This is a genomic window from Sphaerisporangium perillae (assembly GCF_023276435.1).
GTDB lineage: Bacteria > Actinomycetota > Actinomycetes > Streptosporangiales > Streptosporangiaceae > Sphaerisporangium > Sphaerisporangium perillae.
The window spans coordinates 114,034-171,228 of record NZ_JALLPO010000015.1; the positions used below are offsets into that span (position 1 = coordinate 114,034).

The following is a 57,195-nucleotide window of genomic DNA, read 5'->3' on the forward strand; positions in this document are numbered from 1 at the left end:
CACCTCGTACACGATCTACGAGAAGGCCGGCGGCATCGGCGGAACGTGGCGCGACAACACCTATCCGGGAGCGGCCTGCGATGTGCCCTCCCATCTCTACTCCTTCTCCTTCGAGCAGCGCCGGGACTGGACGCGGCGCTACCCGGCCCAGCCCGAGATCCTGGCCTATCTCGAGCACTGCGCGGACAAGTACGGCGTGCGCCCGCACCTGCGGCTGAACACCGAGGTGACGAGCGCCGTGTTCGACGAGGCGGTGAACCGCTGGCGGGTGACGACGGCCGACGGGGACGAGCGGCTGTTCGACGTCGTGGTCTCCGGAGTGGGCCAGCTCAACCGGCCCCGTTTGCCCGACATACCAGGCATGTCGTCATTCGAGGGGACGAGCTTCCACTCGGCACGCTGGGAACACGGCCACGATCTCACCGGGCGCCGCGTCGCTGTGATCGGCAACGGCTCCTCTGCCGCGCAGTTCATCCCCCGCATCGCGCCGATCGCCGATCACCTGGACGTCTTCCAGCGCACCCCGAACTGGGTCATCCCCAAGGTGGACGGAGAGTACGGCCCGCGCGAGCGGCTCGCCTTCCAGTACGTGCCGCTCCTGCAGGCCGCCAACCGTGAGCGGATCTTCCAGTTCGTCGAGAACGTCATCTACCCGGTGCTGGTCGACGGCTGGAGCAAGCGCCTGGTCACCAACCGGGCCCAGGAGCACCTCAAGCAGCAGGTCCAGGACCCGGCCCTGCGCGCCAAGCTGACGCCGGCCTACCCGATCGGCTGCAAGCGGATCGTCATCGACAACGACTTCTACCCGGCGCTGACCCGGCCGAATGTCGACCTCGTCACCGACCCGATCACCCGTATCGTCCCCCACGGCATCGAGACGGCCGGCGGCACGGTGCGCGAGGCCGACACGATCATCTTCGCGACCGGCTTCCGGACGACCGACTTCCTGGCCCCCATCGAGATCGTCGGGCGGCAGGGCCACCTGCTGCACGAGAGGTGGAAGGACGGCGCCGAGGCCTACCTGGGCATCGCCATGCCGTACTTCCCGAACCTGTTCCTGCTGTACGGGCCGAACACCAACCTCGGCCACAACTCGATCATCTACATGATCGAGTCGCAGGTCCGGTACATCATGGGCTGCCTGCCGCTGCTTTCGGCGCACGGCCCGATGGAGGTGCGGCAGGCCACCATGGACGCCTGGCGCCGCGCACTCGACCGGGCCATGGCCGGCACCGTCTGGGAGGCGAGCTGCCACAGCTGGTACAAGAACGCCGCCGGCAGGGTGACCAACAACTGGCCGCGCCCGGCGGCGGTGTACCGCAGGATCTCCAGGGCGCCGCGCCGCGAGGCGTACGACTTCGGCTGACCCCCGGGTGCCCGGCCTTCCCGGATACCGGATCGCTCCGAAGTGCGGATACGGTCGGTGAGACCGGGCACCAGCGGGGAGAAGGAGTCCATCAGTGTTCGCAGACCTGCATCAGGACGCCATCGTGGCGGACACCCACAACGACCTGCTGATGGCGGTCTCGGCCAGGCCGCCACGGACGTGGGCGTCGTTCTTCCGGGAGCAGTGGCTGCCGCAGCTGCGCGAGGGCGGCGTCGACGTGCAGGTCCTCCCGGTCTTCATCGACGCCCACTATCGCCCGGAGGGCGCGCTCCGCCAGACCCTGCGGATGATCGAGTGCGCCCACGTGCTGGCCGAGGGCAACCCCGGCGAGGTGGCCATCTGCCGCGACGGGCGGGAGATCGACGAGGCCCTCGCGCTCGGCAAGATCGCGCTGGTCATCGCGCTCGAGAGCATGCCCGGCCTGGACGCGAGCGTCGAGCTGCTGCCCACCCTGTTCCGCCTCGGCGTCCGGGTCGCCTCGATCGCCCACTGGGGCCGTACGCCGCTCGCCGACGGCAGCGGGGAGGACGCCACCGGCAGCGGCCTGACCAGCCACGGCGTCGCGGCGCTCCAGGAGATGGAACGGCTCGGCATGGTCTTCGACATCTCCCACCTCGGCGCCTCGGGCGTGGCGCACGTGCTGGAGATCGCCACCCGGCCGGTCATCGCGACGCACTCCTCCGCCCGCGCCCTGCGCGACCACCACCGCAACCTCACCGACGAGCAACTGCGCGCGGTCGGCGCCGGCGGCGGCGTGGTCTGTGTCAACTTCCTGGCGGCGTTCCTGTCGGAGAAGCCCGAGGGGTACACGGTGGAGCGGCTCGCCGACCACATCCTGCACGTCGCGGACGTCGCCGGCATCGACCACGTGGGGCTCGGCCCCGACTTCATGCGCGAGGTGATGGTCGACCTGACCCCGCCCTGCGAACCGGTGAGCACCACCGGCCTGGACACGCTCGCGGCCATCCCCGGCCTGGACGGCCCCCGCGGCATGCCCTTGGTCACCGAGCAGCTGCTCAAGCGCGGTCTCGCCGAGGACGACATCCGCAAGATCCTCGGCGGCAACGTGATGCGGCTGTTCCACGCCGAACTGGGACGTCCCGCATGAAGATCACCGGCGTTGAGCTGCGCAGGGTCGCGATGCCCCTGGTGTCGCCGTTCCGGACGTCCTTCGGCACCGAGACCGAGCGGGACGTGCTGCTGGTCAAGGTCGTCACCCCCGAGGCCGAGGGGTGGGGCGAATGCGTGGCGATGTCCGGGCCGCTCTACTCCTCCGAGTACGCAGACGGGGCCGCCGACGTCATGCGGCGGTTCCTGATCCCGGCGCTCGCCGCGCTCCCGGACGCCGGCGCCCACGCCGCGGAGCGGGCGCTCGCGCCGTTCAAGGGCCACCGCATGGCCAAGGCCGCGCTGGAGACGGCCGTGCTGGACGCGGAGCTGCGCGCGGCGGGCACCTCCTTCGCGAGCTTCCTCGGAGCGTCCCGCGACCGGGTGCCGTGCGGGGTGTCGGTGGGCATCATGGACTCGATCCCCCGGCTCCTGGACGCGGTGGCGGGCTACGTGGACGAGGGCTACGTACGGGTGAAGATCAAGATCGAGCCCGGCTGGGACGTGGCCCCGGTGCGCGCGCTGCGCGAGCGCTTCGGCGACGACCTGCTGCTCCAGGTGGACGCCAACGCCGCCTACACCCTCGTGGACGCCCCGCACCTGGCCGAGCTGGACGCCTTCGGCCTGCTGCTCATCGAGCAGCCGCTGGCCGAGGACGACCTGGTGCAGCACGCGGCGCTCGCCAAGCGGCTGAGGACTCCCCTGTGCCTGGACGAGTCCATCGAGTCCGCCCGGGACGCCGCCGCGGCGATCTCCCTCGGCGCCTGCTCCGTCATCAACGTCAAGGCGGGGCGGGTGGGCGGATATCTCGAAGCGCGGCGCATCCACGACCTGTGCCGGGCGCACGGGGTGGCGGTGTGGTGCGGCGGCATGCTGGAGACCGGTCTCGGCCGGGCGGCCAACGTGGCGCTCGCGGCCCTGCCCGGGTTCACCTTGCCCGGCGACACCTCCGCCTCCCGCCGCTACTACGCCACCGACGTCACCGACCCCTTCGTCCTGCAGGACGGTCACCTTCCCGTTCCCACCGGCCCGGGCCTCGGCGTGACCCCCGTCCCCGAGATCCTGGACGAGATCACCACGTTCCGGGAGTGGATCCCCGCCTGAGAGGGCCCGTGGCCGTGGCGCCTCACCGGCCGTCGCAGGGGGCGACGCTCGTGGCGCACCGGTGCCCGCGGCCAGGATGGCCTGGCATCCGCGATCGGTACATCGTGCGACGACAGGTGATAGACCTGGTCGGTGTGACGATCGAAGGACAGAAGATCATCAAACAGCTCAGGGTGGCCGCCTACGCCGTCTGCATCGACGACGGGAAGATCCTGCTGGCTCGATGGGTCGGGCCCGATGGACGGCGCTGGACGCTTCCCGGTGGTGGCATCGACCACGCCGAGGATCCCCTCGACGCCGCCATCCGCGAGGCGGAGGAGGAGACCGGCTACACCATCGCGATCGACGACCTTCTGGGCATCGACACGATCCGCCGGCGCTTTTCGCGCGAGGCCGGGGGCGAGGCCGACTTCCACGGGCTTCGCGTCATCTACGCGGCCCGGGTCGTCGGCGGCGCTCTGCGGCATGAGGTCGGCGGCAGCACCGACCTGGCCGCGTGGGTGGACCTCGGCCGAGTGGCCGACCTCGACCGGGTCGAGCTGGTCGACATCGCCTTGGACCTGCACCGCGTCCGCCCCCGGGACGGCAGGGTGCCGGTCAGGCCCGGTTCGTAAAGCGCCGTGGGGTGTCGTCACGTTCCGCGCAGATACTCCTCGCGGACCTTGTAGCGGGAGAGCTTGCCCGTCGGGGTGCGCGGCAGCTCGTCGCGGTACTCGATGGCGCGGGGGTGCTTGAAGCGGGCGATGCGCGGGGCGCAGTGGTCCAGGAGCTCGGCGGTCAGCTCCGGGCCGGTGCGCGTGCCGGGCGCCGGCTGGACCACCGCGACCACCTTGTGCCCCCACTCCTCGTCCGGGACGCCGATCACGGCGACGTCGGCGACCGCGGGATGCTCCAGCAGGGCGGCCTCGATCTCGGCGGGGTAGATGTTCACCCCGCCCGAGATGATCAGGTCGGTGCGGCGGTCGCACAGGAACAGGTAGCCGTTCTCGTCGAGGTAGCCGATGTCGCCGGGCGCGTACCACTCGCCGCGCTTGCTGGCGGCCGTCCGCCCGGGGTCCTTGCGGTACTCGAAGGCTCCCATGGACGACTTGACGTAGACCATCCCGGGCTCGCCCGGGGGGAGCTCGTCGCCGTTCTCGTCCAGGACCCTGGCCTCGAACGAGGGCGCGGGACGGCCGACGGTGCCCGGGCGGGCCAGCCAGTCGTGCGGCTTGACGGAGAAGGCGATCGTGGACTCGGTGGAGCCGTAGTACTCGTAGAGCACCGGCCCCCACCAGTCCATGATCGCCTTCTTCACCGCCACGGGGCAGGCCGCGCCGGTGTGGATCACCTGCTGGAGCGAGGAGACGTCGTACCGCTTCTTGGCCTCGTCGGGCAGCCGGAGCATGCGGTGGAACATCGTGGGGACCATCATCGCGTTGGTCACCCGGTACCGCTCGATCAGCTCGAGGATGTTCACCGGGTCGAACCCGCCGGTGATGACGACGGTGTGCCCGAGGTTGAGCGCGATCATGGTGTGCGCGCACGGCGCCGAGTGGTACATCGGGGAGGTGACCAGGTGAACGGCGTCACCGGGCCGCAGGTCGCAGACCTCACCGACGAACCATGTGGTGAGCGGGACGGCGTCCTCGGGCGCGGCGCCCGACAGCCGCCGCTGCACACCCTTCGGGAACCCGGTCGTGCCAGAGGTGTACCACATGACCGATCCGCTGGACCGGTCATCAGGGGTGGTCGCCGGCTGCCCCTCGGCCAGGCCGGCGTACCCGGCGTAGGTGGCCTCGGCCGGAACGCCCGCCGAGGCGCAGGCCTCCTTGACCGCGCCGGCGAGCGCGCCGCCGTCGTCTCCGTACACGACGATCCGGGCGTCGCAGTCATTGAGGATGTACGCGATCTCGGCGGCCGTCAGGTGCCAGTTGACGGGGACGTAGTACAGGCCGATCTGCCCGGTCGCCAGGAGCATCACGACGACGTCGATGCCGTTGGGCAGGACGCCCGCCACCACGTCGCCCTGGACCAGCCCGCGCGCCCTGAGCCCGTGCGCCACCTGGTCGGCGCGCGCCAGCAGCTCGCCGTACGTGGTGACCGATCCGTCGGTGTCGACGACCGCCCTGCGGCCGGAGTCGGCCTCGGCGATCCGGTAGAAGCCGGGCAAGGAGCTGATGTCCATGGGCACTCCTATCGGTTCATGGGCGGATGGCGGGTCAGATCACGAGTTCGGCGAGGCGGGCGCGGTGCGTTCTGGGCGGTCCGAGCAGCACTTCGTCGCTCTTCGCCCGCTTGTAGTAGAGATGCGCGTCGTGCTCCCAGGTGAAACCGACGCCGCCGTGCAGGAGCAGGTGGTCGCGTGCGACCTCGAAGCAGGCGCGCCCGACGTACGCCTGGGCCAGGGCCGCGGCCTCGGGGAGCTCTCCGGGTGACTCGTCGGCGGCCCAGGCGGCGAAGCGGACGATCGCGTCGGCCTGCTCCAGCTTGCAGTGCATGTCGGCGAGCCGGTGCTTGACCGCCTGGTAGGAGCCGATCTGCCGGCCGAACGCCACGCGGATCCTGCTGTAGGCGACGATCGCGTCGAGCCCGGCGCGCAGCACGCCGAGCTGCTCGGCCGCGAGCGCGACCGACACCAGGTCGAAGGCCCGCGCGAGCACGTGCCCGTGGGCGTCGCCGTTCACGTCGAGCCCGCCGGTGGCGACGAGCCGGGCGGGGGTGCCGTCGAAGGTGAGGCGGGCCTGGCGGCGCGTGGGGTCCAGCGTGGTCAGCGGCGTGCGGGACAGGCCCGGCGCGCCGGCCTCCACCGCGTACAGCGCCTCCCCCTCCCCCGTGCGTGCGACGACCAGGAGCAGGTCGGCCTCGGCGCCGTTCGGCGCCACGGGGATCTGGCCGGTCAGCGTGCCGCCCGAGGCGGTGACGCCGCCGCGGTCGCCGGAGAGCGGCGCGAGCGTGGCGACCGTGGTCCCGGCGGCGATGCCCGGCAGCAGCTCCTTGACGGCCTGACCGTCGTACGTCGCGGCCGCCTCGGTCAGGACGATGGCGGCGAACACGGTGGCGAGCAGCGGGCCGGGCAGGAGCGCGGCGCCGGTCTCCTCCAGGGCCACCGCGAGGTCGGCGTGCCCGGCGCCCGCTCCGCCGTGCTCCTCCGGGACGATCAGGCCGGACAGACCCAGCTCGCCGTTCAGCCGCCGGTAGACGGCCCGGTCGTAGCCGTCGGGACTCTCCATGTCCTGCCTGACCTTGGCGAGCGGCGAGGCGGCCGCGAGGAAGGACCGGACGGCGGCGCGGAGCTCCCGCTGCTCAGGGGACAGGATGAGCATCACGACTGGGTACCCACCTTCAGGTCCTTGAACGGCACGTTCTTGTCGGCTCTGGGCTCGGGAGGCAGGTTGAGCACCCGGTCGCCGATGATGTTGCGCATGATCTCGTTGGTGCCCCCGCCGAGGGACATGGCGGGGGCCAGGGCGATGGCGCCCGCCAGCCCGCCGCCGCCGGGCTCGTACGCGAGGGCCTGCGGTCCGGCGAGCGAGACGGCGAGGTCGGCCTGGAAGTTGGTGAGCTCGGCGAGCAGCAGCTTGGCCGCGCTGCCCCGGGCGCCGGGGAAGATGCCGGCCTTGGTCTCCTGGGAGAGCTTGGCATTGAACAGCGCGAGCGCGCGGCTCCTGATGTGCAGCTCGACGAGCTGGTCGCGCACCAGGGGGTCTTGGACGTCCACGACCTCGCGCAGGGCGTCCAGGGACGCGGGGTTGTCGCGCGGCCCGCTCATGCCGACGCCGCTGGAGATCGACAGCCGTTCGTGCAGGAGCGTGGTGACCGCGCTGCTCCAGCCGCCGTTGACCTCGCCGACGACGCTGCCGGGGGCGATGTGCACGTCGTCGAAGAAGATCTCGTTGAAGTGGGCGCGTCCGGTCATGTCCTTCAGCGGGCGGACGGTCACACCGGGGGCGTGCATGTCGACGATGAGCATCGTCAGGCCCTTGTGCTTGGGCACCTCCACATCGGTGCGGGCGAGCAGCAGGCCGTAGTCGGCGTGCTGGGCGACCGAGGTCCACACCTTCTGCCCGTTGACGATCCATCCCCCGTCGTCGGCTGGGACGGCGCGGGTCTGGAGCGCGGCCACGTCGCTGCCCGCGCCGGGCTCGGAGAACAGCTGGCACCAGATCTCCTCGCCGCGCAGGAGCCTTCTGATGTGGCGGGCCTTCTGCTCGGGGGTGCCGAGGTCGACGAGCGTGGGCCCGCACATGCCGAGGCCGATGGAGAACACGTAGATCGGGAGCGAGACGCGGGCGGCCTCGGCGGCGAAGGCGCGGTCCTCGGCCTGGGTCAGCCCCTGACCGCCCCATTCGGCGGGCCAGGTGATGCCCGAGTAGCCGGCGTCGTAGAGCCTGGCCATGAATTCCCTGGCCGTGGCGACGCCGTCCTCGGCCGCGGAACCCTCGGCGGGGGCGCCGGGGACGTTGGCCGCCAGCCAGTCCCTGGCCTGCCGCCGGTACTCCTCAAGATCCATGTTCACTCCACCACGTGGACATCAGTGAACACTTACTCTAACGAGCCCCGAGTCGGTCGTACAGATCATTGCTCTGTTCGGCCATCGCCCGCAGACGGATCACCGCGCCACTCCGGGAAGGGTGAGCGAAACGTCCAGCCTCGGTTGCGCCCGCCGAGCGGAGGGGCACGATGCGGAGACGTGAGCGACAGTAACCTTCTCAGCGGCCGTACGTTCGTCATGATCAGCTCGACGGCGAGCGAGGTGAACGCCGACGATCCGACCCGGTTCGTGTACGAGGAGGCCGACGGCGTCATCTGGGGCACCTACACCGGGGACACCGTCGTCCAGGGCCGGTTCGTCGGCACCAGGGACGACGACCGCCTCGTGCTCATGTACGTGCACGCGCTCAAGGCCGGACCCCGGGCCGCGGGACGCAGCGACAGCCGCATCGAGTCGCTGCCCGACGGCCGCCTGCGCCTGGTCGAGCACTTCACCTTCGACGGCGACGACACCCCGCAGGTCAGCGTCTGCGAGGAGCTCCCGACGCGCTGACCCCCTCGCCACGGACGCCACGCCGCCCGCCGTACAACGGCGCCGGCATCGCCGTACTCCTTCCCGCCGCCCCGGCGCCGAACACCGGATCCCCAGCGGGCGGGGGGAAGGGCGAACCTAGACGCCCGGCGGGGAGGGGGCCAGGGCGCCGGTCAGGTGTCCTTGTGCATGTCGGCGCGGCCCTCCGCCGCTCCGACGAAGCGCATCTTGCCCAGCGGCACGCCGGAGGGCGGAGGCTGGGCGGGATCGGTGGCGGGGGGCCTGCGGGGGGCCTGGCGGGGACGGCGGTCGGAGGGCAGCACGTAGGGCCGCTTGAGGACCTCGTCCAGGATGAAGACGGTCTCGGTGGCCTTGACGGCGGGGATGCTCGCCAGGCGTTCGGTCACCAGGGCGTGCACCGCCGCGACGTCGGCCATCCTGACCTGGATCATCGCGTCGTGCTGCCCGGTGGTGATCGCGCAGTACTCCACTTCGGGCATCTGCGCGAGCTGGGCGCGGAACTGCTTCCACATCTGCTGGCGCACCGTCACGAAGACCAGCGCGGTGATGCCGAGCCCGGCCCGCACGTGGTCCACCTCGGCGGTGAACCTCTTGATCACGCCGTCTGCGCGGAGCGCCTCGAACCTCGTGTAGGCGCTGGCCCGGGAGATCCCGACCCGCTCGGCGAGCGACGCCACCGAGATGCGGCCGTTCTCCCGCAGCACCTCGAGGATCTTCATGTGGGTCGCGTCAAGCTGGAGGCCGATGCCGATCCGTCCAGGGACCCCGGTCCCGGACGGTGGCGTGCTTGACATTTCGGTCATACATCTTTCCTATGCGCTATATCCGTCTCGGCACACTGCCATGAGCTGGACGTTCTACCGGACAATCCTGGACCACACGCTGACAATCGTCTACTTAGCACCAATTCCGGAGGACACAGAATGGCGACCCGTCCGCGGCGCCGTACGGCATGGCAGGCGAGGGCGGCTCTGCTGCCGGTCCTGCTCACCGGCGCTCTCTCCCTCGCCGCCTGCTCCGGTGGCAGCACGTCCACCACGTCACCGCAGAGCAGCGGCGGCACGAGCAAGACCCTGGTGATGGACGCCTCCTTCACCCTCAAGACCGCCGACCCCGGCCGCAACTACGAGCCCACCGGACTGATCGTCGGCAAGGCGCTCTACGACACCCTGCTGACCTTCGAGGGCTCGGACGTCACCAAGCCGCTCCCCTCCCTCGCCGAGTCCTACGAGCAGTCCGCCGACGGCAAGACGCTCACGCTGAAGCTGCGGCAGGGCGCCACGTTCTCTGACGGCTCGCCTGTCACCGCCGACGACGTCGTCTTCTCCCTCAACCGCGTCCGCGACCTGAAGGGCAACCCGTCCTTCCTGCTCGACGGGGTCGAGGTGGCCAAGACCGACGAGTCGACGGTCACGATGACCTCCAAGACCGCGAGGCCGGAGCTGCCGTTCATCCTCCCGAACCCGGCACTCGGCATCCTGAACTCCAAGGTCGTCAAGGCGCACGGCGGCACCGCCGACGCCTCCGACAAGGCCGAGCAGTACCTCAACGGCGCCTCCGCCGGCTCCGGGCCCTACGAGCTGGAGTCGTTCAACACCCAGTCGCAGGTGGTGCTGAAGGCCAACGCGAAGTACTGGGGCGCGAAGAAGCCCACCTACACCAAGGTCGTCATCCGCAACGTCGAGTCGGCCACCCAGAAGCTGAACGTGCAGCGCGGTGACAGCCAGGTCGCGCTCGACCTGTCCGGCGACCAGATCAAGAGCGTCGGCGGGAGCTTCCAGACCCTCAAGACCGCCTCGGCGAACGTCGTCTTCCTGCTGAGCAACCAGGACGCCGCGGTCAGCAAGACCACCAGCAACCCCAAGATCCTCGAAGCCATCCGCAAGGGCGTCGACTACCAGGGCCTGCTGGAACTCGCCGGCGAGGGCTCGGTGCAGGCGCCGGGCGTCATCCCGACGATGCTGCTGGGCGCGCTGCCCGCCGACCAGGCCGTCAAGCGGGACGTCGAGGGCGCCAAGGCGGCCGTGGCGGCCAGCGGGGTGAGCAACCCGAGCATCAAGCTGGAGTACCCGAGCGACCTAACGCTCCAGGGGCTGTCGTTCCAGCCGTTCGCCGAGCGCATCCAGGCCAACCTCAAGGAGGTCGGCATCACCGTCGAGCTCGCCCCCGCCCCGGTGGCGACCGCGCTGGACAACTACCGCAACGGCAAGGAGGAGCTCGGCCTGTGGTACTGGGGTCCGGACTACCCGGACCCGACCGACTACCTGGCCTTCCTCCCCGGCAAGCTGGTCGGCCTGCGCGCCGGCTGGAAGGCCGGCGCCGACAAGGAACTGGAGGCCGTGGGCGACAAGGCGGCCACCACGATCGGTGACGACACGCGCAAGCAGCTCTACACCGACATTCAGAACAAGCTGAACGCCTCCGGCCCGTTCATCCCGCTGATCCAGCCCAGCCAGAACATCGTGACGGCGGCGTCCGTCACCGGCCTCGCGTTCCACCCGGTGTGGACGGTCGATGTCGCAGCTCTCGGCGCCAAGTGACGAACCGGCGGGTGGCGCGGCGCGGAGCCGCGCCGCCCGCCGGCGCGGGAGCGGCCATGTGCGGCACCCTCTGGCGCGGTTCCTGCTGCGCAGGATCGCCGTCGCGGTGCTGCTCGGCCTCGGGATCACGCTGGTCACCTTCGTCCTGACCAACCTCGTCCCCGGCGACCCGGTGACGGCCAACCTCGGCCAGCGGGCGCTCGGCGACCCGGCGATCGTCGCGCAGTTCCGCGCCGAGCACGGCCTGGACAAGTCGCTGCCGGTGCAGTACCTCACCTACCTCGGCGGGCTCGTCCAGGGCGACCTCGGCATGAGCCAGCAGAGCCACCGTCCGGTCCTGGACGATCTGGCGGAGTTCGTCCCCTCCACGATCGAACTGGCGGGCGGCGCGATCCTGATCTCCCTGGTGGCGGGCGTCGCCTTCGGCGTCATCGCCGCGCTGCGCCGCGACCGGCTGTCGGACCAGGTGCTGCGCGTCCTCAGCCTGGTCGGCATCTCGGTGCCGACGTTCTGGCTCGCGCTGGTGGCGTTCTACGTGTTCTTCTTCCGGCTGCAGATCACCCCGGGCAGCGGCCGTATCGCCCCGGACATGAACGCCCCGCCGGGCGTCACCGGCCTGTACACCCTCGACGCCGCCCTCGCGGGGCAGTGGGACGTGTTCGCCTCGGCCGTGGGCCACCTGCTGACCCCCGCGCTGGTGCTCGCCGCCTACACGATCGGGCTGCTCACCCGCTTCACCCGGTCGGCGGTGCTGGAGGTGCTCGGGCAGGACTACGTGCGCGCGGCGCGGGCCAAGGGCCTGCCGGGCCGGGTGATCCTGTTCCGGTACGTGCTGCGCTCGGCGCTCGTCCCGATCATCACGGTGGCCGGTCTCGCCTTCGGCAGCCTGCTGTCCGGCACGGTGCTGGTCGAGTCGGTGTTCGCGCGACCGGGCATCGGCCAGTACGCCTACAAGAGCGCCACGACGCTGGACCTGCCCGCCGTCATGGGCGTCGGTCTGGTCGTCGGCTGCGTGTACGTCCTGATCAACCTGGTGGTCGACATCCTGTACGGGGTCATCGACCCGAGAGTGAGGCTCGCGTGATCGCCCGCGTCCGCCGGACAGGGGGGCCGGCGTGAGGATCCTTTCGCGCCTTCCCGAGGCATGGCGGCAGCCGCTCGCCATCGCGGGCGGGGTGGTGGCGCTGGCCTGGCTGGTCATCGCCGCCGCGGCTCCGCTGCTCGCGCCGCACGACCCGCTGGCCCAGGACCTGCCGAGGCTGGCCGCTCCCGGCCCCGGGCACTGGTTCGGGACCGACCAGCTCGGCCGGGACATCCTGTCCCGGATCATGTACGGCGCGCGGGTGTCCATCCCGCTGACGTTGCTGCTGGTGGTGCTGTCGCTGCTGATCGGCGGCCTCCTCGGCGCCTGCGCCGGATATTTCGGCAGATGGGTGGGAGAGGGGATCATGCGGCTCGCCGACCTGGTCTTCGCCTTCCCGACCGTCATCCTCGCGATGGTCGTCGCCGCCGCCCTCGGGGCCAGCCTCACCAACGCGGTGCTGGCGGTGCTCGTCGTGGCCTGGCCCGCGTACGCCCGCGTGACGCGCGGCCTGGTCCTCGGCATGCGGGAACGCGAGTTCGTGCTCAGCGGCCGGCTGCTCGGCTTCTCCGCCTGGAAGTCCCTGCGCGTGGACGTGCTGCCCAACGTCACCGGGCCGATCCTCGTGCTGGCCACCCTCGACATCGGCACCGCGCTGCTCCTGCTGTCGGGACTGTCCTTCCTCGGGCTCGGGGCCAAGCCCCCCTCCCCCGAGTGGGGCGCGATGGTCGCCTCCGGCGTGGAGGTCTTCGACAGCTGGTGGGTCGCGACCTTCCCGGGCCTGGCCATCCTGACCGTGGTGCTCGCGTTCAACTTCCTCGGCGACACGCTGCGCGACGCCCTGGACCCGCGCACGGCCCGCGCCATCAAGGAGCGTGCGCTTTGACCGCCAACGACCAAAGGGACGCGGCGCCGGTGCTGAGCGTCGAGGGCCTGACCGTCTCCATCGGCGAGCACGAGATCCTGCGCGGAGTGGACCTCGTCCTCACGCCCGGCCGCGTCCATGGCCTGGCGGGCGAGAGCGGGTCGGGCAAGACGATGACCGGACTCGCCGCGCTCGGCCTGCTCCCGCACGGCGCCCGCGCCGGCGGCCGGATCCTCCTCGACGGGCGCGACCTGCTCGCCCTGTCCCAGCGCGACCTGAACGCGATCAGGGGACGCGAGATCGCCATGGTGTTCCAGGACCCGGCGACCAGCCTCCACCCGATGCTGACGATCGGCCGCCAGCTCACCGAGCACATGCGGCACCACCTGCGGCTCGGCAAGGCCGAGGCGCGGGCCCGGGCGATCGGGCTGCTCGGGCAGGTGCGGATCCCCGGCCCGGCGGCGGCGATCGACCGCTACCCGCACCAGTTCTCCGGCGGCATGCGCCAGCGCATCGCCATCGCGATCGCGCTCGCCTGCGGCCCGAAGGTCCTGATCGCCGACGAGCCGACCACCGCGCTGGACGTGACCGTCCAGGCGGGGGTCCTGCGGCTGCTCAGAAGCCTGTGCGACGACCTCGGGCTCGCCGTGCTGCTGGTCACGCACGACCTCGGCGTCATGTCGGCGGTCGCCGACGAGGTCAGCGTCATGCGCGAGGGGCTCGTGCTGGAGACCGGCCCGCGCGGGCGGGTCCTACGCGAACCGGAACACCCCTACACCCGCGCCCTCCTGGACGCACTGCCGAGGGAGGGCTCCGCGACGCCCACCGACGCACCACCGAAGGACGGCTCGGACGCACTGCCCGGCGAGGGCTCGGACGCACTGCCGAGGGAGGGCTCGTGAGCCTGCTGACCGTGGAGGACCTGGTCGTCGACCACCGGACGCCGGGCAGGCCCGCCGTGCGGGCGGTGGCCGGGGCCAGCCTGAGCGTGGCGGCCGGCGAGGTGGTCGGCCTGGTCGGGGAGTCGGGGTGTGGCAAGTCCACGCTCGCCCGCGCCGTGTGCGGGCTGGTCCCCGCCGGCGGCGGGACGGTCTCGTTCGAGGGCGGCCCGGTCACCCCCCTCGGCCTGCGCCGCAGGGACCGGGCGCTGACCAAGATCCAGATGGTCTTCCAGGACCCCTACGCCTCGCTCAACCCCCGGCGGCGAGTCGGCGCGCAGATCGCCGACGGCCTGGCCACGGCCGGGGACCGCGAGACCACCGCCGGCGGCATGCTGGAGCGGGTCGGCCTGCCGGCCCGCATGGCCGAACGCTATCCGCACGAGTTCTCCGGCGGGCAGCGCCAGCGGATCGCGATCGCGCGGGCCCTGGCGGCCCGTCCCTCGCTGCTCATCGGGGACGAGCCGATCTCCGCGCTGGACGCCTCCGCGCAGGCGCAGGTGGCGACCCTCATGCGCAACCTCGCCGTCGAGTCGGGCGCGGGTCTGCTGTTCATCAGCCACGACCTGTCGGTCGTCCGGCTGATCGCGGACCGGATCGCCGTGATGTACCTGGGGAAGATCGTCGAGACCGGGCCGACCGCCGAGATCTGGGCCGATCCCCGCCATCCCTACACCCAGGCGCTGCTGCGGGCCATCCCGGAGCCGGACGGTCTCGGCCGGCTGCCGGAGGAGCTGCCCGGAGACGTGCCCGACCCGGCGGACCCGCCACCTGGATGCCGGTTCCACCCGCGGTGCCCGGTGGCGATGGACGTGTGCGCCGAGAAGGAGCCCGCCTTCGGGCCGGTGTCCTGCTGGCTGCATCCGCCCGCATGACCGGCGAGGTCATGGCGGCCGTCCTCGCGCGGATGTCGGAGGCGGGCCTGGACGCGCTGGTGCTGCGCTCTTCCCCCGATCTGCGCTATGTCGCGGGGCGCGACGCCTCCGGGTTCCTCGTGCTCGTCCCGGGCCTGCCGCCCGGGTTCGCGGCGGACGCGGCGCAGGCCGCCGAGCTCATCCCGGCCTCGGTGTCGCGGGTCGGGGTGGACGGCGAGATGCGGGCGCACGAGTTGTTCGTGCTCCGCGTCGACGCCGATCTGGTCCTGGCCTCGGCCGTGCTGGACCCGCTGCGCATGCGCAAGCGCCCGGAGGAGATCGCCGCGATCGAGCGGGCCGCGGCGGCGGCCGACCGCGTGCTGGCCGCGGCGCGGGAGCTCTCCTGGTTCGGCGCCACGGAGGACGGCATGGCCCGGCGGCTGGCCGCCGGGCCCGATCCCGAGGTCGGGGTGTCGGTCGTGGTGGCGGCCGGGGAGAACACGGCCCGGCCTCGTCATGTGCCGTCCGGCCGCGTCATCAACCCGGGCGACGCGGTGACGATCCGGGTCGCGGCGCGGGCCGACGGGTACCACGCGCTCGCCAGCCGCGCCTTCGTCGTGGCCGAGCCGCCGGAGGACTTCGACGCGGTGCACGCGGTGCTGCTGTCCGCGGGCACCGCCGCCGCCGACGCCGTGCGTCCGGGCGTGACGGCCGCGGAGGTCGACGCGGCCGCCTGGACGGTGCTGGACGAGAGCGGGTACGGCCCCTACGCCACGCGGGGGACGGGCCACGGCGTCGGGCTGGACCCGCAGGAGAGGCCCTGGCTCACCGCCGCGGACCGTACCGTGCTCGCTCCGGGCATGACCCTGGCGATCGAACCTGGCATCCACGTACCTGACCTTTACGGAGCCCAAGTCGGTGATGTAGTGGAATGCACCGAAAGTGGGGGCCGGACGATGAACCGGGCACCCCGCGCACTGCATGTCCTTGATCCATAGTTTGTGGCATCTTGCCCTTCCACTGCCCTGACCTCGAATGATGCGGATTTAGGGTGATCACGAGGCGGACAGGGGGGCACGGTGAGGCTCTGGCACGACCGGTCCGTGCGGACCAGGCTGACGTGGGTCGCCAGCGTCGTGACGGCCTTGGCGTGCCTGGGCGTGAGCGTGCTCGTCTTCCTGGGACTGTATCGCCTGGCGATCAGCCACCAGACCCAGGACATCACGCTGGCCGATCTCCGGATCGCCCGCTCGGTCCATCAGGGCCAGCTGACCCCGATCATCAAGCCCGAGGACGACGTCAAGTACGCCCAGGTGGTCGATGACACCGGCCGCGTCATCGCCGCGACCGCGGCCATGATCGGCAAACCGCGGCTGGCCGGCTTCGCCCCGCCGGCCGAGATGGCCGAGGCGCACAAAGTGATCTGCTCGCCCCCCGGATTCCCCGACACCTGCCTGAACGTCGTCGTCCTTCGGCACTACCGGCCCCAGGGTGACTGGCTCGTCTACGGCGCCGCCCCCGTGGTCCCCTGGTACGTCGATGCGAAGCTCCTCGCGCTCGTCACGGGCACGTCCCTGTTCCTGATGGTGGTCACGGCCATCGGCACCTACCGCATCGTCCGCAAGACGCTCGCCCCCGTCGACGACGTCTGCGAGGAGCTGGCCGAGATCACCGCCTCGGACCTCAGCCGCCGGGTGCCGCTCCTCCCGCACCACGACGAGATCGGCCACCTGGCCGAGACCGTCAACCAGACCCTGGACCGGCTCCAGCAGGCGGTGGAACGGCAGCGGCGCTTCGCCTCCGACGCCGGGCACGACCTGCGCAGCCCCATCACCGCCATGCGCACTCTGGTGGAGGAGGCACTGCTTCATCCGGACGAGACCGACTGGGTCAAGATGGCTGAGGCGGTGGTCGCGAGCCTGGACCGGCTGCAGGCCATCGTGACCGACCTGCTGGTGATCGCGCGGCTGGACTCCGGCGAGAAGGTCAGCCGCAGCTACATCAACCTGCCCGAACTGGTGCGCGGCGAGGTCGGCCGCCGTCCTCGCGGTAAACGCGTCGTGCTGGACCTCCAGTCCGGCGTGGTGGTCAGCGGCGACAGGCTCCAGCTGGTGCGGCTGCTGACCAACCTGCTGGACAACGCTGAACGGCACGCCATCTCGACGGTGACCATCCTGCTGGGCCGCGACGACGGCCAGGCCATGCTGCAGGTGATCGACGACGGTGAGGGCGTCCCCCCCGAACAGCGGGAGCTGGTGTTCCAGCGCTTCACCCGGCTGCCCTCGGCCCGCAAGAAGGACCTCCAGGGGACCGGCCTCGGGCTGGCGATCGCGCGGGACATCGCCGAGCACCACGGCGGAACCCTCACCATCGAGGACTCCCCCGTCGGCGCCCGCTTCGTCCTGCGGCTGCCCATCTTGACCTTGTAGCCGCTCGATCAGGCCAGGTTCGCCGCGTACACGGACACGTCGATCTCGCTCACCTGCTCCGCCCCCATGGCGAGAGCCAGCTTGCGGTAGCGCCGGGCCTCGTCGGCGCGGCTACAGCGCTCCAGCGTCCGGGCCAGCGCCTCGTACGCCCAGCCGTTCGCCGGATCCAGGTCCAGCAGCCGCCGGAAGGTCTCCTCCGCGCGGCCAAGCTGGGCGCTGTGGAAGTAGGCCCGCCCCAGCAGTTCGACGGCCGCCCGGTTCCCCGGCTCCCGCTCGACGATCGAAGCGAGAATCCGCGCCGCACCCGGGTAGTCCTTCGCCTCGAAGAACATCGTCCCCCGCTGGTACTCCTCGTAGCTCACCGGCTCGTCTCCCTCCGCTGAGGGCCCGCCGGACCGGCAGACCACCCAACGCCCCTCAACACCCCCCCACCCCCGCATCTTCCCAACGGCTGCCCCCCGTCACGCCATGGGGACTCCACCCGGGATCGGAAGGTCGCACGCTGGTCCTTGAGGGTTGTTGATGATGGTCTTTGGAGGTGGGCGGGTAGGGGCCCGGGTGGCGTTGCTGTCCGCTTGTTCAGGAAGGCACTCTACGATCGACCGCCGAGATGGCCGGGGTGCCGGCGAGTGGGCCGGATGAGTGCCGGGGCGCCTTCCGGGGGGACGCCGGGTGCGCACGGGCGGGAAGGTCCTGACCCGCGCCGGTGGAAGGCGTTGAGCGTCTGCCTGGTCGCCGGGTTCATGACGTTGCTGGACGTCAGCATCGTCAACGTGGCGCTGCCGTCCGTCCGCGCGGGGCTCCACGCCTCGCCGAGCGACCTGCAGTGGGTGGTGTCGGGGTACGCGCTGGCATTGGGGCTCGTGCTGGTGCCGGCCGGACGGTTCGGTGACATGCGGGGCCGGCGTACGGCCTTTGTGTTCGGCGTCACCATGTTCACCCTGGCGAGCGTCCTCGCCGGAGTCGCCCCCGGGTCGAGGTGGCTCGTCGTGGCCCGGGTCGTGCAGGGGGCCGCCGGTGGGGTGATCACGCCTCAGATCAGCGGGCTCATCCAGCAGCTCTTCCGGGGCGCGGAGCGGGGCCGGGCGTTCGGGTTGTTCGGCGCCACGGTCGGCATCTCCACGGCGGTCGGCCCGCTGCTCGGCGGGTTGCTCATCCAGGTGGGCGGCCATCAGGAGGGCTGGCGTTACGTCTTCTACGTCAACGTGCCGATCGGCGTTCTCGCGGTGCTTCTGGCCTACCGGTATCTGCCCGGGGGCTCACCGGAGTACCGGCGGCGGGAGAGCATGGATCCGGTGGGGGTGCTGCTGCTGGCCGCCGGCATCTCTCTGACGCTCCTCCCGCTCGTGGAGGCCCATCAGTGGCACGGCCAGGCCAGGTGGCTGCTGATACCGGCCGGGTTCCTGGTGGTCGCCGGGTTCACCGGCTGGGAGCGCCGGTACGGGCGGCGGCACGACCCGATGGTGGACCTTTCCCTGTTCCGCATGCGCTCCTACGCCCTCGGCACCCTGCTCGGAACGCTGTACTTCGGCGGGCTCACGGCGATCTTCTTCATCCTGACCCAGTACCTGCAGGAAGGCGTGGGCTATTCGGCCCTGCAGGCGGGTCTGACCAGCACGGCGTTCGCTCTCGGATCGGCGCCGAGCGCCGCGCTGGGCGGCAGGGTCGTCGCCCGGTTCGGCCGCCCGCTGGTCGCGTTCGGGCTGGTGCTGGTCACGGTGGGGCTGGCCGCCACGGATCTCGCCGTGCGGCTGGTGCCCGGCCACGAGGTGGGATGGGCGCTGGCGGCGCCGTTGCTCGTCGCGGGGCTCGGCAACGGCATGGTCATCTCACCGAACCAGACGCTGGCGCTGTCGCAGGTCCCCGTCGCCAGGGCCGGCGCCGCCGGCGGCGTCCTGCAGACGGGACAGCGGATCGGCTCCGCCATCGGCATCGCGGCGGTGGGCTCGGCGTTCTTCACCCAGGTGGCCTCGACGCACGGCGACTACACGGTGGCCTTCCGGCACGCGCTCCTGGTCAACATCGCATTCGTCCTGGCCGCCCTCGTCACGGCCCTCATCGACGTGGCCGCCGACCGCCGATCACATCCGTGACGGCGCGGATCTCCGCCTGGCGGTCCGGCCGCGTCTGGGGCCCGTACGAGTTGGCACCTCCCGTGCACGCCGGCCCCGCCTCGGCTGAAAGGTGCCATGTTCCTGCCTTTCCAGGCTATTGGATGCGTCATACAATTACGGCCCTGGGAGATGTGGCCAGGGTCATGCTGTCGCCGCCAGGAGCGATGATCAAGAGGTTCGGCATTCCGGAGGACGTCTCAGAGGGATCCGTACAGCTTGAGGTGCAATGCGGCGGCTTGCGGCCAGGTGTGGCGGGCGGCCAGGGCGCGGCCGGCGGCGAGGCGTTCGGGGTCGGGGGCCGACAGCGCCTCGCGCATCTGGCCGGCCAGGCCGCGCGGGCCTGAGGCGAAGCGCGCCGCGCCGCCGAAGACCTCCCTGAACACCGGTAGGTCCCGGGTGACCAGCGGCACCCCGGCCGCCAGCGCCTCCATGGCGGCCAGGCCGAACCCCTCCTTGAGGGAAGGGAAGGCGAAGACCCCCGCCGCCGCGACCAGCGCGGGCAGCTCCTGGTGGTCGATCCGGCCGAGCACGACCGGCTCGACGCCCAGGGCGGCCGCGCGGTCCTCCCATCGTGCCCGGTAGTCGCGGTAGTCGAACAGGGTCTCCCCGCCCGCGACGACCAGGCGAAGATCCGGGTCGGCCAGCAGGGCGTACGCCTCGAGCAGGTCCATCGACCCCTTCCTCGGCTCGATGCCGCCCACCGTCAGCACGTACCGCCCGAACCGGGCGCGCCAGCGTCCGTCGCCCTGTCTGGCCGCCGCGGCGAACCGCTCCGCCTCGACGCCGTTCGGGATGACCGTCGCGGTGATCCCCCAGCCGGCGGCGAGCTCCTGTGCGACGGCCGAGGATACACAGATGTGGGTGTGCGGCCGGACGATCGCCCGCTCATGGCAGGCGACCAGCTCGGGAGTGGTGAAGTGGTCGATGTGGTGGACGGTGCGCACGCAGTCCTCGACGGCGTTGGCGCTGATGCAGTCCTGGGCGTGCACGACGTCGTACCGCCGGGGGTCGAACGCCTGACGCAGGACCGAGATGGAGCGCAGGATCCGGTCGCCCGTGGTCTCCCCGGGAATGTCGGGGAAGGGGACGAGCACCTGCCGCACCGCCGGGGCCACCGCGCGGAAGAAGCCCGCGTCACCGCCCCGGGCGAGCGTCCAGACCGTGACGTCCTGGCCCGCGGCGGCCAGCGCCTCGGCGAGGTTCAGCGTGTGCACCACCCCGCCCCGGGGCTTGGTCGAGTAGGTCAGCAGCGCGATCCTCACCGATGACCTCCGGGGCTCAGCGTGGTCGAGTGGCCCCGCACGGCGATCCTCACCGGTAGCTCCCGGGCCTGAGCTCGTCCAGGTGCTTCAGCACCCGCCGGGCGGTGGCGATCTCCGCGGCCACGTCCAGCTCCGCCACCGCGAGCCCGGCCTTGGACCACGTGCGGGCGAGGACGTCTCCGCCCGGGCCGACCACCTTGGCCTGGCCGAGGAAGCGCATGCCGCCCATCGCCCCCGTCTGGTTGGAGGAGGCGAGCACGACCTGGTTCTCCGCCGCCCGCGCGCAGTCGTACAGGTCGAACAGGCGGGACTGGCGGTCCTGGGCCATCCGGGGCGCCCTGTTGGTGATGCTGGTCGGCCAGGCGGACAGGCAGGCGAGGATCTCGGCGCCGTCCACGGCCAGGCTGCGCGCCGACTCGGGGAAGGTCTTGTCATAGTCGATGAGCATCCCGATCCGTCCGACCGGGGTGTCGAAGGCGTCGAACCGGTCACCGGGGGTGTAGGCGACGGTCTCCCCGGCCGGCAGGTGCACCTTGCGATGCCGCCCGAGCACGCCGTCCCCGGTCAGGCACACCGCCGCGTTGTAGCGGACCGGCCCGGCGGCCTCGCAGTATCCGGCGCAGACCACCATCTCGGCGGCCAGCGCGCTCAGCCGCTTGAAGATCGGGTCGTCGGGTTCCAGGGCGGGCGGCAGGGCCTCAGGGTCGGGATGGCGCAGGTCGGCGAGGTAGCCGCCGAGCGAGGCGTCGGGCAGGACCAGCAGCGCGGCACCGGCCGCGCGCGCGTCACCGACCAGCTTGGCGATGCGCTGGAGGTCGAACTCCAGGTCCCGCCCGAAGTGCGCGGAGGCCGCGGCCATGCGGATCACGGGATCAGGATCTCCCGGCGGCGGCGACCGTGGAGACGCCGGCGCCCCAGGCGTAGGCGTCGGGACGGCGATCACGCAGGTGGCCCATGGAGCGGCGGGCCGTCGCCAGCGCCTGCTCGACGTCCACCTCGGCGACCGCGACGCCGCCGGGCACGCCGGTGCGGGCGAGGATCTCCCCGCCGGGGCCGACGATCTTGGCGCTGCCGACGAAACGGAGCGTGCCGAAGGCGCCGGACTGGTTGGCGGAGACCCACACCACCTGGTTCTCCAGGGCGCGTGCCTGGTCGAACAGGTCGAAGCGCCGCGTCCAGCGGTCGTCGGCGAGATCGGGGGACGGATCGGTCCTGCTGGCCGGCCAGGCGGACACGCACACCACGATCTGCGCCCCGTCCAGCGCGAGCGACCGCGCCGACTCCGGGAACGCCTTGTCGTAACAGATCATCATGCCGAGCCGCCCGACGGGGGTGTCGAACGCGGCGAACCCCCCGCCCGCCGCGAACGAGGCGTCCTCGCTCAGCGGCTGGTGGACCTTGCGGTGGTGGCCGAGCACGCCGTCGCCCGTCACGCACACCACGCTGTTGTAACGCCAGGGCCCGGCGGACTCGCAGTAGCCCGCGCAGAGCACCATGTCACCCGCGATCGCCGCCAGCCGCCGGATCTCCGGCCCGTCCGGGTCGAGCGCGGGCGGGACGTCCGACGGGTCGCCGTCCATGCTGAGCAGGTAGCCACCCAGGCACGCCTCCGGGAAGGCGAGCAACCCGACGCCGTCGGCTCGCGCCTCGGCGACGAGGTGCTCGATCGTCGCGAAGCACGCCTCCACGTCACGGTCGAACGGCGCCGCCACCGCACCCATGCGTACCTTCATCGCCAGCCCTTCTCGCCCGACGGCTCGCGACCGACCGCACCCGGCCGGCTCACGCCGCGCCCAGTCCGGTCACCGGGCCGGTGATCACTTCGGTCAGTTCGCCGTCCGGCCAGCGCAGCGCTACCCCTCGCCCGGGGACGAGCTCGCCGCACTCGGCTCCGGTCGCGGGCCCGGCGTCGAGCCCGGGACGGCCCGGCGCGTCCGCGGTGAGCATCGCGAAGCCGGGGAAGCAGGTGAGCCAGTCGCCCATAGTGGCCGCGCCCGGACGGGGGACCGCGGCGACGTCCAGGACGGCGCCGCACCCGGAGGCCTCGGCGAGCATGCCGAGCGTGCCGGCTACCCCGGCCATCGACACGTCCTTGGCCGCCGCGGGGCGGGCGGCGGCGACCGCGCCCAGCATGGCCCGCAGTTCGGGGGTGCGGCGGCGGGTGGTTGAGTCCCACTGCCGCCCGGTGTATCCGGGCCGCCAGCCGCCGCCGAGGTCCGCGGTGAGCCGGACCCGGTGACCTGGGCGCCCGCCGCCGCCGGGGACCGGGTCCGCCGTGCGGCCGAGCGCGGTCACCGACAGCGACGCGGGCACGCCGAGCTGGGTGTGCCCGCCCAGCACCGGGACGCCGTACGCGCCGGCCGCGCGGCGCAGCCCGCCGAGCACGCGGGCGGCGGCCGGGGCGTCGCGGGCGCCCAGAGCGTCCAGCAGGCCCACCGGCGTGGCGCCCATCGCGGCGAGGTCGTTGAGGTTGACCAGCACCGAGCACCAGCCGGCCCATTCCGGGTCCCGCTCCACCATGGCGGGCAGGATCGCGTCGCAGGCCGCGACCAGGTCGCTGCCGGGGACGGGGGCGCCGTCGTCGCCGACGAACCCCGCGCCTCCCGGGGCCAGCCCGGCGAGCAGCGGGCCGAGCGCCTGCTTGGTGCCGGCGGCGAGCGCGGCGATCCGCCCGACCGGCCAGCGCATCAGCACGTGCGGGGCGCCCGCCACCGGCACGCTCCGCACGGCCCGCCAGCCGAGCCGGGTGAACATCCGCTCGTTGCGGGCCTGCACCGTGGCCTCGAAGCGCAGCGCCCCGGCGGCCTCGGCCCGGGCGCAGGCGGCCCGGACCAGCGCGGGCCCGATGCCGGAGCCACCCCGTACCGACGGGTCGACCGCCAGGCGGCCACCCCGCCACCAGCCGATGTCGGGGCCCTCCCCGGCCGGGCCGAGCCGGACGCCGCCGAGGACGGCGCCCGCGCGGTTCCTGGCCACCAGCACCACGGTGCGCGGGTCGTCGTCGTGCTCGTCCAGGTCATGACCGTGGAAGAGCCCCTGCTCCCGCACGAAGACCTGCGCGCGAAGCGCCCGGTAGGCCTTGGTCGCGGCCCGGTCCGCCTCCTCGATCAGGAAGTACGGCCGCCGCCCGCCGAGCAGCACGTCGCAGATCGATCCTGCGCTCGCCTCGCGCGCCAGGCCGTAGGAGGCGGCGTCGAGGTCGAAGGTCGCCGTCATCCGCCTCACCCGCCCGCCACGGCGAGGGCGCTGCAGGCGCCGCACGCGGCGCATCCGGCCTTCTGCTCCGCCCCTGTCATGCCGGCCGCGCGGAGCAGCGCCGCCACCTGTTCGGTCACCTCGCGGACGACGTCCGGCGAGGGGGCCGGCACGCCGTCCCGGCCCGCCAGCGAGTCCTTCATCGGCCGGAAGGGCACGACGAACGGATAGACGCCCCGCTCGATCAGCCGCGCGGCGCCCGCGACCAGCTCCGCCGGGTCCTCGCCGAGGCCGGCGAGGAGGTAGGTCGAGACGCGGTTGCGGCCGAACACGCGCACCGCCTCGTCCCAGGCCGCCTCGTAGGCGCTCAGCGGCACCGTCGCCTTGCCCGGCGTCCACCGGCGGCGGACCCGCTCGTCGAGGGACTCGACGTGGATGCCGATCGCGGTGGCCCCGGCCTGTCTGAGCGCCGCGATCCACGCCAGGTCGGCGGGCGGCTCGCACTGCACCTGGATCGGCAGGCCGGGGACGGCTTCGAGGACCGCCCGCACCGAGCGGGCCAGGACCCGCGCGCCCCGGTCGGGACCGCTGGTGGTGCCGGTGGTCATCACCATCTGCCGTACCCCGTCCAGGCGCACCGCCGCCTCGGCGACCTCGGCGAGCTGTGCCGGGGTCTTGGCGGCGACGGTCGCTCCCGCTCTGAGCGACTCCTCGATGGTGCAGAAGCGGCAGCGGTCGGCCTCGCCGTACCGGACGCAGGTCTGCACGACGGTCGTGGCCAGCACGTCCACGCCGTGCAGCTTGGCGATCTTCTCGTACGGGACGCCGAGGTCGGTGACCAGGTCGTAGAACCGTGGCCGGCGGACCGGCCGGACCGGCAGGCCGAGATCGGTCTCCCCCAGCCACAGTGTGCCGTCGCGGACGATATACGGACTGTCGGGATTCAGCGGGATCGCCGCGCCGGCGCCACCCATGACCAGGTGGCCGTCGTCGCTCGGTCCCGCTCCGCCCGCGCGGCGCACCGGCGCGTCCACCCGCACGCCCCTGATCGCCACATCGACCCTGGTACCGACGCTCACGCGTGACCTCCTAGAACATGTAGGTCGAGTTGATGATCGCGCCCTTGCGGCCGTAGTGGATCAGGGCGTCCTGCACGTCCAGCGGATGAGTGGGGATGACGCCGTCGATCAGGTCCTCCTCGCGGGCACCGTGGAGGGACAGGCCGAACCGGCAGCAGTAGACCTTGCCGCCTTCGTCGATGAAGGTCTTGAGCGAGTTGTTGATGTTGTGCTCGCCGGGGAACGCCGAGCTGCCCGTGGTGGGGAAGCCGCGGGTCGCCAGGCAGTTGAGCGAGCCCGGCCCGTAGAAGTAGATGGCGGACTCGAAGCCCTTGCGCAGCGCCCTGGTGGCCTGCAATATCGCCACGAAGCTGACCGAGGACTCGTGGGCGATGCCGTGCACCAGCGTGAAGTAGGACTCTCCGTTCTCCGCCTGGTAGTCGGGGAATACCTTGGTGCCGCCGTAGAGGCTCGAGCCCTCCGGGAGCGAGGGGTGCGGGATCTCGGTGAGGCTCTGCTTCTCGAGGTCGGTCAGGTCGGGCATGGTGTCTCCTTTGTCGAGCCGGTCGGGGTCCGTGGTCGGGGTCCGTGGTCGGGGTCCGTGGTCGGGGTCCGTGGTCGGGGTCCGTGGTCGGGGTCCGTGGTCGGGGTCCGTGGTCGGGGTCCGTGATGGAGGTCCGGGGTCGGGGTTCGTGATCGGGACGCGTGGAGGGTCAGCCGTAGAGTTTCTCGAAGGTGTCGTGGAACATCAGGCGGGCGAGCTCGCCGTCGCCCACCGCCGCGCCGAGCCGGGCGCGCTCCCCCGTGTGGTCGCCCCAGGGCTCGTCGCTGGCGAACAGCACCCGGTCGTGGCCGATGCCGCGCCGGTCGATCTCCTGGACCAGCCAGCGGGGCGCGAAGCCGATCGCCCAGGACAGGTCGGTGTAGACGCGCTTGCCCGCCGCGATCCAGTCGAAGAACCGGGATCCCGCGAGCTTGATGTGGCCGCTCATCCCGCCCCCGAAGTGGACCAGGTGGACGGCCGTTTCGTCGCCGTACCACTCGACCAGGTGGCCGACCTCGTCGATGTCGGAGGCGGCGCCCGGTGAGGTGTGCACGTGGACGACGAGGTCGTGGAGGCGGGCGACGGCGAAGATGCGGTCCAGCGCGGGCCGGCAGGCGGGATCGGTGGGCCGGCCGCCGAGCAGGAAGCTCAGCTTGAGCGCCCGCACGCCGGGCTCCCCCGCCAGCGCCAGCGCCGCCGACGTGCGCTCGGCGTCCTCGGGCCTGGGCGAGACCCACAGCCCGCAGCGGACGCGGTCGTCGCGCGCGGCCGCCTCCAGGCAGAGCTCGTTGAACCCGAAGGCGACCTCGGGGTCGGGGACGCCGTAGTTCGGCAGCACCAGGGCCCGAAGGGTGCCCTCGGCGTGCAGGTCCTCCAGCAGCCGCTCCACCGTGGCCCGCGCCGTCACGTCGGGCCGCACGGGCGGGCCGCCGTAGAAGGGGTAGGCGGGGAGCACGCCGAGGTGGCGGTGCGCGTCGAAGACCACGGCTCAGCTCCCCAGCAGCTCGGGATGGACGAAGTAGTGCCCGGCGGCGGGCACGGCGCGCAGCCCCGGCCTCGGCGTGCCGCCCGAACCGATGTGGCGGGCCAGGTGCTCGGCGTCGGCCCCGACTCCGGAAAGCCGGCCCGACCCCCAGGTGTGCTGCCACGGCAGCCCGAGGAAGTAGAGCCCGCGCACGCCGGTCACGCCGCGTTCGTGGACGGGGTAGCCGGTGCCGTCGAAGACCGGCACCCTGATCCAGCCGTGGTCGCGGCGGAACCCGGTGCACCAGATCACCGAGGTGACGCCGCCCGCGTCCAGGCGGTCCGGCTCGGTCGAGGGCTGCCACACCGGCTCGTACCGCCGCTCGGCGGGCGCCTCGATGCCGTGATCGGCGATGAAGGAGTCGATGGTGTCCTTGATGCTCTCGGAGACGGCGTCGGCGTGGTCGAGATTGCGCCGCAGGTCGGGGGCGAACCTGATCGTGCCGTCCTCGACGCCGGCGAGCCTGCCGTACAGGCGCATGCCGTCTCGGGCGAAGGCCCGCAGGTCGATGTCGCGGCCCCCGTCCCGCCCGGTGACGTAGTGGTTGGCGCGGGCCCGTACCACGTCGTGGTCACCAAAGGAGTCGATGGGCCTGTCGTAGTGGCCCATCAGGTCGAGCCAGGCGACCACGTCCCTGCCCCGGTAGAAGCGGGCGACCCTGGGCGCGGAGCCCACCGCGAGATGGACTCGGCGCCCGTCCAGGTGCAGATCCTCGGCGATCTGGCAGCCGGACTGGCCGCTGCCGACCACCAGCACCTCGCCCGGCGGCAGCCGCCGGGAGCTGCGGTACTCCCCCGAGTGGAGCTGCGTCACCTGCCGGGGCAGCCGCTCGGCCTGCCGCGGGATCACCGGCGTCTGGTACGGCCCGGTCGCGACCACCACCTGCTCGGCGGTGAACGTGCCGTGGTCGGTGTGGATCTCGAACCCGGGGTCCGCGGCGGCCAGCCGGGTCGCGGTGACCCCCTCCAGCACCGGGGGCTGGAACGAGGCGGCGTACTCCTCGATGTAGCGCACGATCTGGTCGCGTGGCATGAAGCCGTCGGGGTCGTCGCCGGCGTAGGGGAAGCCCGGCAACCGGCACTGCCAGTTCGGCGTCACCAGGCAGAACGAGTCCCATCTGCGGGCGCGCCACTCGTGCCCCACCCGGTGCCGTTCCAGCACGACGTGGTCGACGCCGCGCCGTTTCAGGTGGTGGCTCATCGACAGGCCCGCCTGGCCGCCGCCGATCACCACGACGGCGTGGTGGCCGGCGCTCACCTGACGAACCTCTCGACCGTCACCGAACCCTCACCGGCGCGAGCCATCGGGCCATCTCACCTGGAAATACATCTCAGGCACGCGGGCCTCCTCCGGGAAAAGCGACCATACCCAACCAGCGGTTCACCACTGGTCGAAGTTCACTTCCCGGAGGTTTCCCATCGGTTTCATCCGGAACAAAACCGAGTTAGCCGCTCCGCACCCCGCCCGATTCGCCATTATGACGACGCGATGAAAGCGGCCTCGCTCGGCAAAGGGCCTTCAGGACGCCGAAATCACCTTTCCCGCCTGGATGACCGTGCGGCGCTCGGGGGCGGACCACAGGATCGACGGGTCGCCGAACGGGTCGCCGTCCAGGATGAGGAGGTCGGCGACCGCGCCCGGTTCGACGCGGCCGAGGTCCGGGCGGCCGATCAGGTCGGCGTTCACGGACGTGGCGGAGCGGAGGGCCTCCAGCGCGCCGTCCACCTCCACCTGGAGCCGCAGGCCGTTGAGCTGCTCGTCGTCGAGCGCGCCCATGAGGTCGGTGCCGAAGCCGATGCGCACCCCCTCCGCCCGCGCGATCTCGACGGCCCGGCGGCCGGCCTCCAGCACCTCGGCGTTCTTGGCCCGGCCGACCGGGCCGAGCCCGACGTCGGTGCCCCGCCTGCCCATCGCGTCGTACGTCGCGAGGGTGGGCACGAGGAAGGCGCCGTGCTCGGCCATCAGCTTCGCCGTCGGCGTGTCCAGCAGGTTGCCGTGCTCGATGGATCGCACGCCGTTCTCCACCGAGTGCACGATGGCCTCGGGCGAGTAGGCGTGCGCCGCCACGTAGCTGCCCCGCCGCGTCGCCTCGCCGGTGACCGCGCGGACCTCCTCGGGCGAGTACTGCGGCACCCGGATCGGGTCGGTCAGCGACACCACGCCACCCGAGGTCATGATCTTGATGGCGTGGGCGCCGCGGCGGAAGCGGTCGCGCACGGCCCGGCGGAGCGGGTCCACGCCGTCCACGATCTCGCCCGTGTGCGACCCGCAGGCGCACAGGTCCTGGTCGCCGGGACGCGGATCGCCGTGCCCGCCGGTCTGGGTGAGGGCCGGCCCGGTGTACAGGTAGCGGGGCGCGGGGATCAGGCCCTGGGCGATGGCCCTGGCCAGGCCGGGGTCTCCCCCGGCCACGTCCCGCACCGTCGTGAACCCCCGGCCGAGCGCCGCGGCGAGCCGGCGGGCGCCGGCCAGCGCGAGGTAGCTCAGCGGGGCCGACTCGATCTCCAGCAGGCTCAGCGAGACGCCGTAGGCGTGGAAGTGGGCGTCGATGAGGCCGGGGACGACCGTGCCGCCCCGCGCGTCGATCACCCGGTCCGCCGCCTCCGCGGTGCCGCCCACCTGGACGATCGTCCCGTCCGAGATGTGGACCGGGCCGTCGGACAGCTCGGCCGACCGGCCGTCGAAGACGGCGGCGTTGACGATGGTCAGGCTTGCGCCGGACGTGGATCCCATTCAGCCTTCCTTTCCGGTGGTGGGGCCGCTCCCGCCGGGCGAGGATCCCATGTCAGCGTTCCTCTCCGTCGGCGGGGCTTCCCGCGAGCGATGATTCCAGGTCGTTCACGCGGTCACCTCGCCCCGGAGCCGGATGGTGGCCTCGAGGTCGATCTGGAAGGTGTCCGGGTCGAGCACCACGCCGTAGTCGCGGGCGGCGGCGGCAGCGGTCACGAAGCCGTTGCGCACGTCCTTGGCGACCCGCTCCGGTTCGCGCTCGAAGGGGTGGCCGTACCCGCCGCCGCCACCGGTGTTGTTGACCAGCACGTCACCGGCCGCCAGGTGGTTGTAGCTGCCGCCCTGCACCACCTCGCGGTCGGTGCCCGGGTTGAGGACGATGTGGTTGTTGTCGCCCGGGAGGCCGTCGCCGATCGGCCACGGCTTGGTCTTGGTCTTGTACACCAGGCAGATGCCGGTGGAGGGTGCGGTGAACCGGTAGGTGCGCCCGACGCCGACGCCGCCGCGGTAGCGGCCCGCGCCGCCGGTGTCCGGCCGGTAGCCGTAGGACTCGATGAACATCGGCGACTTGGTCTCGAGGATCTCGACGGGGTTGTTGCGGCATCCGGGCTCGGAGAGGTGCATGATGCCGTCCTCGCCGTCGCCTGTGGCGTGCCCGCCGAACCCGACCGCCTCGTTGGTCGCCTCCAGCCACGACTCGCCGTTGCGCGGGTTGACCCCGAGGCCCATCATCGAGCAGACGTCGCCGCCGGAGCAGGCGGGCACCCGGTCGGGCATGCCCTGGGCGAGGGCCTTCAGCACGACCTCGCCGCCGATGAGCGCGGTCCAGAGCGTGAAGGTCGGCATGGGCGGGACCGCGTGCATCACCGATCCGGGTTCGGTGATGACGCGCATCGGCCGGAAGTTGCCGGCCACCACCGAGGTGTCGGGAGTGGTCAGGGCCTTGAAGATGAGGCTGCAGAAGGCCTCGGTCTGCCCCACGGGCAGGTTGATGGGCCCTCGCACGTCCCGGTCGCTGCCGGTCCAGTCGATGATCATCTCGTCGTCGGTGATCGTGACCGTGACCTGCATCTTGATCAGGCGGTCCAGGTCGATGCCGTCGCTGTCGACGAAGTCGTGCGCGCTCCAGGTGCCCTTGGGGAGCTTGGCCAGGGCCAGCCGGGCGAGCTTCTCCCCGTGGTCGTTGATCGCGTCCATCGCGGCGAGCAGCGTCTCGGCGCCGTACTTGTCCGCGATCTCCTGGGTGCGGCGGACGCCGGTGACGCAGGCGGAGACCTGCGCCTGGATGTCGCCGATCGTGCGCTCGGGCATCCGGCTGTTGAACCGGATGAGGTTGAAGACGTCGTCGTTCTGGACTCCCTCCCGGTACAGCTTGGTGGCCGGGAAGAAGATGCCCTCCTGCGACATGTCCGTGGAGTCCAGGACGTACCCCGGGTCCTTCTGCTTGAGGTCGAGGACGTGGATCCGGCAGGACGCGAAGCCGATCAGCTCGCCGTCGTGATGGACGGGGGCGAAGACCAGCGGGTCCAGCGTGTGGGCGGAGGACCAGTACGGGAAGTTGAGGATGATCACGTCGCCGGGCCGCATGGCGTCCTTGCCGAGGAACTCCACGGCCTTCTTGATGCCGTGGTCGTTCCCCCGGGTGAACACCGCGATGCCGGGAGCGTCGGCGACGACGTCCCCGTTCGCGTCGTGGATGCCGATGCCGTAGTCGTGGATCTCGTAGACCACGGTGTTGTACGCGGTCCGGCACAGGTTGCGGGCCATCTCCTCGGCGGCGGCGAGCAGGCCGTGCCGGATGATCTCGGTGGTGATGGAGTCGCTCATCGGGTGACCTCCTTGGTCGCGGGGTTGACGGAGATGACCATCTCGCCGTACGGCCCGACCTCGAGGCGGTCGCCGGCGTGGATGACGGAGGTGGCCGTGTGCTCGGCGATCACGGCGGGGCCTTCGATGACGTCACCGGCGAGCAGCGACTCGCGGGTGTAGAGGGCGTAGCCGACGGCCGGCAGGTCCGCCGACAGGTACACCGGGCGGGTGCCCTCGGCCTCCAGCGTGCCGGACTCGCGCCGCGCGGCCGGCGGCAGCGCCGGTTTGTCCACCGATCCGGTGGCCCGCAGGCGCAGCGTCGTGACCTCGACCGGGTCGTCCATGGTGTGGCCGTACTGCCGCTCGTGCAGCCGGGCGAAGGCCTCGGCGACCGCCGCCAGGCCGGTCGCGCTCGCTTCTCCCGCGGGGAAGGCCACGGTCACCGAGTGCTCCTGGCCCGCGTACCGCACGTCCAGGGACCGGACCAGGCTCACGCTGTCGTCGCCGAATCCCTCCGCGGCCAGCTGCGCCTGGGCCTGCTGCTCCATCTCGCCGTAGGCGGCGTCGACGGCCGCGGGGTCCAGCCCGTCCAGCGACGCGACGGCGGTACGGGCGAAGTCGTGCTGCACGTCGGCCATCAGCATCCCGAAGGCGGAGAAGGCTCCCTGGCCGGGCGGGACGATGACGGTGGGAATGCCCAGCTCGCGCGCCACCTCGACGGCCACCAGCCCGCCTCCGCCGCCGAAGGACAGCAGCGCGAAGTCCTTGGGGTCGCGGCCCAGCTCGACGGTGATGGCCCGCACCGCGCCCATGATCTTGGTGTTGGAGATCCGGACGATCCCCTGGGCGAGCGCCTTGACGGTCATGCCCAGCTCGGCGGCGATCGGCTCCAGCGCCTTGTCCGCCAGATCGGCGTCCAGGGTGAGCTTGCCGCCCAGGGGGTTGCCGCTCCCCAGGTATCCGAGCGCCAGGGCGGCGTCGGTGAAGGTCGGGATTGTGCCGCCGCGGCCGTAGCACGCCGGTCCCGGCGCCGCGCCCGCGCTCTGCGGGCCCACCTGAAGCGCGCCCGCCTCGTCCAGCCAGGCGATCGAGCCGCCGCCCGCGCCGATGGTGTGGATGTACAGGGAGGGGGTGTTGATCGGCATCTGCTCGAACTCGGCGCCCTGGTACAGCACCGGCTCGGAGTCCAGGATCAGCGACGCGTCGAGGCTGGTCCCGCCCATGTCGATGGTGATGAGGTTGGGCCGGTCGAGGATCTTGGACAGCGCCGCCGCGCCGATGACGCCGCCCGCCGGGCCGGAGAGGATCAGGCTGACGGGTTGCTCGCGTGCCGAGCTCGCGGTCATGGCCCCGCCGCCGGAGCGCGTCATGAGGAACCGCCCGCCGAACCCGCCCAAGGTCAGCTCCTGCTCCAGCGTCGCCAGGTAGCGGCGCACGATGGGCTTGACGTAGGCGTCCAGGACGGCCGTGCTGGTGCGCTCGTACTCGCGGTACTCGCGCGACAGCTCGTGCGACAGCGTGACCGCCACCTCGGGCGCGACCTCGGCGAGCACCTCGCGCATCCGCAGCTCGTGCGCGGGGTTGGCGTAGGAGTGCAGGAAGGCCACCGCCACCGACCGGTACCCGCGCTCGCCGATGACCGCCGCCACGCGGCGCGCGTCGTCGTCGTCGAAGGGGGTGTGCACGGTGCCGTCGAAGCGGCTCCGCTCGGTCACCTCGAAGGTGTCGTAGCGTTCGAGCAGCGCCGGCGGCTTGCGGTAGGTGATGTCGTAGTTGGTCCGGCGATCGGTCCGGCCGAGAAGGTAGACGTCGCGGAAGCCCTTGGTGCCGATCACCGCCGTACGGGCGCCGGTGCGCGTCAGCAGGGCGTTCAGCCCGAGGGTCGTCCCGTGGGTGAACATGCCGATGTCGCTCATGGGCGCCCGCGCGACCTGGAAGGCGTCCATCACGCCCTTGGTCGGCTCCTCGGGGGTCGTCGGGACCTTGTCGAAGCGGAGCTCCCCTGTTTCGGGGACCAGCTCGACGACATCGGTGAACGTCCCCCCGACATCGATCGCCAGCCTGCTCGTCCTGTCCATCGTTGTCCTTTCTTCCTGTCCTGGAGGTTCAGAGGCCGTGCGCGGCGGCGACGAACGCGAGGGCGCTCGACGGCGTTCCCCTGCGGTCGTGGGCGCGCGGCCAGTGAACGGTGATCTCGTCGAAATCGAGGTCCTTCAGGCGCCCGAGGCAGTCGGCGTACCGTTCCGGGCTTTCGAAGGGCCAGGTCACGTCGAGGGGGATCTGCGCGATCCGGCGTATGTCGGAGGCCGGCCGGCCCTCGGCCGCGAGTGCCCTGGTCAGCTCCTGGCTCTGTGCCCCGACGGCCTGGAACCAGGACTCCGGATCATGCTGCCGCTGGTAGCCGCCGTAGGTGACCCATGCCTGGCCGTACCGGGCGGCCAGGCGCAAGGCCCTCTCGCCCGCCGCGGCGACCGTCAGCGGGACGCGCGGCTGTTGGACGCAGCCGGGCATCTGGTGGGCGTCGACGGCGCTGAAGTGCCGCCCGCGAAGGGTGCTGACGTCATGCGTGAGCAGATGGTCCAGCATGCCGAGCCATTCGGTGAACCGCTCCGTCCGCTCCTTGCGGCTGCGGGCCGGTCCCCCCAGCACGGCCGCGTCCGCGCTCTCGGCGCCCGCGCCGACGCCGATGTCCAGCCGGCCGGCGCTCAGACGATCGAGGGTCATGATCTCCTTGGCGAACGTGACCGGGTGCCGGTAGTTCGGGGTGGCCACCTGCGTGCCGAGGCGGACCTTGGTGGTGGAGGCCGCGGCCGCCGCCAGGAGCGGGACGGCGGCATGCCATGGCCGGTCCTCCAGCGGGGGCCAGGTCAGGTGGTCGTAGGTCCATACGGTGCGCACTCCGACGGCCTCGGCCTCACGGACATCGGCGATGAGGTCCGCGGGTGAGTCGCGGTCGGGAAGCACAAGGGCCGACAGGGTGATCAAGTGGTTCTTCCTCCTCCACGGGCCGCGGCCGGCGTCGCCCGCGACGAAGAGCGCCTCGGGGGCCCTCGTCCCTGGCCGCGGCAACGCTGCATCATGCGACCGGTTTAGGCCTTACGGGAAATTTGGAGGTTTTTGACGGTTTTGCCCAGGTTTACTCGGCAGAGCGTCAGTACAATGTCACACTGCAACCGCATGGTCAATGCTCCCCCAACCGCTGGTGAACGGGACAAGGACGAGCATCACCGGTTCCCCGTCAGGGAGGTGCGGCGGACTGCACAGCGGCCGCACATCCGGATGTGCGGCACGCCCAGGGTGGTGCCGAGCCGGTTTCTACAGTTTCTGCCACGCCGTCCCAGGACGGTGGGCACCGCCCGCTCGATGCGCTCGGAGGAGCACGTGATCCGCAGTGTTCTCTACCTCAAACCCCTCCCCGGCAAAGACGGCGATCTGGAGGACTTCTTCGCTCGCCATGGCGTGCTGAGCCGGTCGGCCGCGCTGCCGGGCTGTCTCGGAGCCGCGCTGCACCGGCCGACCGGCCCCGGCGAGCCGTATCTGGTCACCGCCACGTGGCTCGGCCCCTCCGACTACCAGCAGTGGCTCGACGACCCCTGGCGCCAGAAGGTGACCGGCGAACTGGGCGCTCTGCTCGACGGCGGGCCGGACGCCGGCCAGGGCGGCGGCGTCTACACGGTGGTGGCCGCCACCGGCGATGGGACCGGCGACAAGACCTACGAGACCGGCGGAACCCCTGGCGGGACCCGCGCGGGCGAACTCGCGTAACCGAGGAGCGGAATCACATGCAGATCAGGAAAAAGGGACTCGCCCTCGGTGTCGTGGCCGGGGCGCTGGCGCTGAGCACCGCGTGCGTCGCGCCCGAGTCGGGCACCACGGCGACCGGTTCGTCCTCCACCGCCGCGCCGGCCGGCGCGGCCGCCGGGCACAAGCGCATCGCCTTCTTCGGGTTCGCCCGGGCCAACTCCTTCGCCGCGGCCACCTGGTCGGGCATCGAGGAGTACGCCAAGGCCAACGACGCCGAGGCCGAGTTCTTCGACCCCAACTTCGACGCCCAGACCCAGGTCCAGCAGATCCAGGACGCGGTGACCTCCAAGCGCTTCGACGTGTTCGTCGTCCAGGCCAACGACGGCGCCGCCGTGGTGCCCGCGGTCAAGCAGGCGCTGGCGGCCGGCATCACGGTGGTGGCCGAGTTCACCCCGGTGGGCACCCGCTACGACACCCCCGACCCGCAGGTGCCCGGCATGATCACGCTGCTGGACGTCCCGGTGGACAACGGGCGCAAGCTCGGCGAGCTCGGCGTGGCCGCCTGCGAGAGCAAGAAGCTCGACCCCTGCGAGGTCGCCTACCTGGAGGGCTTCAAGTCGCTCCCGCTGGACAACGCCCGCACCGAGGCCGCGGTCAAGGCCCTGTCCGCCGGGGCCGGCGTGAAGCTGGTCGCCCAGGTCGAGGGCGGCTACACCAAGGAGAGCGGCCGCAAGGCGATGCAGGACGTGCTGCAGTCCCAGCCGGGCGTCGACGTCGTCATCGGCTCCTCCCAGGCCATCGCGGGCGCCGAGGCCGTGGTCAAGGGCAAGGACGTGCAGCTGATCGGCAACGGCGGCTCCCACCAGGCGGTGCAGGCGGTGACGGCGGGCCGCTGGTTCGCCACCTACTACATACCGGAGAAGACCGCCGGCGCCAAGGCGGCCGAGCTCGGCCTGGCCAAGGCGCGCGGCCAGAACGTGTCGGCGACCAACAGCGAGACCGCCCTCGCCCCCAACGACGGCAAGGGCACCAAGGAGGGGCTCGCCGGCATCCAGGGCGAGTACGACGAATAGCCACAGCGGCTCGGAAGGGGGTCACCCGATGTCCCAGCCGGTCAGGATCGACCTGGAAGGGTTCGGCAAGGCTTACGGCGGGGTGCCCGTGTTGCGTGACGTCTCGTTCACCCTTTACGGAGGACGAGTGCACGGGCTGCTCGGCGAGAACGGCGCCGGCAAGTCGACGCTGCTCAAGGCGGTGTGCGGGGCGGTGGCCCCGGACACCGGGCGGGTCCTGCTGGACGGCAGGCCGATCTCGGTCGGGTCGCCGCGCGACGCGCTGAGGCACGGTTTCGCGCTGATCTCCCAGGAGCTCGCCCTGGTGCCGGCGATGACCGTGCTGGACAACGTCTACCTCGGCCGATGGCACAACCGGCTGGGCTGGCGGTCCGGCCGCAAGGACGGCAGGACGTTCGCCCGGCTGCTGGAGCGCACCGGGTTCGAACTGGACCCCTCGGCCCTGGTGCGGGACCTGCCGCTCGCCGCGCAGCAGCAGGTGGAGATCCTGCGGGCACTGGTGTCGGGCGCCTCGGTGATCGGCATGGACGAGCCCACCGCGCTGCTCACCAAGACCGAGACCGACCGGCTGATGGCCGTCATCAGGCAGCTCGCGGCCGACGGCACCGCCGTGGTGCTGATCTCGCACTTCCTGGAGGAGGTGCTGTCGGTCTGCGACGACGTCACCGTGCTGCGGGACGGCCGGCACGTGGTCACCGGGCCGGCCGCCGAGCAGACGCCCGACAGCCTGGTCCGCCACATGGTCGGCCGGCCGCTCGAGCTGATGTACCCCGAACCGGCTCCGGTCGCCCCGTCCGCCCCGGTGCTGCTCAGCGCGCGCGACGTGCGCCGCGGCACGGCGGTGCGGGGCGTGTCGGTGGAGATCCGGGCCGGGGAGATCGTGGGGGTGGCGGGGCTGGTCGGCAGCGGCAGGTCCGAGACGCTGCGCGCGATCTTCGGCGCCGACGCGCGGGACGGCGGCACCGTCGTGGTGGACGACCGCGCGGTGCCCTCGGGCTCGCCCCCGCAGGCCATGGCCGCCGGCATGGCCATGGTCCCGGAGTCCCGCAAGGAGCAGGGCCTGGTGCTGGCCCGCTCGGTCCGCGAGAACATGGCGCTGGCCAGCCTGGGTTCCCGGCAGCTCGCGGGTTTCGTCCAGGGCGGCGCCGAGCGATCGGTGGCCGGGACCATGCTGCGCGACCTGGACGTGCGCGGCTCCGATCTGAGCGGGCCCGTCTGGACGCTGTCGGGCGGCAACCAGCAGAAGGTGCTGTTCGGCAAGTGGCTGCTGGAACGGCCCAGGGTGCTGCTGGTCGACGAGCCGACCCGCGGCGTCGACGTGGCCGCCAAGAGCCAGATCCACCGGCTCCTGGTCGACCTGGCCGCCGAGGGCATGGCGGTCCTCATGGTGTCCTCCGAGGTGGAGGAGGTGCTGGGGCTCTCGCACCGGGTGCTCGTCATGCGGCACGGCCGGCTCGTCGCCGAGTACGCCCGGGGCGAGGCGACCCGCGAGCAGGTGCTCGCGATGGCCTTCGCCGACGACCTCCCCGGCACGGACCCGCCCCCCGAGCCGGGCGGCCGAGCAGCGCCCGGCCGAGTCGACCCGACGACCCCCACCGTATCCAGCCGCACCAGCACGGAGGAGCAGCGATGACCATCACCGCCGACACCGAGGCGGCGACCGAGACGACCGGCCGGGCCGCCGCGAGCAGGTTCACCAAGCTGCACGACTTCGGCATCGTGCTCAGCGTGGTGGTGATCGTGATCGCGCTGTCGGTGACCACGCAGACCTTCCTGAGCACCGGCAACCTGGTCAACCTGCTCGACCAGGCCGCGGTGATCGGCCTGCTGGCCTGTGCCGCCACCCTCGTCATCATCTCGGGCGCCTTCGACCTGTCGATCACCGCCGTGCTGGCCGTGTCCGCGATCGTCGCCGTGGTGGTCACCACGCACGCCGGGGTGCCGGCCGGCATGGCCGCCGCGGTGCTGACCGGCGGCGTGCTCGGCGCGATCAATGGCCTGGTCGTGATCACCGTCAAGGTCCACTCGTTCATCGCCACGCTCGCGCTCAGCATCATCTACCGGGGGCTCGCCGTGATCCTGACGGCCGGCGCCATCGTGTACCCGCCGGACGACCGGGTCACCGCCTTCCAGGCGCTGAGCTGGCCGACCACGCTCGGCGGGATCACCGCGGCCTCGCTGCTGTTCCTGGTGGTCGCGGCGGTCTGCTGGGCGATGCTCGCGGGATCGACGTTCGGCCGCCGCATCTACGCCGTCGGCGGCAACGAGGAGGCCGCGCGCCTTTCCGGCATCCGGGTCGGCGGGGTGCGGGTGGCGGTCTTCGCGATCAGCGGCGTGTGCGCGGCGCTGGCCGGGCTGGTCCTGGCCGCCCGCGGTGGCTCCGCCCAGGCGAGCATGGCCACGGGCATGGAGCTGACCGCCATCGCGGCCGCGGTCGTGGGCGGCACGAGCGTGCTCGGCGGCGAGGGCGCCATCTGGCGCGGGCTCATCGGCGTGCTGCTCATCACGCTCATCGGCAACGGCTTCAACCTGCTGGGCTGGGATACCATATATCAGCAGGTCGTACAGGGTGCGCTGATCCTCGGAGCGGTGAGTTTCGACCGGCTGCTGCGAGGACGAAGGAGCTAGGTGGAGGGTGCGCGGATCGGCGTCCGGCTGGCCGCCGGCCACGCCCGCGCCGCGCTCGTCGTCGGTGGCGAGATCCGGCATGCCGCGTGCCGCTCCGGCGACGAGCCCGAGCTCGCCCGCGAGCTGCGCGACCTCGCCCGGGGGACACCGGTCCGATCGGTGACCTGGGACGTCTCCGCCGAGCTCGACCCGGCGAGCGCCGGGTCGCCGGTGGCCGCCGTGCGGGTCATGCCCCGGCTGCCGGCCCGCGGCCTTGGAAGTGCCCACCCTTCCCCGCTCATCCGGGCGCTGGTGCGGCGCCAGGCCGCCGTGATCGGAGGGCACGACCTGTTCGGGGTGGAGCTCGCGACGCTGGACATCTACGAGATGCTCCGCACCGCCGCCGCGGCCCAGGCCGAGGGGGTGAGCGCGCTGGCGCTGACCGCGACGGGCGCCCTCGGCTGCCCCGACCACGAGCTGGCCGCCGCCGAGATCATCCGTGACGCCTTCCCCCGGCTCAGGGTCTCGCTCTCCCACCAGGTCGGCGGCCTCGGCCTGCTGGACCGCGAGGCGGCGACGGTGATCAACACCGCGCTGCTGGGCCGGGCCGAGCAGGTGGTGGAACGCTGCGTGCGCATCGCCCGCCGGCTCGGGGCCTCGACGTCGGCCTGGTTCGTGGCCGGGGACGGCGGCCGGATCTCCGCCGAACGGCTGCGGGTGCTGCCCGTGCTGGGGCTGTGGGCCACCGGCGCCGCCGCGCTGACCGGCGCCGCCCGGCTCGCGGGAGTGGACGACGCGGTCGTCGCCCTGGCCCGGCCGGAGGGTCTCGCCGTCGGCCACGTCCGCGACGGCCTCCCGCACGTGGCGACCGACCGCCCCGGGCCGGGCGGTGTGCGGATGGCCGTGCCGCAGGCGTCGCTGACGCCGATCCACGGCTCGCACGCGGCCACCGCGTCGGCGTTCGCCCTGCTCGCCGAGCACGACCAGCACACCGCGGTCGTCGCCGTCGCCGGTACCGGTCCGCAGGGGGACGGCCGCGACGGGATCGCGACCGACCGCGGGCGGGCCGCCGCCGCCCGGCTTTCGTCGGCGTCTGTGCTGGTGGAGCCCACGGCCGAGCTGGCCGCCATCGGCGCGGCCGGCACCGAGCCCAGCGCCTGGCTGGACACCGTGCTGTACGCCGAGACCTCAGAGGTGCTCGCCCGCAAGCAGGCCGCGGTGGAGCAGCGCGCCCTCACCCTGGTGGCCGAGAGCGGCGCGCGGCTCGGCAGCGAGCGCGTGGTCAGCTCCCGCGCCCTGTCGCTGTCGTTCCTGCGCAGCGGCTCCTACCGCCTGGTCGTCCGCGCCGGCGGCCGCGCGGAGGACGAGGCATGACCGGCACGCGGATCGATGACGGTGACGTGACCCGTACGCGGAACCATGGCGGCCACGTGGCCCGTGCGCGGATCGGGGGCGGGGCATGACGCGCTCGAGGATCACCGTGGCGGACGTTCCCGCCCTGCTCGCGGGGGCCGAGTTCTTCTCGACCAGCGCCGCCGGCGAGGGGATCGAGTTCGCGGGCTTCTGGCTGGAGGACATCCTCGCGCAGACCGGGCCGGTGGAGCTGGTCACCGCCGACGAGCTCGACCCGGACACGTTCTGCGCGGCCGTCGGCGCCATGGGCTCGACGATCGCCATGGCCGAGCTGCCGCCCTCCGGACAGGAGCCGGTGCTCCTGGCACGAAGCCTGGCCGAACGGTTCGGCGGCCCGCTCGGTGCGGTGATGCCCCTCAACGCGGCGAGCGTCAACGCGCTGAACCCGGTGGCCGCGGCCGCTTTGCTCGGCCTGCCGCTGATCGACTGCGACGGCATGGGCCGGGTGTTCCCGCTCATCCACCAGACCACCTACGAGCTGGCCGGACTGTCGCTCAGCCCGCTGGCCATCGTCAGCGCCGGGCACGACTCGCTCCTGCTGGACACCGGCTCGGTCCGGGCCGAGCACATCGCCCGGTCGATCGCCCAAGCCGCCGGGGGGTGGCTGCTGTGCGCGATGTACCCGACCCGGGCCGGACGGCTGGGCGAGGCCGCGATCCACGGCTCGGTGAGCCGCACGCTGGAGGTCGGCCGGCTGCTGTCCGGGCACGCCTCCGCCGGCGGCCGGACCCCGGAGTCCGCCGGCGCCAGGACTCCGGACTCCGCCGGCGACTCCTCGTGGTCGGGCCTCACTCCGGGGCAGGCCGACGGCGACCCGCTGTGGTTCTCCCCCGGCCCCCCGTACGGGCACCCCGGCGACGACGGATGGCCGTGGCGCGGGGCCCCGCCGCACGAGCGCCTGCTGCGCGATCTCGCGAAGGCCACCGGGGCGACGTCCCTGGGCGGCGGCCGGGTCGTGGAGATCGGCCCTTCGGTGCGGCAGGCGGGCACCGTCTATCCGGGCAACCCGATGGGCATGGTGGTCCACGACCACGACAGCGGCCGCCTGATCCGGCTCGAGGCGCACAACGAGCTGGTGCTCGCCCTCGCCGACGGCGCGCTCACCGCCGCGGTGCCCGACCTGCTCTGCCTGCTCGACCGGGGCACGCTGCGGATGACCGGGCCGGAGCGGCTGACCGTCGGCGACCAGGTGGACGTGCTCTGCGTGCCGGCCGCGCCGGTATGGCACAGCGGCCCCGGGCTGGGGCTCGGCGGGCCGGGCGCCTTCGGCTTCCCCCTGCGTCACCCTCGCCAGGAGTCTCGATGAAACGCGCCGGACGCCCCGCCGAGCAGCTGACCGTGGAGGAGCTCGTCAGGTACGGGCCGCTCGGCCACGCCGAGATGCTGGTCGGGGAGAACCTCGCCCGGCCGGTGTCGCGGGTGGCGCTCATCTCCGAGCTGGACCAGGTGCGCCGTTGCGGTCCCGGTACGGCGGTGGTGCTCTCAAGCGCGCTCGCGCAGGGCGCCTGGGCCGTCGAGTCCGCGCTGCGCCTGGCCTGGGAGCGCAGCGCCGCCTGCCTGGTCAGCCCCGCCATCATCGGCCTGAACCAGGCCACCGCCCAGCTCGCGCGGCGGATGCGGCTGCCGGTGTTCGTCGTGACCGGGGACACGGCCGTCTGCGCCCTTGACCTCGCGGCCGCCATCGCCAGCCCCGAGGCGGCCCGGGCCCGCCTGGCGGCGCGTTGCGCGGAGCTGTTCGCGGAGCGGAGCAACGCCCGCGGCATCGTCGGCGTGATCAACTCCGAGGTTCCCGGAGTGGCGGCCGCGCTGGTGGCCCCGGACGGTCACGTGCTCGCGGGCCAGTCCTCCGCCGACCGGGCCGAGCACCGCATCCGGGTGGACGTGCCCGGCCCGGACGGCCGCCGCTGGGCCGACCTGGTCGCCGCCCTGGCCGGGCCGCCCTCCCCCACGTGGGCCGAGACGGTGCACCTCATCTTGCGGCTGGCCCGTGGACCGCTGGCCGCCTCGGTCGCCAGAGAGCGCGTCGACGCCGTCCACGACGCGGAGCGCGGCCGGGCCGCACTGCGCGCCGTCTTCGCCGCTGCCGGCTCAGAACCCGGGCAGGTGGCGCACGAGGGCCCCGCCGCCCGTGGTCACGGAACCGGCGCGAACGGCGGGAACCGCGAAGAGCCCCTCCGCGGCGCGGCGCACGGGCAGCAGACCGTCGGCGGCGGAGAGAACGAGGAGGAGACCGTCTCGGAGCGGGCGCTCGGATGGCGTGTCACCGGGCGGCACATCGCGGTGTTCCTGCGTTCGGACACGACGCTGGACCCCACGGCCACCGGGCCGGGCGTCATCTCGGCCTGGCAGGAGGTCTTCCCCGACCTGCCCCTGGTGCCGTGGGACACCGGCTGGGCCGGCTGGTGGACCGGCGAGGAGGTCACGGTGGAGCAGGTGGCGTCGGCGTTGCGGCGCAACCTCACCCGGATGCGCTCGCCCATCCCGCTGAGCGGGGGCGTGGGCCGGGTCGCCGATGGAGCAGGAGGGCTGCGGGAGTCACTGTCGCAGGCGATGCTCGCGGCCGGGGTGACGGTACGGGAGGGCCACGGGACGGTGCGCTCCTTCGACGAGCTGGGCTTCCGGGTGCTGCTGGCCTCGCTGTCCCAGGCGGAGCTCGTCGGTTCCGCGCGGATGGTGCTGGCCGACCTGCTCGCCGCGCCGGACGGGCCGGTGCTGGTCACCACGCTGGCCGCGCTGCTCGACTGCTCGAACTCCACCAGCCAGGCCGCCGCCCGGCTCGGCGTGCACCGCAACACGGTGCTCGGCCGGGTGGAGCGCATCAGGGCACGCGGCATCGACCCCGACCGCCCCGACCAGCGGCTGGCCCTGCACCTCGCCTGCTACGCCCTCCTCCCCGAGGTGAGCTGACCCGTCCCGGCCCACCCCTCGGAACGGCTCCGGCGGTACGGCATGCCGGCCCGCTCGCGTCCCGGTACAGCGGCGCCGGCCCGGTCAGCTCCTGTACGGCGGCGCGGGCCCGGTCGCGTCCCGGTACGGCGCCGCCGCAGCCCGCTCGCGTCCCGGTACGGCGGCGCCGCGGCCCGCTCGCGCCGCCGTACCGAGATCGGGGCGACGGCTCAGACGGACACCGGGTAGAGCTCCCCCGCCCGCGCCGCGGACACCTGCCCGTCGAGCACGTCCGTCCGGACGGCGTCGGCGTCGCGCTCGGCGGGATCGCCGAATCCTCCGCCACCGCCGGTCATGCAGCGGATCACGTCACCGGCGGCCAGGCGCAAGCCGTTGCACTTGAGGATGCGCCGCTCGTCGGAACGGCCCGGGTTGATGATCACCTCCGGCGGCACCGCGTCGTGCCCGCCGAACAGACCCCACGCGGGGGTGGAGGACCGCTCGAACCAGAGCGAGACCGTGCAGTCGTGCAGCACGGTGTACTCGCGGACCACGCCGTTGCCACCGCGGTAGCGGCCGGGGCCGCCGGAGTCGGGCCTGATCTCGTACCGGCTGACGCGGATCGGGTAACGGGTCTCGAACACCTCGATCGGCATGTCCTTGAGCGAGCCGTTCACGCTGTTGATCAGCGCGGTCTCGCCGTCCGAGCCGTCCCAGGCGCCCCAGCCGCCGAGAGTGGCCTCCAGGCTGACGTAGTCGCGCCGGGTACGCGGATCGGTGCCGGCCAGCAGCACGATCATCGAGTCGCCGTGGCTGGCGCCCGCGACCTTGTCCGGCATCGCGGGAGCGAGCGCCTTGGCCACCATGTCGATGAGCAGCCCGAGGTGGGAGAAGTACCACTGGCAGGCGGCCGGGGCGACCGCGCCGAACACCGACCCCGCCCGCACCTGGACGGTCATCGGGCGGAAGGATCCGCCGTTGCCGGGAACGTCCGGGCTGACGAGCAGCTTGTACCCGACCCGGCAGGCCGACACCGTCTGGGAGGCGCCGCAGTTGATCGGCCCGGTCGTCTGGTCGGCCGACTCTGTGACGTCGAAGTCGATGTCCGAGCCGGAGACCGTGATCTTCAACTTGATCGGGACGCGGGTGGCGAGGTCGATGCCGTCGTTGTCCAGGCAACCCTCGGCGGTGTAGACGCCGTCCGGGATCGTCGCGATGACCTCCCGCTCCAGCGCCTCGGTCTGGGCGAAGATCTCGTCGCGGGCGGCGCGCAGCGTGTCGAGGCCGAAGCGCCGGACGATCTCCTCCAGGCGGGCCTGGCCCATCTTGATCGTGGCGATCATGGCGTGCATGTCGCCGCTGGTCTGGTAGGGGAAGCGCACGTTCGTGGCGATCGTGCTCATCACCCCGGGGACGTCGCGGCCGCCCTCGACCAGCTTCTGCGCGCCGAGCCGCAGGCCCTCCTGGAAGATGTTCACCGAGTCCATGGACCCGCCGGGGTCCTTGGAGCCCACGTCGATCCAGTGCGCCCGGGTGGCGGTGAAGCCGACCAGTTCCTCGTCGACGAAGACCGGCCCGAAGATGGTCACGTCGTTGAGATGGGTGCCGCCGAGGTAGCTGTCGTTGAGTATCCAGACGTCGCCCGGCTGCCACGCCTCGCGGCCGAACTGCTCCTCGGTGGCCCTGGTGCAGATCTCCAGGTTCCCCAGGAAGATCGGCAGGCCGGCGGACTGGCCGAGCACCTGGTGCTGGTCGTCCAGCAGCGCGACGACGCAGTCGCCGCCCTCGTAGATGATCGGGGTGTAGGCCGATCGGATGAGGGTGGCGTTCATGTCGTCGGCGGCCGCGGCGAGCGCGTTGCGGATGATCTCCACCACGACCGGGTCGACGGTCCTGTCTTCGGTCACGACTCCTCCTGTCACAGCGTTGCTCACAGCGTCACGTCCGCATCCGGTCCGGTGCCCGCTCCGGCGCGGACGACCAGGGAGCCGATGGGGTCGACCGACACCGAGAATCCGGGTGGCACCACGGTGGTGGCGGTGCCCTCCACGATGATCGCCGGGCCCTCGAACTGGTGCCCGGCCGCGAGGTCCTCGCGGCGGATCAGCGGCGTGGAGTGGGTCTCGCCGTCGAACACGACGTCGCGCAGGCGGTGCGGGAACGTCGCGTCCGCCGCGCGCTCCACCCGCTCGGCGGCGCCCCGGCCGAGGTCGCCGAAGGCGGTGGTGCGCAGCGTGACGAACTCGATCGGCGCGCCGAGGTTCGCGTGGCCGTACCGGGTCTCGTGCTGCTGCCCGAACCGCTTGGCGATGATCTCCACGAAGTCGTCCCTCGCGGGCTCGTCCGCGTCCAGGAGCGGCACGGTGAGCGTGTACTCCTGGGCGGCGTACCGGATGTCCACCGCGTACTCCACCCGGCGGTTCGCCTCGGGCACCCCCTCCTCGGCCAGGGAGGTCAGGGCGGCCTCGGCCATCGCGCCGAGCTTGGCCGCCATGTCGGCGGTGTCCAGGTCGGCGTCGAGGAAGAAGTAGGTGTCGGAGAAGTCCTTGCGGATGTCGGTCTGCAGCATCCCCCACGCGGAGAACGCGCCGGGGAAGCGCGGCACCACGACCTCGCCGATGCCGAGTTCCCTGGCCAGGAACACCGCGTGCATCGGACCCGCGCCGCCGAAGGCCACCAGCGTGAAGTCACGCGGCTCGATGCCCCGCGAGACGGTGATGGTCCTGATCGCCTGCGCCATCTTGGCGTTGGCCACGTCGCAGACGCCCTCGGCCATCGCCACGGTGTCCAGGCCCAGTCCCTGCGCCAGTCCCTCAAGCGCCGTCCGCGCCGCGCCGGTGTCCAGCTCCAGCGAACCGCCGGCGAACCACTCCGGGTCGATGCGGCCCAGCAGCAGGTTGGCGTCCGTCACGGTCGGCTCGGTACCGCCGCGCCCGTAACAGGCGGGCCCAGGGGTCGCGCCCGCCGAGCGGGGGCCCACCCGCAGGCCGCCGGCCTCCAGCCAGGCGACCGAGCCGCCGCCGGCCCCGATGGTGTGGATGTTCACGACGCTCATCAGCATCGGCAGGCCGTCGATCTTGGCCTCCGGCGAGATGTCCGGCTGCCCGTCCACGACCAGCGACACGTCGAAGGACGTGCCGCCCATGTCGACGCAGATGAGGTTCGGCCGGCCGATCGCCTTGGCCAGCTCGACCCCGCCCATCGTGCCGCCGACCGGACCGGACAGCAGCGTCTGCAACGGGCGGCGGCGGGCCGACTCGGCGGTGAGGATTCCTCCGGACGACTGCATCACGTGCAGCGGCACGGCGAGCCCCCGCTCCGTCAGGTTCCGCTCCAGTCGCTCCAGGTACCGCCGCACCACCGGCCCGGTATAGGCCTCGACGACCGCCGAGGAGGTGCGCTCGTACTCCCGCCACTCCTTCGCGGCCTCGTGCGACAGCGAGATCGTCAGCTCCTCGCCGAGCTCCTCGGCCAGGATCTCCCGGGTGCGCAGCTCGTGCGCGGGGTCCAGGTAGCTGAAAAGGTAGGACACCGCGATCGCGCCGAACCCGCCGTCACGGTAGCGCCGCGCGGCCTGCCGCACGGCCTGCTCGTCCAGCGGCTCCAGTTCGGTACCGGCGGCGTCGAACCGGCCGCCGACCTCGACGATGTCGCGCAGCGGCACCAGCGGAGCCGGCTTGCGGAAGTGCAGGTCGTACAGCTTCGTACGCGGCCCGCGGGCGATGTGGTAGGTGTCCTTGGCCCCCTTGGAGGACAGCAGCAGCACCTTCACGCCGCGCCGTTCCAGGAAGGCGTTCAGCCCCTGTGTGGTGCCGTGCACCGTGAACGAGATATCACCTGGAGAGTCCACCAGGGACTCAAGCGCTGTCAGCACTCCCTCGGTCAGATCCTCCGGCGTCGTGGACGACTTGCCCACCTGGTAACGGCCGGTGGCTTCGTCGTAGCCGATGACGTCGGTGAATGTGCCGCCGATGTCCATGGAGACCCGGAAACGGCTCATCAACGAGCTCCTCTCTGCAAGGCGTAGCGGCGAAGGTAACCCGGCCGGGACCGCCCCCGATGTGCACGGCGACCAGCCCATCGCCGGATCACCGTGCCGGATGCCCTGCCGGCGCCCGGCCGCCGGCGGAAGACTTGGCGCCACGCCGGGACGGGGAGAGTGCCGCGCCGGGACGGGGAGAGGAAGGCGATGGACGTCGCGATGGGTGGCGGCCGAAAAGACGCACCGGAAGTGAGAGGGGTCTTCACCGAGGAGGTGGAGAGCCTCCGCCTGGCAGGCCTGCTGCGCTGGGAGGGGTTCACCGCCGAGCCGGGCTCCACCACGCCGGCCGAGGACAAAGGCCCCGTCCTGCTCGCCGGCCTCGGGCCACGCGCGGAGTCCGACCCCGAACGGCTGCGCGCCGCCGCGTCCGCCGCGGCGGCCCTGGTACCCGGCGACACCGTGCGGGTCGACCTGGCGTCTCGGACCGCCGACCGGCTCGGCGCCGCCGAATCCGTCCGCGCGGTCGTGGCGGGCCTGGCCCTGACCGCCCGGAGCGCCCTCACCGTGACCCTCACCGGCCTGACGGCGGACCGAACCCCCGCCGACCCCGGAGAGCACACCACCACCGGACCGGCCGGACCCGAGACCGATGCCATCACCATCCAGGTGTCAGGACCCGAGACCGATGCCATCACCATCCAGGGGTCAGGACCCGAGACCGATGCCATCACCATCCAGGGGTCAGGACCCGAGACCGATGCCATCACCATCCAGGGGTCAGGACCCGAGAGCGACACCGCCGCCACCGGACCGGCCGCGCCTTACAGCGACGCCGTCACCGCCGGGCTTCTGGACGCCGAAGCCCTGGCGCTCGCGCGGGAGCTGGTAAACCGGCCGCCGAGCGAGCTCGTCCCGGACGACCTGGCGTCGATCGCGCGGGACGTCGCCACCCGGGAAGGGCTCGCCGTGCGGATCCTGGACGAGCGGGACCTGCACGAGCTGGGGATGGGAGCCCTGCTGGGCATGGGCGCCGGGTCTCCGCACCCGCCGCGGCTGGTGGACCTGCGCTACGAGCCGCCGGACGCCCGATGCTCCATCACGCTCGTGGGCAAGGGCATCACGTTCGACTCCGGCGGCCTGTCCCTGAAGTCGCCGGCGGCCATGATGGGCATGCGGTCCGACATGGCGGGCGCGGCGGTCGTCCTCGCCGTCATGTCGGTACTGGCCAGGCGAGGGCTCCCGGTCGCGGTCCGCGGCCTGCTGCCGCTCGCCGAGAACATGATCGGCCCGAACGCCGTGCGCCCCGGGGACGTGCTGCGCGCCTGTGACGGCCGGCGGATCCAGGTGCTGGACACCGACTTCGAAGGCCGGGTGACGCTGGCCGACGCGCTCGCCCTGGCCGCGCGGGAACGCCCGGACGCCATCGTCGACGTCGCCACGCTGACCTACCAGATCGTGACGGCGCTCGGCCCGGAGATCGGCGGGGTGCTCGGCCGCGACCGAGGGCTCACCCGGCAGGTGCTCCAGGCGGGCGCCCTCGCCGGCGAACCGCTGTGGGCGCTGCCCTGGGCGCGTCGCTACCGGGGTCAGATCACCTCAAGCTATGCCGAGGTCCGCAACTTTCCCGAAGCCGACACCGGCCGCGCCATCACGGCGGCCCTGCTGCTCGGCGAGTTCGTCCCCGAGGACATCCCGTTCGCCCATCTGGACATCAGCGGACCGGCCTGGCGCGGCCCCGCCTCCGGCCACGGCGCCACCGGCTTCGGAGTGCTCACCCTCACCCGCCTGCTGGAGTCCGCCGCCACCCGGGAAGTCGATCCCGACACCCCCCTGGAGGCCGACGGCGCCCGGGGACTGGAACCCGACACGACCCTGCAGCCCGACAGCACCCGGGGCCTGGAACCCGGCACGGCGGCGAGCGCGCGCCGGCGGCACGGGCACCCGGCCGGGGACGCGGCCATCCCGCCGGACCGCACGTGACCGTCCCCCAGTACGCGACCGTCCCGCCGTACATCACCGGTGAGCAGATGCGGCGCGTCCTGCCGATGGAGCACGCGGTGATGGCGCTGGAACAGGCCTTCCGCGCCCATGCCGGTGCGGCCGACCCGCCGCACACTACGATCGCGTGGCGGCACGGCGAGCTGCTGGTGACACCGAGCGAGCACGGCGAATGGGCAGGCGCCAAACTGGCCACCGTCACCCGCGGCCACCGCGGCGACCCCCCTGACCGGGACGACCGCAGCGCCTCCGGCGACTCCGGCACCCGCAAGCCTCGCGACTCTTCGCATCCCGGCGCTCCCGTCCATCCGTTGGACCCCAGCGCCCCCTCCTTGGACCCCAACGCTCCCCGAGACGCCGGCGACGTCGACGACGTCGACGACCCCGCGGGCTCGGTGGGCCGGATCAACGGCACCTACGTGCTGTTCGACGCGACGGCCCTGATCCCGCGGCTGCTGGTGGACGCGGCCGAGCTGACGGCGCTGCGGAGCGCCGCGGTCAGCGCGCTCGCCACCCGCTATCTGGCGCACACCGACGCGCGGACCCTGGTGGTGTTCGGCACGGGGCCGCAGGCCCGGGCGCACGTGCGGGCGATGCTCGGCGTCCGGCAGCTGGCCGAGGTGCGCGTCGTGTCCCGCGCCCCCGCGCGAGCCGCCGCGCTGGCCGCCGAACTCACCGTGGAGCACGGGTTACCGGTCATCCCCGGTACCGCCGCCGACGTGGCGAGGGCCGACATCGTCTGCACCTGCACCGACTCCTCCACCCCGCTGTTCGACGGCAGGCTCCTCGCCGACACGGCCCACGTGAACGCCGTCGGCGGCCACCGCCTCGCGTCCCACGAGCTCGACGACGCGACCGTACAGCGGGCGTTCGTCGTGGTCGAACGGTCCGGCCCGTCCCACCGCGCGGCCGAAGACCGCCGCGACACCCGGGTCCGCCGCGATACCCCGGTCCACCTCGAGGCCGGCGACCTGAGCACAGCGCTCGAATCGGACATCACACACGATTTCCGCTCTGACGCCGATCTGCGCCGCATCGTCACCGAACCATGGACCCGCCCGCACCGCCCGACGCTCTTCAGATCCATCGGCCTTCCCATGGAAGACCTCACCGTCGCCGCGGAGATCGCCACGAGGGTACTGACGCCATGACCTGACCAGACCCGGCCGGTCGTGCTCACTGCCAACGGACGCAACCCGTACTGGGCGCAGTTCATGTCCGAAGAGCAAATGCGCGCGGCACACGCCGGCATCCACGCCATGCACGTCGCCATGGCGGCGTCCGTCCCCCAGGGAGAACACCGGGAACTAGAGGGCGCCTCCCACCAATACCTGCACGTGGAGCAGCCCGACGCCATCGTCCACGCGATCCGCGACCTCCTCGCCAAGGCCGCCAAGCAGCAGTAGGAGCCCCACGGTTCCAACAACGAGGTCAGTTCGGGCAGACCAACTCGACCAGGTCCGAGGCAATGGCCGGGAACTTTGGATCGGCAGTGAGCAGCACATCGGCTCCGGCCTCCCGCGCGGTCGCGACGATGAGCGCGTCCGGCATGCGAACGGTCAGGTCCTCGGCTCTGATCTGGGCCGCGGTCTCGGCCGTTCCCTCGTCCACCGCGATGACGTGATCGATCGCGGCGGCGCGGAACTCCGCGAGCGCCTTCTCGGCTTCCAAGCCATCCGCGGGACGGCCACCCGGCGGCTTGTCAGGGGTGGGATTTGCGGTAGCTGTCGTACAGGGCGGCGAGGTTGTCGGTGTAGAGCTCCGTGTAGCCGCAGGCCGCGCAGATCCAGGCGCGTACCGTCCCCGACGAGGACCCCCGCTTCCAGATGAAGCCGTGGTCCGGCGGTTCTGGCTCGTCGATGTGGACGCGCAACGGAACCGCACCGTTCGACCCGCGGTCGCGCACCTCCACGCCGGCCATGACATAGGCCGAACCGCACTTCACACAGAGATCGTTTCTCACGGTCTTCCCGTTCCGAATCCAAGGCCGACATGACCGGGGCCGACTAGCGGTCAATCGTCCCATGAGCGATGACCCCACGGGGAACCTGCGACCGGTACGGCCGGAGCACAGAAAGCCAAAGCATACTTTGACATTTTCCAATGCCAAAGTATGCTTTGGGATATGGAGATCAGCGACCCGAAGGTGATCAGGGCTCTGGCTCATCCGCTCCGCCTCGACCTGCTGGAGCTGCTGGCCGCGATCAGCCCGGCGACGGCCGCCCGCTGCGGGCGCATCCTCGGGATCCCCCAGGCGAACTGCTCCTTCCACCTCCGCCAGCTCGCCAAGTACGGGTTCGTGGAGGACGCCGGGCCGGGACGCGACCGGCGCGAGCGGCAGTGGCGGGTACCCGATCCGCGGCCGACACTGCGCATCGCGGGCAGCGACGCGGTGGTCAGAAGGCAACTCGAACGGGTCGTGGTCGAGCGGGAGGCACAAGCGATCCTCGACTACGCGGAGCGCCAGGACGACGAGAGCTCCGCATGGCGCCACAAGGCGGGCATCGTGACCGCGATAGCCGTCGTGTCCGCCGACGATGTCGCCGAAATCAGGGACAAGTGGAAGGCGCTCCTCGAGCCTTACCTCGCCAGGACCGAGGCCGGCGGCCAGCAGCTCCGACCCGGACAGCGCCATGTCCGGTACTTCATGGCGGCGACGCCGACACCAGACCTCGACTCGGGGGACAACGAGAATGAATCCGATGACTGACGGCCTGATCGATTTCGTGAGCGCGGCCCCCACCACGGGCTCCCTGGACGTCAGGTGGATCCACGGCGCGCCCTCCAAACGGCACGCCCAAGATCCTGAGATCCAGGTCCACCGCTACGACGAGCACACCGTCGTCCTGCGCCAGAGCAAGTCGGTCAACTACGAAGCCCCGTTCCTCTACCTGCTGTTCGGCAACGACCGTGCCCTGCTGCTCGACACCGGCGCGACCGCCGATCCCCGCCTGTTCCCGCTGCGCGCGACCGTCGACCGGCTCATCGCCGCGTGGCTCGACGAGCACCCGCGCGAAGGATATGAACTGGTCATCGCACACACGCACGGGCACAACGACCACGTGGCCGCCGACCCCCAGTTCTCAGACCGCCCCGGGACGACCGTGGTGCCCCGGGAGGCGGACGCCGTGCGATCCTTCTTCGGATTCGGTGACCGCTGGCCCGCTCAGACCGTCACCTTCGACCTGGGCGGCAGGGTGCTGGAGATCCTGGGCTCTCCGGGTCACCACGAAGCGGCGATCACCGTCTACGACCCGTGGACCGGGATCCTGCTCACCGGCGACACCGTCCTGCCCGGCCGGCTGTACGCCTTCGACTTCCCCGCCTACCTCGCGACGCTGGATCGCCTGGTCGACTTCGCCGCGGCCCGGCCCGTGACCCACGTGCTCGGCTGCCACGTCGAGATGACGCGCCGGCCCGGCCGCGAGTACCCGCTCGGCGCCGCCTACCAGCCCGACGAGCGCGCGCCCGAGATGACCACCGCCCAGCTGACGGCGATCCGCGACGCGGCCGCATCTGTCGCCGGCGAACCAGGAGTCCACAGGTTCGACGACTTCATCATCTACAACGAGCCCCGCAAGAGCGACCTGCTCAAGCTGATGGCGCGCGGAATGGCACACCGAATCCGAACCTCCATCACCGGCCACTGAAGCCCGCGCACAGCTTGGATACAGAGGGTCCCTGACCTGCGCGATCGGTGGATGTCGGCGCGATGATCAGCGTGGAAAGCGGTCGCCGCGGCAAGATGCACTCCTTGAACCCCGAGGCGTCCATCTTGCCGCGGAGGACGTCCGCCGCACTGGACAGGTGGCGCTCCAATTGAGGAGACGGGCGCGTCAGTACCTGCGCCGACCTCTACCGCCCGATCTCAGCTGCCTACGCCACCTTCCCCGCCGAACCGCTCCTGCTTCACGCCATTGAGGAAGGACGACCAGCAGGCACCCCTGAGAATCACGACAGGGCCGATGTTTTTGCTGTCTCGTACGGCGACTCGCCCATCGGCGAGCCCGGCGACTTCGACGCAACTCCCGCCGTTTCCGCCGCTGTAGCTGCTCTTGTACCACTTAACCTGCGATAGGTCTGGACTGGACACCGACATCACCCCTTCCACCGCGGCCTACAGAATGTCCTCGGCCGCCTGCCTTATCAGGGTCAACGAATCTCTTGGATCAAGTGCTGACGCGCGCAGGTGATCGAACATAAGCGTATAACTTCGCACTTCATCTGGTCTTTCCAGATAGAGGCTTCCTGTGGCGTGCTCCAGATAGGTGACGTCGTCTCCACCGTGATCGGTGAAAGAGAGGATGGCGAATGGACCGAGCATGGCAGCATGTGCCCCGACCCCATAGGGAAGAACCTGCAATGTCACGTTCGGCAGGTCGGCGAGGTCAGCGAGCCGGCGAAGCTGTTCCCGCATCACCGCCGCCCCTCCAACGACCCGGCGTATGGTCGCCTCGTTGAGGATGGTCCAGAACCGCAGAGGATCCTCGCTTTTCGTGATGATCTCCTGTCGCGCCATACGAAGCGCTACATGCCGCCCGATCTCTTCGGAGCTGTCGGTGACGCGCGCCGCCTGGTAAACGGCTCGTGCATAGTCCTCGGTCTGCAGAAGTCCGTGCATCAACTCCGATTCGTAGTTGCGCAGCGACAGTGCCTCCGCCTCCAGCCCCACGTAGACCTGGAACCATTGGGGAATGACGTCGTTATACGCGTGCCACCAGCCCTTCTCGCGAGACTGCCGGGCCAACTGGACGAGCGCATCATGCTCCACGCCCTGGCCCACCCCATAAAGCAGGAGCATCGCGCGCACGTCGCTGACGGAGATTCGGAGGGTTCCACCCTCGACCTTGGTCATCCGGGACGGTGACCATCCGAGATGCTCGGCCACTTGCTCCTGCTTGAGCCCTGAGCTGAGACGCAGCCGCCGGAGTTCCTGGAGCAGACGGCGGTGGCGGACAGTTGGGGAGAACCTCGCCATACAGGACTTCCTCCTACCTCTTCGCAGTTGAAACACTACCGACTGTAAAGATTTTTTGCCGAATCGGTTGCATGTTCAGAAGATGCAGGTGCAAATTCACCATGTGACTTTCGGTGAGGCCCCGTCACTTAGGGTCTCGGCGATCGGCCACGCGACAGGGTCGTGCGCATGGGAGCGCAGGCCGCAGGAGCCTGCGGAGGTCGATGGTGGGGCGCGAGGCGGGGCGGTTGGAGTTGCTGGGGGGTGGGGCGCGGGTGCTTCACGTCCTGGAGCGGGAAGTGTCGCGGATCGGCGTCCCGCTGTGGGACGGGGTACCCGCGCAGCGTGTCCCGGAGGCGGCCGGCGGCGAGAGGGTCGAGCCGGTACGGAACGGTGCCGCTGCCCCCGGCCCGGGAGCGGATCCGCCGGGCGTGATCGTCGTGGGCGGTGCCACCGGCCACGACGAGGATCGCGCGAACGCCGCGGCGCCGGGCGCGCGGACCGTCGCCGGGTACGTCACGCTCGCCGGCCGGGTCGAACAGGTGGGCGTGGCACGCGCGTTCGCGCGCAAGCTTCTCAACGCCGATCCGCTCCTGGACACGGCTCTGCTGGTGGTGTCCGAGCTGGTCTCCAACAGCGTCCAGCACTCACGGTCGTCGCTTCCGGGCGGCACCGTCACGCTGTACCTCCTGCACGCGGGCGCCCGCGTACGCATCGAGGTGCACGACGACGGCGCGGACGACGGCATCCCCTGCATGCGCCCCGCCGGCACGGAGGTGTTCCCGGAGTGGAGCGGAGACCTCGGCGAGGTGGACCTTCGAGGCAGGGGCCTGCGCCTGGTCGACGAGGTCGCCACCTGCTGGGGCTTCGCCATCGGCCACCGCAGAACCACCACCTGGGCCGAACTCTCCCCCGCCCTTACGCCAGGGGCCCCTGCGTGACGGCGGCACCCACCGCCACCGATCCCGACCCCGCTACAGCGCGCCAGGACATCGGTCTGGGCATTTTCTGGGCGTCCATGTGGGCATTCTCTGGGTGTCGCTGAGACACTGGGGTCATGACCTCTTCGGGAACCGCGACGGCCGACGTCCTCGCGGAGGAGATCCGGACCTTAGTACGGTCAGGGCTGCCCGTACGGTTGTCGCAGTGCGGACCGCATCTGCTGGCGCTGCACGGCGTCCGAGGGCGTTGCCTGCGTCCAGACGACCCAGCCAGCCGGGCCCGCGCGCTGGATGCTCTGCTGCGCGAACAGCTCGACCGGCTGGAGAATGCCGAGCTGGCGGCCTCAGTGCGCCTGTTGTTCGGTGCCGAGGCGGCGACATCGGGCGCGACGCTGACGGCGCGGCGGGCGGCGGCCGCACGGGCGGCCGGCTACGAGGTCCACCACTTCCGCAAGCGAATCGAGCCCAAGCTCACCGAGTTGCTGGCCTGGCAACTACGCCGCGACAGCGACGCCTTCACCGCCCGCCGCGCCGAACCACCGCAGTTGCCGGCGGCCCGCGCGCCACTGGTGCTGCCGACCGACGTGTTCGCCTGGGAGGCCGCCGAGCATCAGCACGCGGTCGCTCGCCTGTGGGGGGCTGTCTACCTGCTGCGTGCCGAGTTGCTCACCGTGGCCCGCTTGGTCAGCATGGCCGCTGCGGACGACGTCCTCGCGGCGGCCTCCCAGGCAGCGCTGTGGCGCCAGGCCTTGGTGCTACAGGCCGCCGGACTCTACCGGAACGCCTACGGGGCGGTGCTGCTGCACGCGGCCGGTGATCTCGGCCCCGACCAGATCGCCGCCTTAGCCGGGTGGACTCCCGGACTCAGCCCCGCCCAGGAGCTTCTGCTGGCCGCGTGCGCGGACCGCGAACAGGGCGTGGCCCACTTCAACGCCCGGCTGAACGCGGCCGAGGGCGGTGCGGAACTCGCCGCCGCTTGGCTCCAGGCGCTGACCGGTCGTGACAGCGGCCCCGACAGAAAGCGAGCGCATCGCGATGAGCCTTGATCAACTGCTCACCCCTTCCACGCCACCCCGCCGGTATGTGATCACCGGTGGCCCCTCCGCCGGCAAGGAGGCGGTGATCGCGGAACTGCACGCCCGGGGCATCCCATGCACCGAAGGCGAGCCGGCCCGGGAGATCTACCGCAAGCACCGTGACCGCCTCGGCCGCCACCTACAGGTCGGCGACCGGCGGGACTACTCCCGCGACGTGCTGGAGGCCTTCGTCGCCGAGTTCTGCGACCACAAGTTCGGGCTGCGGTTCTACAACCGTGGCATCCCCGACGGCTACGGCTGGGACGCCTTCTTCGGCCTCGGCCCCTACCCGGAGTTGGAAGAGGCCTCGCGCGTATACCGCTACGACGCGGTGTTCATCCTCGACCCGCTCGATGACTTCGACTCCGAAGACGACCTGGTGTGGGCCAAGGAACGCGAGATTCGCCGCGTACACGAGTTGATCATCCAGGGCTACTACGACGCCGGCTATCGGCCGATCTTCGTTCCGGCCGACGAGAGCGGCCGCCGCGTCGACTTCATCCTCGCCCAGCTCCCTGTCCCCGCCACCTGAGCGAAAGGCCCTCAGTTCGATGAACGGCCATAACGACGCTGTGGAGATCATCAGCCCCAACAACGTGCTGGCCAACGCGATGCTGCGAAGTGTCGACATGGTGCGCCCCCGCCTGCAGGCCACCAGTGTCGACCGAGTCGCCTTCTGCGTCGGCACCCAGATCAACGGCGCCCCCCACATGGGCACCTCCTTGGTGCAGACGGCAGCGTTTCTGTTGGCCAAGGCCACCAAACGCACGTTCAACGTTGACGCGGTCGTCCGGTTCGGGGCACTGGACAACGCCCCTTACGACATCCGCCTGGACCCCGAGACCCACCACGCCTACCAGCAGACCTACTTCCACGCCCTCTGCTCAGAAGCGATCGACGACCTGATCGGAAAGTACTACCGGGGTACGTTCGACTCCCTGGCGGACGCAACCGGTGTCGACTACGAGATAGAGACCTACTCTGCCCAGCAGGCCGATCCGGCCTTCCGACACGAGTTCCTGGCCACACTCGGCCGCCTGGACCAGGTTCGCTGGCCGCTGGCACCCTCCCACGGCCAGGTACACCTACGCCTGCCCTGCCCGCAGTGCGGCTGGGCGGAAAAGCGGGCCGAGCGGACTCGGCTGCTGCGCACCGGGTCCGGCGGCGCCGACTTCTCCGCCGTCTGCACCGACCATGGCGACTATGAAATCGCCGTCAGCACCGACACCGGCACCTACCTGGACCTCGCCACCCTGTACCGGAACCTGATCAAAGAACGCCTGGCCGCCCGCGACCACGTCACCTTGTCGGTCATGGTCAAGGGCGGCGACTGGGCGTACGGCTGCCAGCTCGTCGACGAGGCCTTCGCTCAGCTGCCCGGCCCACCCCCGCCACCGCGGATCTTCACTCCGATGGTGCTGACCGACACCGGCGCGAAACTGTCCAAGTCA

General features: G+C 71.8%; 52 protein-coding genes (2 of these 52 cut by a window edge). 29 read left to right on the plus strand and 23 right to left on the minus strand.

Annotated elements, in window-relative coordinates; genetic code table 11:
• The 4 genes from MYF83_RS16680 to MYF83_RS16695 form a co-directional block, all read left to right on the plus strand.
• On the plus strand, positions 1–1,366 hold the 3' portion of the coding sequence (locus MYF83_RS16680) for a flavin-containing monooxygenase (protein ID WP_248961311.1). 77 nt of this gene lie to the left of the window's left edge; only the last 1,366 of its 1,443 coding nucleotides appear in the window; its start codon lies beyond the left edge, outside the window; it ends in the stop codon at positions 1,364–1,366.
• Between the two features lie 94 nt (positions 1,367–1,460).
• Positions 1,461–2,495, plus strand: a complete 1,035-nt coding sequence (locus MYF83_RS16685) for a dipeptidase (RefSeq protein ID WP_248961312.1) — start codon at positions 1,461–1,463, stop codon at positions 2,493–2,495.
• On the plus strand, positions 2,492–3,598 hold the full coding sequence (menC, locus tag MYF83_RS16690) for an o-succinylbenzoate synthase (protein ID WP_248961313.1): 1,107 nt from the start codon (positions 2,492–2,494) through the stop codon (positions 3,596–3,598). The genes MYF83_RS16685 and menC overlap by 4 nt, the downstream gene beginning before the upstream one ends.
• Positions 3,599–3,702: 104 nt before the next feature.
• The gene (locus tag MYF83_RS16695; protein ID WP_248961314.1) at positions 3,703–4,212 is read left to right on the plus strand and encodes an NUDIX hydrolase; all 510 of its coding nucleotides are present in this window, start codon (positions 3,703–3,705) and stop codon (positions 4,210–4,212) included.
• Positions 4,213–4,229: 17 nt separating this feature from the next.
• Here the strand turns inward: MYF83_RS16695 and MYF83_RS16700 are convergent, their stop codons facing one another.
• From MYF83_RS16700 to MYF83_RS16710, 3 genes are read right to left on the minus strand one after another with little or no spacing between them, the layout of a single operon-like run.
• Complete coding sequence (locus MYF83_RS16700; protein WP_248961315.1) at positions 4,230–5,765, minus strand: AMP-binding protein; 1,536 nt, start codon at positions 5,763–5,765, stop codon at positions 4,230–4,232.
• Positions 5,766–5,799: 34 nt separating this feature from the next.
• Positions 5,800–6,903, minus strand: a complete 1,104-nt coding sequence (locus MYF83_RS16705) for an acyl-CoA dehydrogenase family protein (RefSeq protein WP_248961381.1) — start codon at positions 6,901–6,903, stop codon at positions 5,800–5,802.
• Positions 6,903–8,090: an acyl-CoA dehydrogenase family protein gene (locus MYF83_RS16710; protein WP_248961316.1), complete on the minus strand. Its 1,188-nt coding sequence runs from the start codon at positions 8,088–8,090 to the stop codon at positions 6,903–6,905. Before MYF83_RS16710 ends, MYF83_RS16705 begins: the two co-directional genes overlap by 1 nt.
• A 180-nt stretch (positions 8,091–8,270) precedes the next feature.
• Between MYF83_RS16710 and MYF83_RS16715 the strand changes: the two genes are divergently transcribed.
• On the plus strand, positions 8,271–8,624 hold the full coding sequence (locus MYF83_RS16715; protein WP_248961317.1) for an avidin-fold protein: 354 nt from the start codon (positions 8,271–8,273) through the stop codon (positions 8,622–8,624).
• 152 nt (positions 8,625–8,776) lie between these two features.
• Here MYF83_RS16715 and MYF83_RS16720 read toward each other — a convergent pair whose 3' ends face one another.
• On the minus strand, positions 8,777–9,427 hold the full coding sequence (locus MYF83_RS16720; protein ID WP_248961318.1) for an Lrp/AsnC family transcriptional regulator: 651 nt from the start codon (positions 9,425–9,427) through the stop codon (positions 8,777–8,779).
• A gap of 120 nt (positions 9,428–9,547) precedes the next feature.
• Here MYF83_RS16720 and MYF83_RS16725 point away from each other — a divergent pair, with 120 nt between their 5' ends.
• The 7 genes from MYF83_RS16725 to MYF83_RS16755 all read left to right on the plus strand — a co-directional run bounded on the left by MYF83_RS16725 (position 9,548) and on the right by MYF83_RS16755 (position 17,331).
• Positions 9,548–11,164: an ABC transporter substrate-binding protein gene (locus MYF83_RS16725; RefSeq protein ID WP_248961319.1), complete on the plus strand. Its 1,617-nt coding sequence runs from the start codon at positions 9,548–9,550 to the stop codon at positions 11,162–11,164.
• Between the two features lie 58 nt (positions 11,165–11,222).
• Positions 11,223–12,248, plus strand: coding sequence for an ABC transporter permease (locus MYF83_RS16730; protein WP_248961320.1), 1,026 nt, complete (start codon positions 11,223–11,225; stop codon positions 12,246–12,248).
• A gap of 31 nt (positions 12,249–12,279) precedes the next feature.
• Positions 12,280–13,131: an ABC transporter permease gene (locus tag MYF83_RS16735; protein ID WP_248961321.1), complete on the plus strand. Its 852-nt coding sequence runs from the start codon at positions 12,280–12,282 to the stop codon at positions 13,129–13,131.
• Complete coding sequence (locus MYF83_RS16740; RefSeq protein WP_248961322.1) at positions 13,128–14,012, plus strand: ABC transporter ATP-binding protein; 885 nt, start codon at positions 13,128–13,130, stop codon at positions 14,010–14,012. The genes MYF83_RS16735 and MYF83_RS16740 overlap by 4 nt, the downstream gene beginning before the upstream one ends.
• A complete protein-coding gene (locus tag MYF83_RS16745) occupies positions 14,009–14,923 on the plus strand; it encodes an ABC transporter ATP-binding protein (RefSeq protein ID WP_308201463.1) in 915 nt (304 codons plus the stop codon). Before MYF83_RS16740 ends, MYF83_RS16745 begins: the two co-directional genes overlap by 4 nt.
• Positions 14,920–15,900: a M24 family metallopeptidase gene (locus tag MYF83_RS16750; protein ID WP_248961323.1), complete on the plus strand. Its 981-nt coding sequence runs from the start codon at positions 14,920–14,922 to the stop codon at positions 15,898–15,900. The genes MYF83_RS16745 and MYF83_RS16750 overlap by 4 nt, the downstream gene beginning before the upstream one ends.
• Before the next feature lie 81 nt (positions 15,901–15,981).
• Entirely contained in the window at positions 15,982–17,331 is a 1,350-nt protein-coding gene (locus MYF83_RS16755) for a sensor histidine kinase (RefSeq protein ID WP_248961324.1), read from the plus strand.
• An 8-nt stretch (positions 17,332–17,339) separates the two neighbouring features.
• Here MYF83_RS16755 and MYF83_RS16760 read toward each other — a convergent pair whose 3' ends face one another.
• Positions 17,340–17,663: a tetratricopeptide repeat protein gene (locus MYF83_RS16760; RefSeq protein ID WP_248961383.1), complete on the minus strand. Its 324-nt coding sequence runs from the start codon at positions 17,661–17,663 to the stop codon at positions 17,340–17,342.
• Positions 17,664–18,047: 384 nt separating this feature from the next.
• On the opposite strand from MYF83_RS16760, the gene MYF83_RS16765 reads away from it, so the two are divergent.
• Positions 18,048–19,424: an MFS transporter gene (locus MYF83_RS16765; protein ID WP_248961325.1), complete on the plus strand. Its 1,377-nt coding sequence runs from the start codon at positions 18,048–18,050 to the stop codon at positions 19,422–19,424.
• Positions 19,425–19,642: 218 nt separating this feature from the next.
• On the opposite strand, the gene MYF83_RS16770 is transcribed toward MYF83_RS16765, so the two are convergent.
• From MYF83_RS16770 to MYF83_RS16825, 12 genes are all read right to left on the minus strand, one after another.
• Entirely contained in the window at positions 19,643–20,707 is a 1,065-nt protein-coding gene (locus MYF83_RS16770) for an MSMEG_0565 family glycosyltransferase (protein WP_248961326.1), read from the minus strand.
• Positions 20,708–20,756: 49 nt separating this feature from the next.
• On the minus strand, positions 20,757–21,566 hold the full coding sequence (locus MYF83_RS16775) for a carbon-nitrogen hydrolase family protein (RefSeq protein WP_248961384.1): 810 nt from the start codon (positions 21,564–21,566) through the stop codon (positions 20,757–20,759).
• 13 nt (positions 21,567–21,579) lie between these two features.
• Complete coding sequence (locus MYF83_RS16780; RefSeq protein WP_248961327.1) at positions 21,580–22,440, minus strand: carbon-nitrogen hydrolase family protein; 861 nt, start codon at positions 22,438–22,440, stop codon at positions 21,580–21,582.
• Between the two features lie 49 nt (positions 22,441–22,489).
• Positions 22,490–23,923 carry an MSMEG_0567/sll0787 family protein gene (locus MYF83_RS16785; RefSeq protein ID WP_248961328.1) on the minus strand — a complete coding sequence of 478 codons (1,434 nt, stop codon included), beginning with the start codon at positions 23,921–23,923 and terminating at the stop codon, positions 22,490–22,492.
• Between the two features lie 5 nt (positions 23,924–23,928).
• Positions 23,929–24,981 (minus strand): MSMEG_0568 family radical SAM protein, encoded by a 1,053-nt coding sequence (locus MYF83_RS16790; protein WP_248961329.1) that lies wholly within the window; start codon positions 24,979–24,981, stop codon positions 23,929–23,931.
• Positions 24,982–24,991: 10 nt separating this feature from the next.
• Positions 24,992–25,504, minus strand: a complete 513-nt coding sequence (locus MYF83_RS16795) for an MSMEG_0572/Sll0783 family nitrogen starvation response protein (RefSeq protein WP_248961330.1) — start codon at positions 25,502–25,504, stop codon at positions 24,992–24,994.
• Positions 25,505–25,673: 169 nt separating this feature from the next.
• Positions 25,674–26,489 carry an amidohydrolase family protein gene (locus MYF83_RS16800; RefSeq protein ID WP_248961331.1) on the minus strand — a complete coding sequence of 272 codons (816 nt, stop codon included), beginning with the start codon at positions 26,487–26,489 and terminating at the stop codon, positions 25,674–25,676.
• Between the two features lie 3 nt (positions 26,490–26,492).
• Entirely contained in the window at positions 26,493–27,785 is a 1,293-nt protein-coding gene (locus MYF83_RS16805; RefSeq protein WP_248961332.1) for an MSMEG_0569 family flavin-dependent oxidoreductase, read from the minus strand.
• 261 nt (positions 27,786–28,046) lie between these two features.
• A complete protein-coding gene (locus tag MYF83_RS16810; protein ID WP_248961333.1) occupies positions 28,047–29,261 on the minus strand; it encodes a metal-dependent hydrolase family protein in 1,215 nt (404 codons plus the stop codon).
• Between the two features lie 105 nt (positions 29,262–29,366).
• Entirely contained in the window at positions 29,367–31,085 is a 1,719-nt protein-coding gene (locus MYF83_RS16815; protein WP_248961334.1) for a hydantoinase B/oxoprolinase family protein, read from the minus strand.
• Entirely contained in the window at positions 31,082–33,145 is a 2,064-nt protein-coding gene (locus MYF83_RS16820; RefSeq protein ID WP_248961335.1) for a hydantoinase/oxoprolinase family protein, read from the minus strand. Before MYF83_RS16820 ends, MYF83_RS16815 begins: the two co-directional genes overlap by 4 nt.
• A 28-nt stretch (positions 33,146–33,173) precedes the next feature.
• Positions 33,174–34,052 (minus strand): LLM class flavin-dependent oxidoreductase, encoded by an 879-nt coding sequence (locus MYF83_RS16825; protein ID WP_248961336.1) that lies wholly within the window; start codon positions 34,050–34,052, stop codon positions 33,174–33,176.
• 396 nt (positions 34,053–34,448) lie between these two features.
• Between MYF83_RS16825 and MYF83_RS16830 the strand changes: the two genes are divergently transcribed.
• From MYF83_RS16830 to MYF83_RS16860, 7 genes are all read left to right on the plus strand, one after another.
• Entirely contained in the window at positions 34,449–34,832 is a 384-nt protein-coding gene (locus tag MYF83_RS16830; protein WP_248961337.1) for an antibiotic biosynthesis monooxygenase family protein, read from the plus strand.
• Between the two features lie 17 nt (positions 34,833–34,849).
• Positions 34,850–35,884, plus strand: coding sequence for a sugar ABC transporter substrate-binding protein (locus tag MYF83_RS16835; protein WP_248961338.1), 1,035 nt, complete (start codon positions 34,850–34,852; stop codon positions 35,882–35,884).
• Between the two features lie 28 nt (positions 35,885–35,912).
• On the plus strand, positions 35,913–37,517 hold the full coding sequence (locus MYF83_RS16840; protein ID WP_248961339.1) for a sugar ABC transporter ATP-binding protein: 1,605 nt from the start codon (positions 35,913–35,915) through the stop codon (positions 37,515–37,517).
• The gene (locus tag MYF83_RS16845; protein ID WP_248961340.1) at positions 37,514–38,512 is read left to right on the plus strand and encodes an ABC transporter permease; all 999 of its coding nucleotides are present in this window, start codon (positions 37,514–37,516) and stop codon (positions 38,510–38,512) included. The genes MYF83_RS16840 and MYF83_RS16845 overlap by 4 nt, the downstream gene beginning before the upstream one ends.
• A complete protein-coding gene (locus MYF83_RS16850; RefSeq protein WP_248961341.1) occupies positions 38,513–39,865 on the plus strand; it encodes a hypothetical protein in 1,353 nt (450 codons plus the stop codon).
• 85 nt (positions 39,866–39,950) lie between these two features.
• The gene (locus MYF83_RS16855) at positions 39,951–41,210 is read left to right on the plus strand and encodes a DUF917 domain-containing protein (protein WP_248961342.1); all 1,260 of its coding nucleotides are present in this window, start codon (positions 39,951–39,953) and stop codon (positions 41,208–41,210) included.
• Entirely contained in the window at positions 41,207–42,811 is a 1,605-nt protein-coding gene (locus MYF83_RS16860; RefSeq protein WP_248961343.1) for a PucR family transcriptional regulator, read from the plus strand. Before MYF83_RS16855 ends, MYF83_RS16860 begins: the two co-directional genes overlap by 4 nt.
• 209 nt (positions 42,812–43,020) lie before the next feature.
• Here the strand turns inward: MYF83_RS16860 and MYF83_RS16865 are convergent, their stop codons facing one another.
• Both MYF83_RS16865 and MYF83_RS16870 read right to left on the minus strand, forming a co-directional pair.
• On the minus strand, positions 43,021–44,697 hold the full coding sequence (locus MYF83_RS16865) for a hydantoinase B/oxoprolinase family protein (protein ID WP_248961344.1): 1,677 nt from the start codon (positions 44,695–44,697) through the stop codon (positions 43,021–43,023).
• A 23-nt stretch (positions 44,698–44,720) separates the two neighbouring features.
• Positions 44,721–46,790, minus strand: a complete 2,070-nt coding sequence (locus MYF83_RS16870; RefSeq protein ID WP_248961345.1) for a hydantoinase/oxoprolinase family protein — start codon at positions 46,788–46,790, stop codon at positions 44,721–44,723.
• 231 nt (positions 46,791–47,021) lie between these two features.
• Between MYF83_RS16870 and MYF83_RS16875 the strand changes: the two genes are divergently transcribed.
• The 3 genes from MYF83_RS16875 (at position 47,022) to MYF83_RS16885 (ending at position 50,176) form a co-directional block, all read left to right on the plus strand.
• A complete protein-coding gene (locus MYF83_RS16875) occupies positions 47,022–48,752 on the plus strand; it encodes a leucyl aminopeptidase family protein (RefSeq protein WP_248961346.1) in 1,731 nt (576 codons plus the stop codon).
• Positions 48,749–49,921, plus strand: coding sequence for an ornithine cyclodeaminase family protein (locus MYF83_RS16880; RefSeq protein WP_248961347.1), 1,173 nt, complete (start codon positions 48,749–48,751; stop codon positions 49,919–49,921). Before MYF83_RS16875 ends, MYF83_RS16880 begins: the two co-directional genes overlap by 4 nt.
• A 63-nt stretch (positions 49,922–49,984) precedes the next feature.
• Positions 49,985–50,176, plus strand: coding sequence for an alpha/beta fold hydrolase (locus tag MYF83_RS16885; protein ID WP_248961348.1), 192 nt, complete (start codon positions 49,985–49,987; stop codon positions 50,174–50,176).
• A 25-nt stretch (positions 50,177–50,201) separates the two neighbouring features.
• Here MYF83_RS16885 and MYF83_RS16890 read toward each other — a convergent pair whose 3' ends face one another.
• Both MYF83_RS16890 and MYF83_RS16895 read right to left on the minus strand, forming a co-directional pair.
• Positions 50,202–50,441: a PIN domain-containing protein gene (locus MYF83_RS16890; RefSeq protein ID WP_248961349.1), complete on the minus strand. Its 240-nt coding sequence runs from the start codon at positions 50,439–50,441 to the stop codon at positions 50,202–50,204.
• A gap of 31 nt (positions 50,442–50,472) precedes the next feature.
• Positions 50,473–50,715 carry a hypothetical protein gene (locus MYF83_RS16895; RefSeq protein ID WP_248961350.1) on the minus strand — a complete coding sequence of 81 codons (243 nt, stop codon included), beginning with the start codon at positions 50,713–50,715 and terminating at the stop codon, positions 50,473–50,475.
• 180 nt (positions 50,716–50,895) lie between these two features.
• Between MYF83_RS16895 and MYF83_RS16900 the strand changes: the two genes are divergently transcribed.
• The gene (locus tag MYF83_RS16900; protein WP_248961351.1) at positions 50,896–51,480 is read left to right on the plus strand and encodes a winged helix-turn-helix domain-containing protein; all 585 of its coding nucleotides are present in this window, start codon (positions 50,896–50,898) and stop codon (positions 51,478–51,480) included.
• Positions 51,473–52,420 carry an MBL fold metallo-hydrolase gene (locus MYF83_RS16905; protein WP_248961352.1) on the plus strand — a complete coding sequence of 316 codons (948 nt, stop codon included), beginning with the start codon at positions 51,473–51,475 and terminating at the stop codon, positions 52,418–52,420. Before MYF83_RS16900 ends, MYF83_RS16905 begins: the two co-directional genes overlap by 8 nt.
• A gap of 218 nt (positions 52,421–52,638) precedes the next feature.
• Here MYF83_RS16905 and MYF83_RS16910 read toward each other — a convergent pair whose 3' ends face one another.
• Together MYF83_RS16910 and MYF83_RS16915 are read right to left on the minus strand one after the other, a co-directional pair.
• A complete protein-coding gene (locus tag MYF83_RS16910; RefSeq protein WP_248961353.1) occupies positions 52,639–52,869 on the minus strand; it encodes a DUF397 domain-containing protein in 231 nt (76 codons plus the stop codon).
• Positions 52,870–52,887: 18 nt separating this feature from the next.
• Positions 52,888–53,748, minus strand: a complete 861-nt coding sequence (locus tag MYF83_RS16915; RefSeq protein WP_279339626.1) for a helix-turn-helix domain-containing protein — start codon at positions 53,746–53,748, stop codon at positions 52,888–52,890.
• 203 nt (positions 53,749–53,951) lie between these two features.
• Between MYF83_RS16915 and MYF83_RS16920 the strand changes: the two genes are divergently transcribed.
• The 4 genes from MYF83_RS16920 to MYF83_RS16935 form a co-directional block, all read left to right on the plus strand.
• Positions 53,952–54,668, plus strand: coding sequence for an ATP-binding protein (locus MYF83_RS16920; protein ID WP_248961355.1), 717 nt, complete (start codon positions 53,952–53,954; stop codon positions 54,666–54,668).
• 116 nt (positions 54,669–54,784) lie between these two features.
• The gene (locus tag MYF83_RS16925; RefSeq protein ID WP_248961356.1) at positions 54,785–55,714 is read left to right on the plus strand and encodes a hypothetical protein; all 930 of its coding nucleotides are present in this window, start codon (positions 54,785–54,787) and stop codon (positions 55,712–55,714) included.
• A complete protein-coding gene (locus MYF83_RS16930; RefSeq protein WP_248961357.1) occupies positions 55,704–56,276 on the plus strand; it encodes an AAA family ATPase in 573 nt (190 codons plus the stop codon). The genes MYF83_RS16925 and MYF83_RS16930 overlap by 11 nt, the downstream gene beginning before the upstream one ends.
• Positions 56,277–56,295: 19 nt before the next feature.
• Positions 56,296–57,195, plus strand: partial view of an ASCH domain-containing protein gene (locus tag MYF83_RS16935; protein ID WP_248961358.1) — the 5' portion only. 552 nt of this gene lie beyond the right edge of the window; 900 of the gene's 1,452 nt are visible here — the first part of the coding sequence; its start codon is at positions 56,296–56,298; the stop codon falls past the right edge of the window.

Bases quoted from the DNA above. Each gene is read 5' to 3' on its own strand.
- MYF83_RS16835 (WP_248961338.1), top strand. From the start codon at position 34,850: ATGCAGATCAGGAAAAAGGGACTCGCCCTCGGTGTCGTGGCCGGGGCG.
- MYF83_RS16900 (WP_248961351.1), top strand. From the start codon at position 50,896: ATGGAGATCAGCGACCCGAAGGTGATCAGGGCTCTGGCTCATCCGCTC.
- MYF83_RS16855 (WP_248961342.1), top strand. From the start codon at position 39,951: ATGACGCGCTCGAGGATCACCGTGGCGGACGTTCCCGCCCTGCTCGCG.
- MYF83_RS16775 (WP_248961384.1), bottom strand. From the start codon at position 21,566: ATGGCCGCGGCCTCCGCGCACTTCGGGCGGGACCTGGAGTTCGACCTC.
- MYF83_RS16820 (WP_248961335.1), bottom strand. From the start codon at position 33,145: ATGGACAGGACGAGCAGGCTGGCGATCGATGTCGGGGGGACGTTCACC.
- MYF83_RS16860 (WP_248961343.1), top strand. From the start codon at position 41,207: ATGAAACGCGCCGGACGCCCCGCCGAGCAGCTGACCGTGGAGGAGCTC.
- MYF83_RS16760 (WP_248961383.1), bottom strand. From the start codon at position 17,663: ATGTTCTTCGAGGCGAAGGACTACCCGGGTGCGGCGCGGATTCTCGCT.
- MYF83_RS16720 (WP_248961318.1), bottom strand. From the start codon at position 9,427: ATGACCGAAATGTCAAGCACGCCACCGTCCGGGACCGGGGTCCCTGGA.
- MYF83_RS16785 (WP_248961328.1), bottom strand. From the start codon at position 23,923: ATGACGGCGACCTTCGACCTCGACGCCGCCTCCTACGGCCTGGCGCGC.
- MYF83_RS16710 (WP_248961316.1), bottom strand. From the start codon at position 8,090: ATGGATCTTGAGGAGTACCGGCGGCAGGCCAGGGACTGGCTGGCGGCC.
- MYF83_RS16870 (WP_248961345.1), bottom strand. From the start codon at position 46,790: ATGAGCCGTTTCCGGGTCTCCATGGACATCGGCGGCACATTCACCGAC.
- MYF83_RS16810 (WP_248961333.1), bottom strand. From the start codon at position 29,261: ATGGGATCCACGTCCGGCGCAAGCCTGACCATCGTCAACGCCGCCGTC.
- MYF83_RS16700 (WP_248961315.1), bottom strand. From the start codon at position 5,765: ATGGACATCAGCTCCTTGCCCGGCTTCTACCGGATCGCCGAGGCCGAC.
- MYF83_RS16920 (WP_248961355.1), top strand. From the start codon at position 53,952: ATGGTGGGGCGCGAGGCGGGGCGGTTGGAGTTGCTGGGGGGTGGGGCG.
- MYF83_RS16885 (WP_248961348.1), top strand. From the start codon at position 49,985: ATGTCCGAAGAGCAAATGCGCGCGGCACACGCCGGCATCCACGCCATG.
- MYF83_RS16705 (WP_248961381.1), bottom strand. From the start codon at position 6,903: ATGCTCATCCTGTCCCCTGAGCAGCGGGAGCTCCGCGCCGCCGTCCGG.
- MYF83_RS16910 (WP_248961353.1), bottom strand. From the start codon at position 52,869: ATGTCGGTGTCCAGTCCAGACCTATCGCAGGTTAAGTGGTACAAGAGC.
- MYF83_RS16845 (WP_248961340.1), top strand. From the start codon at position 37,514: ATGACCATCACCGCCGACACCGAGGCGGCGACCGAGACGACCGGCCGG.
- MYF83_RS16725 (WP_248961319.1), top strand. From the start codon at position 9,548: ATGGCGACCCGTCCGCGGCGCCGTACGGCATGGCAGGCGAGGGCGGCT.
- MYF83_RS16905 (WP_248961352.1), top strand. From the start codon at position 51,473: ATGACTGACGGCCTGATCGATTTCGTGAGCGCGGCCCCCACCACGGGC.
- MYF83_RS16915 (WP_279339626.1), bottom strand. From the start codon at position 53,748: ATGGCGAGGTTCTCCCCAACTGTCCGCCACCGCCGTCTGCTCCAGGAA.
- MYF83_RS16815 (WP_248961334.1), bottom strand. From the start codon at position 31,085: ATGAGCGACTCCATCACCACCGAGATCATCCGGCACGGCCTGCTCGCC.
- MYF83_RS16780 (WP_248961327.1), bottom strand. From the start codon at position 22,440: ATGAAGGTACGCATGGGTGCGGTGGCGGCGCCGTTCGACCGTGACGTG.
- MYF83_RS16930 (WP_248961357.1), top strand. From the start codon at position 55,704: ATGAGCCTTGATCAACTGCTCACCCCTTCCACGCCACCCCGCCGGTAT.
- MYF83_RS16795 (WP_248961330.1), bottom strand. From the start codon at position 25,504: ATGCCCGACCTGACCGACCTCGAGAAGCAGAGCCTCACCGAGATCCCG.
- MYF83_RS16750 (WP_248961323.1), top strand. From the start codon at position 14,920: ATGACCGGCGAGGTCATGGCGGCCGTCCTCGCGCGGATGTCGGAGGCG.
- menC (WP_248961313.1), top strand. From the start codon at position 2,492: ATGAAGATCACCGGCGTTGAGCTGCGCAGGGTCGCGATGCCCCTGGTG.
- MYF83_RS16925 (WP_248961356.1), top strand. From the start codon at position 54,785: ATGACCTCTTCGGGAACCGCGACGGCCGACGTCCTCGCGGAGGAGATC.
- MYF83_RS16840 (WP_248961339.1), top strand. From the start codon at position 35,913: ATGTCCCAGCCGGTCAGGATCGACCTGGAAGGGTTCGGCAAGGCTTAC.